This window comes from Rhodococcus sp. AW25M09 (assembly GCF_000333955.1).
Taxonomy (GTDB): domain Bacteria; phylum Actinomycetota; class Actinomycetes; order Mycobacteriales; family Mycobacteriaceae; genus Rhodococcoides.
In genome coordinates, this window is record NZ_CAPS01000038.1 from 1 (window position 1) to 48,641 (window position 48,641).

The following is a 48,641-nucleotide window of genomic DNA, read 5'->3' on the forward strand; positions in this document are numbered from 1 at the left end:
AGGAGTCGAATTTCCACTCACGACCCGCGTCCATCCACAGCCTGTGGATAGATTCTGACGCAGTCATCGCAAACCGAGCATCCTCAGTCCATGGGGACGAGACCAGCGGGAAACTGGCAGAAGCTGCTCGACGCTCAGCATGGAATCATCACCACCAAGCAGATGTACGAGAACGGCGTCAACAAGGATTCGATCGACCATTGCGTGGAAACCGGGCAGTGGCTGAGAGTGTTTCGTGGAGTCATATCGGTGACGAACGGGCCGCTGACACGCGAGATGCAGCTGTCGGCAGCGTTGCTGTACGCGGGGCGGGGAGCGCTGCTCAGTCACACCACTGCTGCCGAGGAGTGGGGATTCGTTCCTCGCGGGGACGGTCCGGTGCACGTAACCGTCCCTTACGGGTGCTCGGCAATCAGTAGGCCACCGACAGTGCGGCACGCCAAGCAGAACTTCACTTCGGAAAGCAATGAACAAATCCATCCCGGCGTGATCGTGCACCGTTCCCGAGCCATGGTGCACATCGGTGTCGAGACGAATCCGGCACGCACGAGCACCGTCGACACAGTCCTCGACCTCGCAGTCGCAGAGCCGACGTCGGGGCAGGCGACGATCACGTTGGTCTCGGCCATGTCGTCGGGTGGAGTGAACGTTGCGGCAATGACACGCAAGATCGAAGCTCGGCGACCGATGCGCTACTTGAAACCTATTCTGCACACCCTGGCATTGATGCGCGACGGGGTTCATTCCCCACTCGAGCACCGGTACGTTCTCGATGTCGAGCAGGCGCACGGTCTTCCGACCGGGCAGCGCCAGGCCCCGGTGTTCGTCGACGGCCGGCAGCTCTTCGAGGACATTCGCTACGAGATCTGCGACCTCATTGTCAGGCTGGACGGCCAGGCTTTCCACTCCGCCAAGCAACGACGCTTTCGCGACCGTAGACGGGACAATGCCGCGGAGCTGCGGAACCTGCCGCGGCTGGTGTACGGCTGGCACGAAGTGACCCAGGACCCGTGCGGCGTGTACGGCGAGGTCCGCGAGGTGCTGGTGAAAGAGGGATGGACCGACGCGTCGTACTCGTGCGAGCGGTGCCCCTTGTGAGTGGCAATTCGTAGTGGGCTACGAAGTTTCATTCACGTGCGGCGAAGCCGCTCCTTGCGCAACTGCGCCACCTCGGGCAGCTCGAGTGGAGCGAGAGTGGTTCCCAATGCCCGCTCGAGCAAGTAGTCGGCAAGCTCCGGGTTTCGCGCGAGGACCGGCCCGTGCATGTAGGTGCCCAGCACAGAACCCTGTACGACGCCTTCTCGTCCGTCGCCGACACCGTTACCCACTCCGTGAGTGACCTTGGCCAGTGGGGACGCGTCCAGGCCGAGTGTTGTTCCGCCGCGGTGGTTCTCGAATCCGGTGAGCTTCTGGGTGAGGCCCTCGAGCGCGGGTTCGGTGACGACCTCGCCGATGGACCGGGTGGCCTGCGGCGCGGTGGTGACGTCGAACAGCGAGATGCCGTCGACGCGTTCGCCTGCGGAGGTCTCGTACCAGTGGCCGAGTACCTGGATCGCCGCGCAGATGGCGAGCACCGGCGCGCCGCGAGCTGCGGCGTTCTGCAGGCCCGGGTATCGGGTGAGATGACGCGTCGCCAGGCGCTGAGCCGAATCCTCGGCTCCACCAAGGGTGTACACGTCGAGTGAGTCGGGAACCGGATCGCTGAGGGTGATTTGCACGACCTCGGCGTCGATATCTCGCATGCGCAGCCGCTGCCGCAGAATGAGCGCATTGCCGTTGTCGCCGTAAGTGCCCATCACGTCGGGCAGGACGAGGCCGATGCGGACGGTGGACTCAGACATCTTTCGCCTCCCGGGCCAGTGCGCGTCCGAGGTCGCGGAACGCGGTGTAGTTGGCGAGTACCTCGACGCGTCCGGGCGGGCAGGATGCAATGGCCTGCAACGGATCTGCGATGGTGGTGTGCTGCGAGCCCGCGTAGAGCAGGCGTACCCCGAGGTCGGTCGCACGTTCGCCGGCGGCGACGACGGCGACATTCTCGAAATGCTCGAACCGAACGTCCCACAGCCACGACAGATCCTCGCCGTCCGGGACCTGACCGTTGACGGCGATGACGAGACCGTCGCAGGTGGGGTCGATCATCGACAGCGCCTCCTGCCAACCGGCGGGGTTCTTGGCGAGAAGCATTCTGACGGAATGAGATCCATACTGAACGGTGGAGTAGCGCCCGGCCACCTCGTCGACGCTCGACGCGGCCGCGACGGCGTCCTCGGGCGTCGCACCCAGGGTCACCGCGGCAGCAACCGCTTGAGCTGCGTTGCCGCGGTTGGCTTTTCCGGGCAGCGCCAGTTTCATCGGCAGAACGAGTCCGTCGGGGCCGTAGAGGTTCTCGTCGTCGAGCCACCAGTCCGGCGTGGGACGCTTGAAGTCGCTGCCGGTGCTGTACCAGTGCTCGCCCTCCCACAGGATGGGTTCGCCGGTGCGGGGGCAGCTGACCGAGTCGCCTGCCCACCCGCCACCCGCCGCGACCCATACGACGTTCGGGGCGTCGAATGCGGCCGAGGTGACCAGGACGTCGTCGCAGTTGGCGATGACCACGGTCTCGGGATGCCGGGCGAGTCCTGCACGTAGCTTGCGCTCGATCATGTTGATCTCGCCCACGCGGTCGAGCTGATCGCGACTGAGGTTGAGTAGCACGATCGCAGTCGGGTCCACGGCGTCGGAGACGTGTGGGACGTGCAGTTCGTCGACCTCGAGGGCGGCCAGAGGAGAGTCGAAGTGCGCGTGCAGCGCGGCGACGATGCCGGCATCCATGTTGGCACCGTCGGCCTGAGTGGCCACGTCGCCCAGGGTGGCCAGCGCGGCGGCCGTCATTCTGGTGGTGGTGGATTTGCCGTTGGTGCCGGTGACGATGACGGTGCGCCGATTCCGGCCCAGCTCGCCGAGGATGTTCGGATCGATCTTGAGTGCGACGAGGCCGCCGATCATCGAGCCCTTGCCTCGGCCCGCCTTGCGAGACGCCCAGGTCGCCAGCTCTGCCGCGCGCAGAGCCACGCGGCCACGTGCGCCGATACGTCTGCGCTCACCCACTTCAACCATCCGCCGAGTCTGGCACAACCGGCGGGACTGTTTCATCCCGACTCAGACGGGTGCGGCCTCCAACACCGGCGTCGCGCCGCGCGGGCGGCGGACGACCATGCCGCCCAGACATCCACCGATCACGACGACACCGCCGATCAGCGCGAACACGGACGGATTCTCGCCCAGGAAGATCCAGGCACCGGCGATGCCGACGACGGGAACCAGCAACGAGAACGGCGCGACTACGCCCGCGGGGTTACGGCTCATCAGAATGCTCCACAGGCCGCTTCCGATGATCGTGGCCGGAATCACGATGTACGCCAAGGCGACCAGACCGGGCCAGCCCTGCGCACCGAACGAGTCGGTGAGGGCATGCCATCCGGTGCTCGGTCCCTCGAATATCGCGGACAGCCCCAGCATCGGTATCGGCGGCACAACGGTCATCCACAGCATCAGCTTCATCGGCGATTCGGACTTGGCCAGTCGGTTTCCCAGATTGCCGAACGCCCAGCCGAGTCCGGCGAGGAGAGTCAGGATGACCGGGAGCAGCGTGGCGTTGTGTGCGCGGTCCCAGCCGATCAGCACCATGCCGAACACGGCAATTCCGATGCCGATCGCTTGCCTGCGGGTCACGTGCTCACGCAGCAGGATGGCCCCGAGCACGACGGTGAACGGGGCGGACGACTGCAGCACCAGCGACGCCAATCCGGTGGGCATGCCGGCCGCCATCGCCGCGAACAGGAAGGCGAACTGCAGGAAGCCGAAGCCGAATCCGTAGAGCAGCAGCCACTTGAGTGGCACCTTCGGTCGCGGGACGAACAGTACGACTGGAATGGCGATGACCAGGAAGCGCAAGGCACCGAAGAAGAACGGCGGAAAATGGTCGAGTCCGACGCGTATTGCGAGAAAGTTGAGCCCCCACAGCACGGCGACGGTCAATCCGAGGAGGCGGTCGCGAGTGGTCATGTCGTCAATGGTGACTTCTAGGATTGATCAGCACAATCGAATATATCCGCATCAACAGTTAAGATTTACTGCATGAATGTGGAGCGGCTCCGGATCCTCGGAGAACTCGCCGACCGCGGAACCGTCGCCGCTGTTGCCGAAGCGATGTCGATGACCCCGTCGGCGGTCTCTCAGCAACTCAAGCTCTTGGCTCGGGAAGCCGGGGTCACTCTCCTCGAACCCGACGGCCGACGGCTTCGGCTCACCGACGCAGGTCGCGCATTGGTGCTGCGAACCGACGACGTGCTCGCTGCCCTCGCCCGGGCCACCGCAGAGATGGATCGCTATCGGGCGTCCCCGCGGGGACGGGTGAGAGTCGCCCTGTTCCCGTCCGGTGCTGCGCTACTCCTCCCTGGATTGTTGACTCGGCTGGCGGACTCGGGCGTCGACATCGATGCCCGTGACGAAGACCTGCCGGCGTCCTCGGTGCCCGAACTGCTCGCGGACTACGACGTCGTACTCACTCACCGGGACGAGCGCGCGCCGTCGACCGCGGGCCCGCGGATCGAGGTGACGACGCTGATGCGCGAACCCATCGACCTGGTCATGCCACCCGATCATGCTCTGGCGCATCATGACACGGTGGACCTGCGGGAATTGACGGACGAGCGATGGATCAGTGTTCGCGGCGGATTTCCGGTCGACGACGTGCTGCTTTCGGTGGCCGCCGCCACCGGCGTCGAGCCGCGAGTTATACAGCGCGTGAACGACTTTCGCGTTACCGAAACCCTCGTTGCCGCGGGCCATGGCGTCGCATTGATGCCGCGCTATGCGGTCGTACATCCCGGTCTGGTGCGCCGTGAACTGTCCGGTGTCCGGGCCGGACGCATCTACGAGCTTGCGACCAGGCCCGACGCGGGCCGGTTGCCGGCCAACGCCGCTGTTCTGGATGCGTTCCGAGCAGAAGCGGAGTTCAGGACAGCGCTTTGGCCTTGAGCGTGGCGAACTCGTTCTGATCGATGGTTCCGTTGTCCAGCAACGCCTTTGCGTGAGCGATCTCCTCGGACGCAGAATGGCCGGCGACGTGTTTGATGTACTCCTCCTGCTGGTCCTTCGCGTGCTGCACCGCTGCGACCTGTCGCTTGGCCATGTTGCTGCCATTGGCGATCAGATAGATCAGCGCGGTGAGGAACGGTGCGACGATCAGGAAGAACACCCACACGGCTTTGGCGACTCCGGATGTCTTGTGATCACGGAAGAGGTCTCCGATGATCGAAAACATCACCATGAGATAGGCCACGAACGCGAATCCGACGATGAGAAGCCAGAGGAAATCCCAGAAAGAGTTCATAGCAAACTTCCATTTCATTGTGTGCCCCGACGGCACCGATATTGTTGCATGGCACACATCGACTCGGGGTTGAACCTCGTCGAGTCGAAGTGAATATAGCGCGCGGGTTTCCCTTCGTCGACTACTGAGTTAGCGTTGGTAACGATTCTGATCGACGAAAGCCGGGAGAGATGCGATGAAGTTAGCTGCGGGAAGCGTCATCTACACCGTGTTGATGTTTGTATTTTTTATGCTGCTCAACGACGAGCCCTGGTGGAAATCACTGCTCGGCGCGGTTGGTGCCGGAGCGTTGTTCACTCTGCTGATGTGGTTCTACATGCGCCGCGCTCCGACCACCACAGTGCATCGATAGCCCTCACATGCGAAAAGCCGCTCATCCGATGCACGGATGAGCGGCTTTTCGTCGCGTAGGAAACCTACTTCAGCGCGCGGTTCACAGCCGAGACCACAGCACGCAGCGAGGCGGTGGTGATCGACGTCGCGATTCCGACGCCCCAGACAGTGGTGGCAACGCCGGCAGGCGAGGTCACCGAGGCTTCGACGTACGCTGCGGCCTGGGCGTCGTCGCCCGCGGACATGGCGTGCTCGGAGTAGTCGAGGACACTGACGTCGTACCCGATGGTCGACAGGGCATCGACGAAGGACGCGAGGGGACCGTTGCCGGATCCGGAGATCTCCTGCTCGACGCCGTCGACCTTGACCGTCGCGGTGATCGAGTCGGTGCCGCCATCGTGCTCGGCTGCGACGACCGACTGCTTGATGCGCTCGAGCGGACGGATCGGCGTCAGGTACTCCTCGGCGAAGACGTCCCACATCTCCTTGGGCGAGACCTCGCCGCCCTCACCGTCGGTGATGCGCTGGACGGACTGGGAGAATTCGATCTGCAGGCGACGCGGCAGGTTCAGTCCGTGATCGGACTTCATGATGTACGCGACGCCACCCTTGCCGGACTGCGAGTTGACGCGAATGACGGCCTCGTAGGTGCGACCGACGTCCTTGGGGTCGATGGGCAGGTACGGAACCTGCCAGGTGACGTCACCGATGTCGGTATTCAGTTCGTCCGCAGTGACTTTCATCGCGTCCAGGCCCTTGTTGATGGCGTCCTGGTGGCTGCCGGAGAAGGCGGTGTAGACCAGATCGCCGCCGTAGGGGTGACGCTCGGCGACGGGAAGTTGGTTGCAGTACTCCACTGTTCGACGAACCTCGTCGATGTTGGAGAAGTCGATCTGCGGGTCGACGCCACGGGTGAACAGGTTCAGCCCGAGGGTGACCAAGCAGACATTGCCGGTGCGCTCACCGTTGCCGAACAGGCAGCCCTCGATCCGATCTGCGCCGGCCTGGTAGCCGAGTTCTGCTGCGGCAACGCCGGTTCCGCGGTCGTTGTGCGGGTGCAGTGACAGTACGAGGCTGTCGCGGCGGTCGAGGTTGCGGCTCATCCACTCGATCGAGTCGGCGTAGACGTTGGGCGTCGCCATCTCGACGGTGGCCGGCAGGTTCAGAATCAGCGGCTTGTCGGGTGTGGGATCGATGATTGCGGTGACCGCGTCGCACACCTCTTTGGCGTACGAGAGTTCGGTGCCGGTGTAGGACTCGGGGGAGTACTCGTAGCGCCAGTCGGTATCGGGGAACTTGGCTGCCTCTTCGAGGACCTTGCTGGCACCGTCGGTGGCGATCTTCTTGATGACGTCACGATCGGCCCTGAACACCACTCGGCGCTGCAGGATCGACGTCGAATTGTAGAAGTGCACGATGACGCTGCGGGCACCTTCGCAGGCGACGAAGGTGCGCTCGATCAGCTCGGGTCGGCACTGTGTCAGCACCTGGATGGTGACGTCGTCGGGGATTGCGCCGTCTTCGATGATCTCGCGAACGAAGTCGAAGTCGGTCTGGCTGGCCGACGGGAAGCCGACCTCGATCTGCTTGTATCCCATTCGAACCAGCAGATCGAACATGCGGCGTTTGCGGGCCGGGCTCATCGGGTCGATCAACGCCTGGTTGCCGTCGCGCAGATCCACCGCGCACCATTGCGGCGTCCGGTCGATGATCTTGTCCGGCCACGTGCGGTCGGGGAGGGTGACGGCTTCCACTTCCTCGGCGAACGGCCGATAGCGGAACGTGGGCATCGAGGAGTTCTTCTGGGTGTTCCAGGCGGGCTGGTCGCTGGGCGCGGGCCGCGAGGGCGGTGTGATGGTGCGAGTTCCCGAGGTGAATGCGTCGGCTGGTGACATGGTCTTCGTCTCTCCATACAGATCAGAGCAATGTGTTCGACCGGCGCAACGAACCCCGCGACGGGAAGCCAGTCTGGTCTCAGACCCCGTCGCGGCTGTTAAGAAGGAGAGCTCGCAGCATGTGCCGAGTGTACTACCGCAGACAGAGGGCTCACCCCAGGGTTGGCGACTCCGATTTTTCGGTGATTGCGTCGACTCTGCGCTGCCAACGATCGATGTCGTCCATTCGGTCGACATCGGTGACGGTCCAACAGTGGGCGAGCAGTTCGTATCCGAGGTGATCGACTTCGGCATGTCGAGTCCACACTCGATGCGCCCAGCGTCGATTGTTGTGCGCCGCTTCGGCACCCGCGAGCGCCGAGCCGACCAACTCGAACTGCACGTCGCGTCGTAGCGTCAGACTGCGTGCTGCAGAGACATTTTCGGTACGCAGCACCGTCAGCAATTCTGCGGTGAGGCGGAGAACCCGACCGTCCGACCACCGCAACGCACGTCGAAACGCCCCCGGCAACAGCAGCCACAACGCCGCAAAAGCAAGCGCGACTCCCACGCCCGTTTCGACGACCCGGTCGACGACGATGCCCTCGAGCGCCGCCCCGGGATGGGTGAGCGTGCCCATCAGCAAGGCCAGCGGGGTGATGAACGTGACGGCCAACCCATAGTTTCGGGCAATCGAGACCTCGATCGCGAACTGCAACATCATCAACACCACGATGACGGCCAGGCCGGTCAGCGGCGAGAGATACACGGCCGAGAACAACGCCACTCCGGCGAGGGTCCCGCCGAGCCGCTGCAACCCCCGGTAGGTGCCGTGCACGCGATCGGGGCCCTGCTGCAGCACCAGGACCGCGCCGAGTATCGCCCAGTCCGGTCGGCTCAGATCCAGCGCGACGCTGATGGCACCAGCGGCCGCGGCTGCGCAGAAGACCCGAATCGCCGTGGATGCCGCATGGGAATCCCGATGCAGTGAGCGTCGCAACCGATATACGACGCCGGGCCGGGCCAGGGGCAACTGATCCGACACCGAGTCGACCACCTGATCCGGATCGGCACCCTTCGCGGTGGCAGCCGCAAACTCCAGATGCGCCTCGAACAACCTCTGCACCAGTACCGGCCGAGATGTCAGCTGCACGAGACCGGCGTCGTACACCGCAGCCCAGGCCGCGTGCAGACGTGCCGCCGCCGCGTGACGATCGGCCGCGGATGGCGTCGGCGAGCTCGTGAATTTTTCGACCGACCCCACAGCGGCCCCGACGGCCTCGCGCTCGGGGCCCCGCGGATCCCACAACACGCCGGACATCGCCACCACCAGCGCCGACGCGACGCCGATGCCGGCGCAGACGGCTCCACGGGCCGCGCTGATCTCGGCACCGGGAAGGTAGGACGACACTGCGCACACCAGTACGAAAAAGAAGGCCCCGGGAGGCCCGAATCGCAGTGCGGCGACGACATAGCTCGCGACGAGGGCAATGAGTGAGAGCACGGCGACCGGGACCAGTTGTGACCAGCCGGTCCCGCCGAGGTCGAGGGCCACCCGGCCGGCCGACGCGCCGAGCCACACCGAGGCCACCAAAGCGCCACCTGCGACGAGCACGACCCACCACCGCGAACGGTACGGCCTGGCCTCGCCATAGATGACGGCGAAGCTGCCCGAGACCACCAACAGCGCCTCGGTATGGAAACCGAGAACCCACGCCACGATCGCGGGAACGCCGAACGCGAGCGCCGATCGCACGCCACCTGGCCAGCGACGGCCGACGGCGGGGAGCCCGAAGAGGACTCGCAGGCCTCTCGGGGGCGGGGGCGGTCGGTGTTCGGGAACGGTCACCCGATCATCGTAGGACAGGCGTATCCGCAGGCGGGACGCCCTAAAGTCCCAGCTCGGAGCTACCCGGGCCACGGCGCAGGGCACCAACTCGGTAAGGTGGCCCGGAACAAACTCCCGACAATCTTCCGATAGTTGGCTATCCAGCGGAGGTAATACGCGTGGCTCTGATCGTCCAGAAGTACGGTGGATCGTCGGTGGGGACCGCCGAACGTATCCGACGCGTCGCTGAACGAATCGTCGAGACCAAGAAGGCAGGCAACGACGTCGTCGTAGTCGTGTCGGCCATGGGCGATACCACCGACGAACTGCTCGACCTGGCCCAGCAGGTGTGCCCGGCCCCGCCGGCTCGCGAGATGGACATGCTGCTCACCTCGGGTGAACGCATCTCCAACGCGTTGGTCGCGATGGCGATCCACTCGCTCGGTGCCGAGGCTCGGTCGTTCACGGGATCGCAGGCCGGCGTCGTCACCACCGGCGTGCACGGCAACGCCAAGATCATCGACGTCACCCCCGGCCGAGTGCGCAGCGCACTCGACGAGGGCTCGATCGTGCTCGTCGCCGGATTCCAGGGCGTCAGCCAGGACAGCAAGGACGTCACCACGCTCGGCCGCGGCGGCTCGGACACCACCGCCGTTGCACTCGCCGCAGCGTTGAACGCCGACGTCTGCGAGATCTACACCGACGTCGACGGCATCTTCACCGCCGATCCGCGCATCGTGCCCAACGCCCGTCACCTCGACACCGTCTCGTTCGAGGAGATGCTCGAGATGGCGGCCTGCGGCGCGAAGGTACTGATGCTGCGCTGCGTCGAATATGCCCGTCGCTACAACGTTCCCGTACACGTTCGCTCGTCGTACACCACGAAACCCGGAACGATCGTCTCCGGATCTATGGAGGACATTCCAGTGGAAGAAGCAATTCTCACCGGCGTCGCACACGATCGCAGCGAGGCGAAGGTCACCGTCGTCGGACTGCCCGATACCCCGGGCTACGCAGCCAAGATCTTCCGCGCTGTCGCAGATTCCGAGATCAACATCGACATGGTGCTGCAGAACGTGTCCAAGATCGACACCGGCAAGACCGACATCACGTTCACCTGCCCCAAGGCCGACGGCCCGACGGCAGTGGAGAAGCTCACCAAGCTGCAGGCCGAAATCGGCTTCGCGCAGGTGCTCTACGACGATCACATCGGCAAGGTCTCTCTCGTCGGTGCCGGTATGAAGAGCCACCCCGGCGTCACCGCGACGTTCTGTGAGGCCCTCGCCGACGCCGGCATCAACATCGATCTGATCAGCACGTCGGAGATCCGTATTTCGGTGCTGTGCAGCGACACTCAGCTCGACGAAGCGGTGCGCGCGCTACACGCCGCCTTCGATCTCGGCGGCGACGAAGAAGCCGTCGTACACGCAGGAACAGGACGATAACCATGACCACAGTTGCAGTCGTAGGAGCCACCGGCCAGGTCGGTGCCGTCATGCGAACCCTGTTGGAGGAGCGTAACTTTCCCGCCGACACCGTTCGATTCTTCGCTTCCGCCCGGTCGGCCGGCAAGAAGCTGCCGTTCCGGGGCGAGGAGATCATCGTCGAGGACGCCTCCACCGCGGACTTGGCCGGAATCGATATCGCACTGTTCTCGGCGGGTGCCACGCTCTCGCGGGAACAGGCACCGCGATTCGTGGAAGCAGGCGCGACCGTCATCGACAACTCGTCGGCGTTCCGCAAGGACTCCGACGTGCCGCTGGTGGTCAGCGAGGTGAACCCCGAGGCAGCGAAGAACCCGCCCCGCGGCATCATCGCCAACCCCAACTGCACCACGATGGCCGCAATGCCGGTACTCAAGGTGCTGCACGACGAGGCAGGCCTACAGCGACTGATCATCTCGAGCTACCAGGCCGTCTCCGGTAGCGGGCTCGCCGGAGTCGAGGAACTGGCGACCCAGGCGCGCGCCGTCATCGGCGACGCCGAAAAGCTGGTGCACGACGGTTCCTCGGTGGAGTTCCCGGCCCCGAACAAGTACGTCGCACCCATCGCCTTCAACGTCCTGCCCATGGCAGGTGCGTTGGTGGACGACGGATCCGGCGAAACCGACGAGGACCAGAAGCTGCGCAACGAATCGCGCAAGATTCTCGGACTGCCGGACCTGTTGGTCAGCGGCACCTGCGTGCGCGTTCCGGTGTTCACCGGTCACTCGCTGTCGATCAACGCCGAATTCGCCAACCCGCTCTCGGTGGAGCGGGCCCGCGAACTGCTGGCATCGGCACCCGGGGTCACCTTGGTCGACGTGCCCACGCCGCTCGAAGCCGCAGGCAAGGACGACTCCTTGGTGGGCCGCATTCGCCAGGACCCGGGCGTTCCCGAGGGCCGCGGACTGGCGCTGTTCGTCTCGGGCGACAACCTGCGCAAGGGTGCTGCACTCAACACGATTCAGATCGCCGAGCTGCTGGCCTGAGGTCGTGCGCCTTTTGCATACCTCCAGGGGTGCAAAAGGCGCACGACAAGGGTGGTCAGTTCAGCCGAAGACCGTCGGCGGACGCGTCGAAGATGTGCGCATGAGCGTCGTCGATGCGCACGTGGACGCGGTCACCCTTCTCGGGTGGGCTGCGCCAATCGGCCCGAGCGACGATGCTCTCGCTCCGGCCGTTGATGTCCGCCCGCCCGAATACGAACGCCTCCGAACCGAGTTCCTCGACGACATCGATCTCGAGAGCGATACCGCTGTCGGCGATCTCGATGTGCTCGGGCCGAATGCCGAACATCACTTCGGTGGCGGAGCCGAGAGCCTGGCGAGGCACCGGAATCACCTGATCGGCCAGGTGGACGCCGCCATCGGTGACCGGAGCGCGGAACAAGTTCATCGAGGGTGATCCCATGAACCCGGCAACGAACGCATTGACCGGGGCGCGGTACAGCTCGCGCGGGGTAGCGCATTGCTGCAGCACACCACCTTTGAGTACAGCGACGCGATCACCCATCGTCATGGCCTCGACCTGATCGTGGGTGACGTAGACGGTGGTGGTGCCCAACCGTCGCTGCAGCTGAGCGATCTGCGTCCGCGTCTGTACCCTCAGTTTCGCGTCCAGGTTGGACAGCGGCTCGTCCATCAGGAACACCTGGGGTTGCCGAACGATGGCCCGACCCATCGCCACTCGCTGACGCTGGCCACCGGAGAGAGCCTTGGGCTTACGGTCGAGGTACGGCTCCAAGTCCAGCAGCTTCGCGGCCTCCTCGACCCGAGTGCGGATGTCTTCCTTGCTCGCCTTGGCCAGCTTGAGCGCGAATCCCATGTTCTCCGCGACGGTCATGTGCGGGTACAGCGCGTAGTTCTGGAAGACCATCGCGATGTCGCGATCCTTGGGCTCGGAGTTGGTGACGTCCTTGCCGCCGATGAGGATGCGACCGGAATTGACCTCTTCGAGGCCCGCGAGCATGCGCAGGGACGTCGACTTGCCGCAGCCGGAGGGGCCGACCAGAACGAGGAACTCACCGTCCTCGATGTGCAGGTCGAGCTCGTTCACCGCGGGGGTGTCGGAGCCGGGGAACAGCCTGGTCGTGCGCTCGAACGTGATTGTTGCCATGACGAAATAGATCCCTCCACCGGCAGGAACGTGCCGGACGATCCGAGTGTGGGGTGTCGGCGGAAGCCGGCCAGCACATAGTATGGGCCCAATCACAATCAGGAGAGAGGTGGCCCGGTGAGCGGTGCTGTGTCCAGACGAACCGCCCTGCGGGGGCTCGCGATGGCCGCGGCGGCCGCCGGTGCTGCTGCACTTCCGGTGGCGTCGACGACACGTCGGGCGCTGGCCGACGACTTCCTTCGCGGGCAGAGCCCCCTGTTGTTCCATTCACCGCCGCTGACGCCGTTTCGCGACGAACTGCCCCGGTTGCCGTTGCTCACCGGCACGGAGATCACGCTCGACGCGCACAGCTCCACCCATGCGTTCCACGCCGATCTGCGACCCGGTCCCACCTTCGGGTACGGCGAATGCGAGTACCTCGGCCCCACGATCGAGTCGCAGAAGGGGCAAGCCTGGACGCTGAAGTACTCGAACACCACCGCGGGCAATCCACTCGCCGCCGACATCGACACCTCGCTGCACGGCATGAGCGAGATGGATCGCACGATGACACCGACGACTCTGCACATGCACGGCAGCATCACCCCACCGGAGAGCGACGGGCACTCCGAGATGCTGGTGCGTCCCGGTGAATCGATGACGCACAACTTCCCGGGGCTCAACGATGCCGCGGGCCTGTGGTACCACGACCACGCCATGTCGATGACCCGTATCAACGTCTATGCGGGCCTGCTCGGTATGAGTTTGGTGCGAGATCGTTGGGACACCGGCACTTCCGACAACGCGCTCGGTTTGCCCTCGGGTGAGTTCGAATTGCCGCTGGTGCTCCAGGAAAAAATCATGAATCCCGACGGCAGCATGAGCATCCGCTCCAACGTCACTGTGCCGCAGGGTAAGTGGGAAGGCGGCGGCACCGGCGACGTGGGCGTCGTCAACGGCAAGATCTGGCCGACGATGGAAGTCGCCCGGGGCATGTACCGGCTGCGTGTGGTCAACGCGGGCTCCTACAGCGTGTGGAACCTGTTCTTCACCAACAAGTTACGTTTCTGGGTCATCGGGAACGACGGCGGATTGCTCGACGCTCCGGTGGAGGTCACCAGCATTCGACTCGCGCCGGCCGAGCGCGCAGACATTCTCGTCGACTTCGGCGCTGTCGAAGCCGGGGCTCTCGTCGAGTTGCTCAACGACGAGCCGCCACCGGCTCAGGCTGCATCGCTCGGTGCGGTACCGATGCCGATGTTCTGCCAGTTCCGCGTCGCGTCCGGGGCGGGCTTCCGGGGCGGTATGCCGTCGTTGCTCCGCGGAGGAAAGGGCCAGCCGGATCTGTTGCCGCCGTTGCCGACCCCCACGTTCACGCGAACAGTCACGGTCAATCAGCCGTCCGGTGGACTCAACCTGGACATGACGTTGATGAACCTCAACAACCTGCGGTATTCGGACCCGGATATCGAGATGCCCAAGCAGGGCACCGTGGAGATGTGGAACATCGTCAATACGACGGTGGAGCCGCACCCGATTCACTTGCACCTGGCCCATTTCCGGACTCTGGGACGCATCCCGATCGACCTCGCCGCGTACCAACGCGACTTCCCCAGGCCCACGTTCGGTACCAGGTGGGCCCCGCCGGTGGAGAAGTTCCTCACCGGTCCATCGGCGGCGCCGGCTACGTGGGAAGCCGGCTGGAAAGACACCGTCAACACGTACCCGGGCACCGTCACGCAGATCCTCGTGCGATTCCCGACGGCCGACGAGCTCGGCTTCGACCCCGACGCCACGTTCGCAGGCCCGGCCGCGCACCACGGGGGTCACGAGATGGACGGCCACGACATGGGCGGGTCGAGCGAGCTGCAGGGGTACATGTGGCACTGCCACATGCTCGATCACGAGGACCACGAAATGATGCTGCGGTACCGCACCGTCGCTCCGTGACAGGAACTTGTCGGTGGGTGGGTATAGCTTTCGTGGTGTGACGGCATTGGGGGATGTGTTCGAGCTCGCGGACCAGGAATTGGTCTCCGAGCTCGCTGCCGTGACCTCTCGCGAAAATGCCCTCGCTGCAGCGAGATTGACGCTGTTGGCCGAGATCGACCGGCGTGGTTTGGCGATGAAACTCGGCCACTCCACCGTGACGCGGTGGTACGCGAAATCGGTTCGGATCACCGACGGGTCCGCAGCCCGCCAGACCGCACTCGGACACTGGCTCACCGACTGGCCCACTGTGCTGGGCGCTCTCACGGGTGGTGAGATTCATGCCGCGCACGCGTCGGCGATCGCCGACGGCTACACCACCGTCGTAATGGCCGATCCCACAGTGGACGAACGGCACCGCGACGCCGTCGTCGCCGAACTGCTCGACACCGCCAGGCGAAGCACCGCCGGCGGGGTCACCACCCGCGCGCAGGCGCTGGCACATTCGGCGGCCGATGACGCCCGGGCCAGGCACGAGAAGGCAGAGAAGGAACGACGCGAGCGTGAGCGGGAACAAGCCCGCCGGGCCGCTGACAATGCCGGTACCGGGGATGCGGGTGCCGATGGTGCCGGAGCGGGTGCTGGTGGTGCAGATGGCGGTGGCGAACGCGGTGGCGGCGGTGACAGCGGATCGGCCACTGGCGATCAGGCACCGCCAGGACAGCCGCCGGTGCCGGTGTCGGAGAACCCGGATCTCAATCGATTCGATCTGCACCCTCTCGCCAACGGTCGCTACCAACTCGGTGGAAACATCGACCGGCTCCTGGCCGAGAAGCTGCTCACGGCCCTGTCGCCGTTGACAGCGCCGAGGCCCGGTCCGGGCGGTGAACGTGATGTTCGGAGCCCGTCGAAGCGCCGCGCCGACGCGCTCCATGTGATTCTCGACCGACACCTGCGCGGTGGTGCCACCGGATCAGCCGGCGGTTCGCGGGCGTCGGTGCATCTGGTTGTTCCACTGCGGGATTTGCTCGCTCACAGCGGTGAGAAGCGATCCGGAAGCCCTGCAGCGGATTCGGCTGAACTAGCCAACGATGATGAAGGTCATGACGCCAGGAAGCAGTCGATACCGAAGCCGGGTGATGTCGACTGGCCGTTCAACTTCGACTGGACCGGGCCGATGAGCCGCTTCCTCGCCGAACTTCTCACCTGCGACGCCGACCTGACCCCCGTCATCGTCGACCACCACGGCGTCCCACTCGCGCTCGGACGCACCACAAGACTCGCCAGCGACGACCAACGCATCGCCCTGACCATCCGCGACACCTGCTGCGTGATGTGCGGCCGCCCCGCACAGTGGTGCCAAGCCCACCACGTGAAGTTCTGGGAACACGGCGGCACCACCGATCTGAGCAACCTCGCGCTGGTCTGCGGTGAATGCCACCGCCTCGTTCACCGCGGCGACTGGCAACTGATCATGGGAGAGGACGGCCACCCCTACGCCATCCCACCCGACACCGTCGACCCCAGAAGGCACCCCATCCCCAGCTACCACCGCCGAAAACAACGAGCCGCCTGAACCACCGGTCGGCTGTGGACCGGATGCGCGTTCGAGTGCGCCTCGGGTCGCGCAGCCGGATCGGTCGTTCCTGCTGTCGTCCGGTGCGACTATGCGTCACCTATCGTCATCGGCGGCGGAACCAGTCCTCGATAGTGCTCAGCTATGTCACCGGGGGTGGTGAACCACACGCCGTCGCTGTTGTCGGTCATGTGCTGCAGAGCGGCGCGGAATCGTCGGAGCCGATACGGCTGGCCGGTGAGGAACGTGTGCAGCGAGATCGCGAGCACCACCGGCTGGTGGCTCGAATTCTCCTTCAGCTCGTCGAAGCTGTCGACAATGGTGCGCTCGAACGACGATGCGGTCTGATGATGGTGGACGAACACCGGTAGATCGTTGACCTCGTGCGGGTACGGGACGCTGAGCAGCGGTCCGCCCCGGGTCTGCAGCCACACCGGCTGATCGTCGATGGGCCAATCCAGGGTGTATCCGTACCCGCGCTCCGCCAGCAAATCCTCGGTGACACGGCTCGGGTTGGCTCCGGGGCTCATCCATCCTCGGGGCGGCGCGCCCTCGTATCGCTCGATCGCAGCGGTGACATCGTCGATGGAGCGGCGCTCGGAATCCTCGTCCTGATCGTTGGGTTGCACGGCGTTCGTCCGGCCGTGCGCGACAACCTCGGCGCCGAGCGTCCGGAACGCGGCAGCCAGCTGGGGAGCGTGCTCGTACACTTCGCTGTTGACCAGTAACGTCGGACGAATTCCGCTCTGCTGCAGTGTTTCTGCGATGCGGAAGCCGCCGACGCGGTTGCCGTACTCACGCCAGCCCCAGTTGTAGGTGTTCGGCTGGTCCATCGCGGGCGTGTAGCCCAGACCGGGCGCTCCGTCGTCGTAGGGAAAGTGCTCGCAGTTGACTGCCACGTAGACCGCGAGGCGTGCGCCGCCCGGCCACTCGAATTGTGGACGATCGCCGATGGGGGAGTAGTCGAAGCGTCCATGAGATGCGAGAGCCATGAAACCGGAATGGCCCACCGAGGGGCGAGGCAAACCGCCGGCGGCTCGGTACAGTCGGCGCACGTGTGCGATGTCGACCGATTCGGCCGAGGTACTTGGGTCGACGCGGCCATCCGTTGCGCGTCCAGGGCATCGGCCTCGTCGCGGGTGCGAGAGTGAGCCGAAGATCAACTTAAAGTCAGGCTGGACTGTTTGTTGTTTTCGCGCTACTGTGCGAAGTGTGACTACCGACACAGGGCTGAGCGGCACGGGGCCGACCGAGCGTCGAACGCAGGCCGAACGCACCGCAGGAACTCGAGCGAAGCTGCTCGACGCCGCGATCGACTGCCTCGTCGAACTGGGCTTCGCCAAGACCAGCACCCAGGAGATCGCCCGTCGCGCCGGTGTCTCTCGTGGCGCGCAGCTGCATCACTTCCCGACCAAAGAGTCGCTGGTGATCGCGGCTGTCGAGCACTTGGTCGACCGCCGCCTCTCCGAGATTCTCGAGGCCCAACCCGACCCCGAGCGAGGACCCGAGATCCTCGCCGACGCGTTTTCGGGGCCCTTGTTCTACGCTGCCCTCGAGCTCTGGGTGGCCGCTCGTACCGATCCGGCGCTGCACGAGGCGATGATCCCCCTCGAGCGCCGCGTCGCCGAGGCGATCCAGGGTGGCGCCCAGATCGTGATGGGTAGCCGGATGTCAGCCGAATCCATCGAGCTCAGTGTCGAACTCGTCCGCGGCCTGGCCGTGTCCGCGCTGTTCCGTACCCCCGAGGCCGACGCGCAGCTGCGCGAGCGGCTCCTCCCGATCTGGTCCGACAAGGTGATGACATCATGAATCTCGAAGAGCGCGTTGACATCCTGGTGGTCGGGGCCGGTTTCGCCGGTCTTGCCGCGGTGGCGAAGATCCTGGCCGACGACCCCGGAGCCGACGTCACCGTCATCGAGCGCGCCGGCGACGTCGGCGGGACCTGGCGCGACAACACCTATCCCGGCTGCGCGTGCGACGTGCCCACCTCGCTGTACTCGTTCTCGTTCGCTCCGAGCCCCGAGTGGAGTCACACCTTCGCGCGACAACCGGAGCTGTTCGACTACCTACGTTCGGTTGTCGACCGCCTGCAGCTGAAGGATCGAATCGTCACGAACTGCGAATTGCTGTCCGCGACCTGGGACGAGACGCAGATGCGGTGGTCGGTGCAGACCACGAAGGGCGCGACGAGCGTCCGGGTGTTGGTCGCCGCCACCGGTGCGCTGTCCACTCCGAAGATCCCGGACGTTCCGGGCATCGATACGTTCGAGGGCACGGTGTTCCACTCCGCCACCTGGAATCACGAGCACGACCTCACCGGTGAGCGCGTCGCCGTCATCGGCACCGGAGCGTCGGCGGTGCAGTTCGTCCCCGAGATCGTCGACAGTGCAGAACGACTTACGGTCTTCCAGCGCACCCCGGCCTGGGTGATTCCGCGCTTGGACCGCACCATCGGCCGGCTCGAGCGCACGCTCTACAAGCGCGTTCCGTTGGCGCACCGGGCAGTTCGCGGTGTCATCTACAGCTACCGCGAGGCGTACGTGACGGTGCTGGCCGACAACCCGTGGATGCTACCGGCGGTGAAGGTGTTCGCGAAGGCGAATCTGAAGCGGCAGGTCAAGAACCCCACGACGCGGGCAGCTCTGACCCCCGATTACGCACCCGGCTGCAAAAGGCTGCTGCTGTCCAATGATTGGCTGCGGACCCTGGACCGGCCGGACGTCGATCTCGTGACGTCTGGCCTGACATCGGTGACCGAGAACGGCGTGGTCGACGCCTCCGGCCGCAACCACGAGGTGGACACCATCATCTTCGCGACGGGGTTCACTCCCACCGAACCGCCGGTGTCCCATCTGCTGCGCGGCGACGACGGCCGCACTCTCGCTCAGTATTGGGGCGGTAGTCCGCAGGCGCATCTCGGGACCACTGTCGCCGGGTTCCCGAATCTTTTCCTGATGTACGGACCCAACACCAACCTCGGGCACAGCTCCATCGTCTACATGCTCGAGTCGCAGGCCAACTACGTGGTGTCCGCGCTGAACGCGATGAAGGACCGTGGCATCGCGGCCGTCGATGTCACCGAAAATGCTCAGCAACAACATAATTCGTGGGTGGATTCCTCGCTCGACGGCACGGTGTGGAACGCCGGAGGCTGCTCGAGTTGGTACCTCGACGCCAACGGCCGCAACTCCACGATGTGGCCCACCTACACATTCCGGTTTCGCAACAAGACGCGAGAGTTCGATGTCTCGAACTATCGAATCGTCTCCGACACTCTCGATTCAGACAACGAGGTGGTATCCGCATGAGCGACTACGACGTATTGATCATCGGCTCCGGTTTCGGCGGCAGCGTTGCCGCGCTGCGGGCCGTCGAGAAGGGTTACCGGGTGGCGGTCCTCGAATCCGGCCGTCGATTCGAGGACGACGAGCTGCCGAAGACCAGCTGGCGGTTGCGCAAGTACCTCTGGGCTCCCGCGTTGGGTTGCTATGGGGTGCAACGCATCCACTTGCTACCCGACGTTCTGGTGATGGCAGGTGCCGGTGTGGGCGGCGGCTCGCTGAACTATGCGAACACGCTGTATCAGCCGCCGACGAAGTTCTTCGAGGATCCGCAGTGGGGTTCCATCACGGACTGGAAGCGTGAGCTGACTCCGTACTATGACCAAGCGCGTCGGATGCTCGGCGTCGAGACCAACCCGACGATCACGCCCTCGGACAAGGTGATGAAGGAAGTGGCCGAGGACATGGGCGTCGGCGACACGTTCACCTCGACCCCGGTCGGTGTCTACTTCGGTGATCGTGGCAAGACCGCGCCCGACCCGTTCTTCGGTGGTGCCGGGCCCGAGCGCACCGGGTGCACCGAATGCGGATCGTGCATGACGGGGTGCCGCGTCGGAGCAAAGAACACACTCGTCAAGAATTACCTGTATCTCGCCGAACATGCAGGTGCGCATGTTCTTCCGTTGACCACCGTGGTGGACGTGCGGCCGAACGGCGCAGGTTACGACGTGGTGACGCGCCGGACCGGCGGCAAGCTGCGTCGCGGCGAGAAGACGATCACGGCTGATCAGGTGATCTTCTCGGCCGGCACCTACGGCACCCAGAAGCTGATGTTGGCGGCCAAGGAGAAAGGATCGTTGCCACGGTTGTCGAACAAGATCGGCTCGCTGGTGCGCACCAATTCCGAGGCCGTGCTCGCAGCGACCGCCCGCGGCCGTGAGGTCGATTATCACGAGGGTGTGGCGATTACGTCCTCGTTCCATCCCGACGACCACACCCACATCGAGCCGGTGCGATATGGCAAGGGCAGCAACGCGATCGGCCTGTTGCAGACCGTGCTCAGCGACGGCGGCGGCAAGATGCCTCGCGTACTCAAGACCCTCGGCGTGGCGCTGCGTCACCCCGGCGCTGCGGTTCGCAGCCTGTCGGTGCACCGGTGGTCGGAGCGAACCGTCATCGCGTTGGTGATGCAGACCGACGACAACTCTCTCGAACTCGGATCGAAGAAGGGTGCGTTCGGCCGCCGCCTCACCAGCAGGCCCGGGCCGGGCGACCCACCGCCGCAGTGGATTCCGCAGGGACACACAGCCATCAGGTTGCTCGCCGACAAGATCGGCGGCGACCCGGGCGGATCGATCGCGGAGATCGTCAACATCCCGATGACCGCGCATTTTCTCGGCGGTTGCGCGATCGGTGATTCGCCGCAGACCGGTGTCATCGACGGCTATCAGCGCGTGTACGGCTACGACGGACTGCACGTGCTCGACGGCTCTGCTGTCAGTGCCAATCTGGGCGTCAATCCTTCCCTCACGATCACAGCGCAGGCCGAGCGGGCAATGGCCCTGTGGCCCAACAAGGGTGAGAGCGACAGGCGGCCCGCGGTGGGTTCCGAGTATCGGGAAATCAGACCGACGCAGCCGATGCGTCCGGTGGTACCGCTGTCTGCGCCGGGCGCGCTGCGTCTTCCGCTGACCGTCGTCGGGAGGGATTCGTGATGTGGAGTGTGGCCGAATCCGAGAGCGAGCGCACCGACTGGCCCGTCAGCCCTGCAGCTCCCTGGCCGGCTAATGTGCGGGCCACGATCTGGTGGCATCGGGCGCGGTCGTCGGACTTCGGGCCGGCGGGTGCCGCGACGCTACCGATCACCATGGCCATGGTCGTCGATTACGTGACGTCACCGGTGGGCCCGTACCGCGAGATTCTGGCGAGTCCGGTTCTGCGCCGGGATGTCGGCCGCATCCCCAGGATGTCGGTGCCGTTCATCGCCGTCGATTCCGCGACGTCGGTGCACGGCGGTCGGACCAACTGGCACCTGCCCAAGGTGCTGGCCGAATTCGACGGTGATGTGCTGGGTGAGGCCGGGGTGAGCAGCGGTGAATGGTCGGTGCGGACGAAGTCCCGCGGCTTCGGGCCGCCGTTCCCGATGCTCGGGTCCATCGGGTTCGCACAGCCGGTGGCGAGCGGCTCGGCCGTGGGTGTCGCCAGCCTGAAGGGAAAGGCGAGGCTGGCCCGAGTGGAGGTGGACGCATCCGGCCCGACGTTGAGTCGCTGGATGCCGTCGGGCACGTATTTCGGAATGCAGATCGTGTCAGGTTCCATGCGGACGGGTGAGGCTCGGATGATGCCCTGAGCGCTCCGGGGCAGTTCTGCTGGGATCGGCGTCACAGGGGCAACGGACGCCGATGTGGAACAATGCACGGTGACATGCCGTTGTGCAGTACAGACGAAAGCACAATAATGGCGTGCGATGCATACCGTCGTACAACGGCAGGGAGGCCACCTCATGACGAACCCCATCACCAGCACTCTCGACGCAGGTCAGCAGAAGATCGCGGGTGACGCGCTCCAGGGAACCGTTGTCGATCTGATCGACCTTTCGCTGATCGCGAAGCAGGCCCACTGGAACGTGATCGGTAAGAACTTTCGCTCCGTGCACCTCGAGCTCGACGAATTGGTGACGGCAGCACGTGATTTCACCGATCAGGCGGCCGAGCGCGCGACGTCCATCGGCGTCAGCCCCGACGGGCGCGCCGCGACTGTCTCCGCAACTGCGGGAACAAAGGGCTTCGGAGCGGGTTGGACGCAGGACAGCGAAGTGGTCCCGGCTGTCGTCGACAACATCGCCGCGGTCATCGAGCGTCTTCGCGGACGTGTCGCGGACACCGGGGAAGCCGATCCGGTGACCCAGGACCTGCTCATCGCCATCACTGCGCGCCTGGAGCAGCTGCACTGGATGTGGCAGGCACAGGCCAGCTGACACCGGACACGACCGATGGGCCCCTCGCGTGAGCGGGGGGCCTGTTGTTTTGTGCAGCGACTGTTTGCGTGCATCGACCATGGGTATCCCGCGGTCATGCCTGTGAGTGTTTCGACCGTCGACCCTGTTGTGGTCGATGCTGTTCTGTTCGACATCGACGGCACGCTCGTCGATTCCAATTTCGTGCACGTATCCGCCTGGTCTCGTGCGTTTCGAGAGGCAGGACGACAGGTGTCGGCCTGGCGCATCCACCGTTGCATCGGGATGGACGGTTCCAAGTTGCTGGAGTCTCTGGTCGGATCTTCCGACAGTGCGCTGGCTGCGGAGGCGAAGAGGCTGCACGGTGAGTACTACGCTGCAGCGTCTACAGATCTCGAGGTGCTGCCTGGGGCGCGGGAACTTCTGGCAGATATCCAGTCCCGTGGAATCACCGTGGTGCTGGCCACTTCTGCTCCCGAAGCCGAATTGTCCACGCTGCGGGATCTGCTCGACGTCGAGGATTCTGTTGCGGTCGTGACCTCCGGCGAGGACGCCGAGGTTGCCAAGCCCGAACCCGACATCATTGCGGTTGCGCTCGAGCGTGCCGGTGTCGAACCACCGCGAGCGGTGATGGTGGGCGACAGTGTGTGGGACATCGAGGCCGCCGGTCGCGCCGGAGTGCGCGCCATCGGCGTGTTGAGCGGTGGAATCTCGCGCGCAGAGTTGCTCGACGCAGGTGCGGTAGCGGTCTTCGACGACCCCGCGGATCTGCTGGCGAACATCGAGAACAGCCCCGTCTACACCGGTGAAGGGGCAAGCGCGTGAGCGAGTTACGAAGGCCCAAGCCCAGAGTCGACGGGTACGTCCCCATCGAGAGCTACGCGGCGATCGGTGACGGCAGAACCGTGGCGATGATCGCCGACGACGGACGCATCGATTGGCTCCCCGTCCCGAATCTGGATTCACCACCGCCTTTCGCCGCACTGCTGGACTACGAACATGGTGGATGGATCGAGTTGGCACCGGTCGCGGACTTCACGGTTCAACGCGAATTCGTCTCGGGTACAAACGTTCTCGCCACCACCTTCAAGACTGCCGACGGAACGGTGCGGGTCACGGATTCGCTGAACACCGGTGTGGCGGGGCGGTTGCCGTGGATGGAATTGGCGCGCCGAATCGACGGCCTCGACGGGACCGTCGAGATGGGGTGGAAGGTGGCACCCGGAACCATGCTCGGTAAGGCCTCACCCTGGGCCTACACAACCGAGCACGGCACGGTCCTGCGGGTGGACGGGCTGACCCTCGCCGTGCGAACCCTGGGCATCGACGATCCGCAGGTGGAGACGCAGAACATTCATGGGGTGTTCTCCACGGAGCCCGGTTCCAGGCATGCTCTGGGAGTCGTCGGTACCGAGAACGAACCATTGCATCTGCCCGATCCGCAGAAATTGGACGAGGGCATCGACCGGACCGTCCTGAACTGGCGGATGTGGTCGGACGAGTGCAAGTACGAGGGGCCATGGGCAGAGCACGTGGCGCGCAGTGCTCTGGCGCTGAAACTGTTGCTGCACAGTCCTTCCGGTGCCATCGCTGCTGCTGCGACGACATCTCTGCCGGAGAACCGGACCGGAGGGAAGAACTGGGATTACCGCTACGCCTGGGTCAGAGACGCCGCCTACACGATCAGAGCAATGCAGCGGTTCGGGCTTCGCGAGGAAGTACACGCGGCCGTCGCCTGGTTGTTGAAGGTCATCAGGGCCAACGGTCCTCTGGTCAACGTGTTCTACACGCTCCAGGGAGAGTTGCCGGGGGGAACCGAACAACCGGATGTGCCCGGCTGGCGCGAAATCGGGCCGGTTGTCAATGGCAACGCAGCGGCAGATCAGTTGCAGCTGATGATCTTCGGGGACTTGTTCTCGATCATTCGGCAGTACGTCGACGCCGGCAACATCCTCGACGCGGAGACCGGTCGATTACTGGCCAGCATCGCCGACGAGGCCTGCGACTCATGGCAGCGCAAGGACGCAGGGATCTGGGAACTCGAGGACGAGCGGCACTACACCAGCTCCAAACTCGGGTGCTGGCAGGCGCTCGACTGCGCCGTTCACTTGGCCGAGGCCGGCGAGATCCCCGGAATTCCGGACCGGTGGAAGGCGGAGAAGGGCCGCATCAGGGACTACATCGAAACGCAGTGCTGGTCCGAGGAACGGCAAGCCTATCTCGCGTATCCCGGGGCCGACGGACTCGACGCGTCGGTGCTCCTGGCCGCCGAGATGAATTTCGATCGTGGAGAACGTCTTTCGTCGACCATAGATGCGCTCGGCGACGAACTCGGTGCGGGGCCGTTGATGTATCGCTACAGCGGCGTGCACAAGGAAGAGGCCACCTTCGTGGCCTGCGCCTTCTGGCGAGTGTCGGCGCTGTCGTGCGTCGGCCGTGACGACGAAGCCACGGCCCTGATGGACCAACTGGTGGAGCTGTCCAACGACGTCGGGCTGTACAGCGAAATGATCGATGCTTCGGATGGGTCGTTTCTGGGTAACTTCCCGCAGGGCTTGAGCCACCTGGCTCTGGTGAACGCGGCGCTGACCATCGCGCGCTCGCACGACGCCACAGCCTGACATCGACCTCTAGCGCAAAGTGGGATCATATGGATTTGGGAATCGACGGTAGAGCAGCCCTGGTAACCGGGGCTGACTCCGGCATCGGCTGGCAGACCGCAAAGATGTTGCTGGCCGAGGGCGTTCGCGTCGTGATCAGCGACAAGGACCAGTCCGCGCTCGACGACGCGGCAGCGAAACTCGACGCAGCGGAGGGCCAATTGTTCGCTTTCGCTGCGGACGTCACCGACACCGAGGCCGTCGAGAACCTGGCGGCGCAGACGCAACGGGCCCTGGGAGACATCGATATCCTCGTTCAATCCTCGGGTGTGACCGGAGCACAAGGGCTGTTCCACGAGATCGACGAGGACGGGTGGAGCTCCACCCTCGACATCGACCTGATGGGCCCCGTCCGGCTGCTGCGGGCGTTTCTGCCTGCGCTTCGGCGCGGCGGCTGGGGACGTATCGTGCTGCTGACCTCCGAGGATGCCGTGCAGCCGTACGATGACGAATTGCCCTACTGCGCAGCCAAAGCCGGTGTGCTGGCGCTCGCCAAGGGTCTTTCCCGCAGCTACGCGTCGGAGGGATTGTTGGTCAACGCGGTCTCTCCCGCTTTCATCCACACCCCGATGACCGACGCGATGATGGACAAGCGGGCCGAGGAGAAGAACACCGACCGCGACGGTGCCATCGAGAGCTTCCTCGACGAGGAGCGTCCGCACATGGAGCTCGGACGGCGGGGTGAACCCGAGGAGGTCGCCTCGGTGATCACCTTCCTGTGCTCGGACCGGGCCAGCTTCGTCAACGGATCCAACTACCGAGTCGACGCCGGTTCCGTCGCAACTATCTAGGAGACACACCATGACCAATTTCGGATACACCTTGATGACCGAGCAGAGCGGACCGAAAGAGCTGGTGCAGCACGCCGTCGGAGCCGAGAAGGTCGGCTTCGACTTCGAGGTCAGCAGCGACCACTACTCTCCGTGGCTCTCATCTATGGGGCACTCCCCGTATGCCTGGACGACGCTGGGTGCGGTGGCTCAGGCCACCGAACGCGTCGAGCTGATGACGTACGTGACGTGCCCGATCATCAGGTACCACCCGGCCGTCGTCGCGCAGAAGGCAGCCACACTGCAGATTCTGGCCGACGGGCGCTTCACGCTCGGCCTCGGCAGTGGTGAGAACCTCAACGAGCACATCGTGGGTGAGGGATGGCCGTCCATCGACAAGCGACAGGACATGTTCGTCGAGGCACTCGAGATCATCAGGGCCTTGCACGCCGGCGGCTTGGTCACCTACGAGGGCAAGCACTTTCGCGTCGACTCCGCTCGGATCTGGGACCTGCCGGAAGGCGGGGTGCCGATCGGTATCGCGGCCGGTGGTGAGAAGGCCGTTGCGCGGTTCGCCGAGTACGGCGACCACCTCATCGCCACCGAGCCGAACGCCGATCTCGTCAAGGCGTGGTCGGACAATCACGAGGGCCCCGCGCGGTCCATCGGGCAGATCCCGATCTCGTGGGATCCGGACAAGGACGCGGCCATCGATCGCGCGCACGATCGCTTCCGCTGGTTCGCGGGCGGCTGGGCGGTCAACGCGGATCTCCCGACGGCGGCAGGGTTCGCCGGGGCCACCAAGTTCGTGCGGAAAGAGGACGTGGCCGACACGATTCCGTGTGGACCGGATCTGGACGCCATCGTCGAGGCCGTGAAGCCCTTCTGGGAGGCCGGTTACACCGACATCGCACTGGTGCAGGTGGGCGACGAAACTCAGGAACGCTTCCTCGCCGAGGCCGCAGGCCCGCTGTTGGAGAAACTGCGCGCTGCGTCGAGCTGAGAAGCGACTCCGAAGGCCCCGACCGATCTATCGGTCGGGGCCTTCGTGCTGCTACCGGCCGCGAACGTAGCCGGCCCGAAGTGGTCGACAGAACCGATTGCCACTGCCGAGAACGATGCAGTCGCGTTACGGGGCCAGGGTCGGCAGATTCTTCGAGATTCTCGATGCCAGTGCCTTGCCGACGATAGGAGCCAGGCCGGGGACCGGTGAATCGAATCCGATCGTGTAGACGAGTTCGGTGCCACCGTCGGTAGTGGGCGTCATCCTCTGGACACCCCAGTGTCCGCGTAGCGGGCTGCCCTTGGTGATGCGGTACTCGATCACAGAGTTCGGCTCCGAGACGACGGTGGTTTCCTCGAACGCGGGCAGTGGCCCCAGCTTGATGCAGCGCACGGAGCCGACTCCGTTGCGGGAGGTGTCGCCGTCTCGAAGTCGCGTGACCTTCGCACTGAACAGCTGGGCCAGGTTCTCGTGTTCGGACAGCGCCGCGAACACGACCTCGGGTGGTGAGACGAACCGGTGCGTCACGTGTACGCGTTCAGGGGTAGGCATCGGGTGGAATCCGTTCGCTGGCTCCGGCAGGGTCGACTCACAGTACGTGCTCGCCGTACAACTGAAAATGGACTCCCTCGAGTGAATCGAGGGAGTCCATCGTCGTCCTACTGTGTCGGGGTGGCGGGATTCGAACCCACGACCTCTTCGTCCCGAACGAAGCGCGCTACCAAGCTGCGCCACACCCCGTGTACCGCTGGAGAAGTCTAACTCACGACTGCCTCGGAACGCGAAACGCCCTCGTCAGAGGAGTCTTTCGGACCCATTCTCGGGGCCGGAGTCAAGGTGATCAGGGTGGCCTCGGGCCGGCAGCAGAAGCGAGCGGGCGCATAGGGCGAAGTTCCGACGCCCGCCGACACGTGCAGCTGGGTGTGTGCACCCCACTTGGAGGGGCCCTTGACCCGCGAACGGTCGATCTCGCAGTTGGTCACCAGAGCGCCGTAGAACGGCAGACACAATTGGCCGCCGTGCGTGTGCCCGGCGAGGACCAGGTCGTAACCGTCCTGGGCGAACTTGTCCAACACTCGCGGCTCCGGCGAGTGGGTGATGCCCAGACGCAGATCGGCCAGCGGATTCGGCTGGCCGGCGATGGTGTCGTATCGATCGCGCTCGAGGTGGGGGTCGTCGACGCCCGCCGCCGCGATGCGCACTCCGGCCACCTCGAGTTCGCGACGTACATGCGTCACGTCGAGCCAGCCGCGCTCGGAGAACGCAGCCCGCAGATCGCGCCACGGCAGCGAGTCGCCCGTCGTGCGCTTGTGGTTCTTGTCGAAGTACTTGAACGGGTTCTTCGGCTTGGGCGCGAAGTAGTCGTTGCTACCGAACACGAACAAGCCGGGCCGCCCCAGCATCGGCCCCAATGCCTGCACGACGCTGGGTACAGCGCGTTGGTGGGAGAGATTGTCTCCGGTGTTGACCACCAGATCAGGCTCGAGCCGGTCCAGTTCACGTAGCCAGTTCTGCTTCATCCGCTGGCCGGGCATCATGTGCAGGTCGCTGATATGGAGTACGCGCAGTGTCGCCGAACCCGGTTCCAGCACTGCCATCGACGTCTCGCGAAGCGTGAACGCATTGCGCTCGATGAGCGTGGCGTATCCCAGACCCAACGCCGCGGCTCCCGCCGTCCCGATCACGGAACTTCTCAGAGGTGCCGCTCTGATGGCATCTCGCGCGTGCTCTGCGGCCGAGCGCAGTTGAGTGGAGGCACCGCGCAGTTGCGTGGAGGTACGGAGAAACGAGGGACTGAATTGGTCGGCCACCTCATCAACGATACGTCAGCAACGTGATTTGGACTCGCGAGCCGGCGACTGTGAATAGCTGGCCGGCAGCGAGGCCGCGTAGCGTTTCTGCCATGTCCGAACTCAAAGCCCGCCTCCGTACCGATCTCACCGCAGCAATGAAGGCGAAGGACAAACTGCGCCTGGCCACGCTGCGGATGATTCTCGCCGCCATCCAAACCGAGGAGGTTTCCGGTAAGGAAGCCCACGAGGTGACCGATGACGACGTCCTGAAAGTGCTGGCCAAGGAAGCGAAGAAGCGCGGCGAGTCGGCCGAGATCTACACGCAGAACGGTCGCGGCGAACTCGCGGCGAACGAGCGCGCCGAGGCGCAGATCATCGACGAATACCTGCCCACGCCGCTCACCGACGAGGAACTGGCCAACATCGTCGACACCGCAATGGCGCAGGTTGCCGAGGACCTCGGAGAGCGACCGGGAATGAAGCAGATGGGTCAGGTCATGAAGATCGCATCGGGACTCGCCGCAGGTAAAGCCGATGGGTCGCGACTGTCGAAGGCCGTCAAAGATCGCTTGTGACAACCCATGTGAGTGGAACTTCGTAGCAGACTACGAAGTTCCACTCACATGCGGCGGAGCCGCTCAGCGGGGGACCGTCAGACCGGGGATGGCGGGGAGCTGGATGCCCGGCAGGTCCGGTAGCTCGATCCTCGGCGGGGTAGGTGTCGGAGCCGGAGGCGGTCGAACCGAACCGTCACTGACGTAGAGCGTGATGTTGGATCCGGGTACCGCCGAACCCGACGGCGACGTCGACACCACGGTGCCGCGGGCTGCCTGGTCGGCGGTGGTAGCCACCGACACCTGGAAGCCTGCACCCTGCAGGGTCGCTGTTGCCGACGACTGGCTCTGGCCCGAGACATCGGGAACCTGGCCGTTGGCCGAGCCGCGGACGTACTTCTGGTCGACGGGTGGCAACGCGATCGGCCCGAATTCGGTGGCGATCGGTGTCATCGCGTCGAACCATGTCCGAGCCGGCTCGTTACCGCCGTACAGGTTGCCGGAGCCGCAGGGGCGCAGTGGGAACGAGCAGATCTCGCTGGGGGTGGGCGAGTCGCCGTAGGTGTAGACCGCGGCGGCGTAGTTGTTGGTGTACCCGAGGAAGCCCGAGGAACGGTTGGACTCGGTGGTGCCGGTCTTACCGGACATCGGCAAGCTCCAGCCGGCCGAGTTCGCGGCGGACGAGGACGTGCCGCCTGCCTGGTCGTCCTTGCTCATCGCGTTGGCCAGTGTGTTCGCCAAACCGGGCTCGACGACCTGCTCGCACGCTTGGTGCGCGACCGGCACGGGCTTACCGTCGCGATCGAAGATCGAGTCGATCGGGGTGGGCGGGCACCACTTGCCGGCGGACGCCAGCGTGGCGGCCACGTTGGACAGCTCCAGCGGATTCACCCAGGTGGGTCCGAGGGTGAACGAGCCGAGATTCTGACTCTTCTGGAAGTCGGCCATCGACTGATCGGTGCCCGACGAGCCCGGGTCGGCGTACGAGCGCAAGCCCAGGCGCACGGCCATGTCCACTGTCGGCGTCACTCCGACCGACTCGATCAGCTTGACGAACGCGGTGTTGGGGGACTGAGCCAGAGCGTCCGTGATGGACAGCGACGACGGGTAGTTTCCGGCGTTCTCCACGCAGTACGTCGAGGGCGGGCAGTTCTTTGCGCCACCGTCACCGACGCCTTTGACCTCCACACGTTTGGGCACCTGCAGCGTTGCGCTGGTGCCCAGTCCGCGTTCCATGGCCGCAGCCGTGGTGAAGATCTTGAAGATGGAGCCTGCACCGTTGCCGACCAGTGAGTGCGGTTGCGGCTGCACTGTTTCGTTGGCGTCGCCATCGAGGCCGTACGTGCGGCTGCTGCCCATCGCGAGCACCCGGTGCTGATCCTGTCCCGGTGCGACGACGTTCATGACCGTGGCGACGCCGTCGAGTGATGGGCTGGTGTTCTGGACCAGCGCGGCCTTGGTGGAGTTCTGCACCATGGGGTCGAGCGTGGTGCGGATGAGGTATCCGCCTTTGTCGATCTGTTCCTGGCTCAATCCGGCCTGGGCGAGATACTGCAGTGCGTAGTCGCAGAAGAATCCGCGGTCGCCTGCCGCGATGCAGCCGCGGGGGAGCGTCTGGGGCACCGGCAGTACACCGAGCGGCTCGGCCTTGAGGGCCGTGAGCTCTTCGGCGCGCTCGGGCAGATTCTGGATCATCGTGTCGAGCACGGTGTTTCTGCGCTCGATCACGCCCTCTTCGTTGGTGTACGGGTTCAGGGCCGAGCTGGACTGCACCATCCCGGCGAGCATCGCGGCCTGGACGGCGCTGAGCTGGCTGGCATCGATACCGAAGTAGGTCTGGGCCGCGTCCTGGATGCCGAAGGACGCATTACCGAACGGCACCAGGTTGAGGTACCGGGTGAGGATCTCGTCCTTGGTCAGTTCTTTGTCGAGTGTCAGCGCCATCCGGATCTCGCGGATCTTGCGGGCGGGTGTGGTCTCGATGGCGGCGCGACGCTCGGCATCGGTCTTGGCCACCACCAGCAGCTGGTAATTCTTCACATACTGCTGATCGATGGTGGACGCGCCCTGTTCGACCTGACCGCTGGTGGTGTTGGTCAGGAACGCACGCACGGTGCCCTGCCAGTCCACACCTCGGTGCTCGGCGAAGCGGCGGTCCTCGATCGAGACGATAGCGAGCTTCATCTCGTTGGAGATCTTGTCGCTCGGTACCTCGAAGCGGCGCTGTTCGTAGAGCCATGCGATGGGGTTACCGGCGATGTCCGTCATCGTCGAGACAGCCGGCACCATGCCCTCGACCAGCTCGGCAGAGACGTTGTCGACGGTATCGGCGGCGCGATTCGAGGCATATCCGAATCCACCGGCCAAGGGGAACATCACGCCGGCGAACAACGCACCGGCGAGTGCAGAACATCCGGCGAGCTTCGCCACGGTTTTTCCAACTGACACAGAGCACAGCGTACGTGGGTGCCGCGGGAACCGGCAGTTGCCCGGATGCTCTCTGCGCTGCGCCCCTGCTCGGGACGGCCGTACCAGAAATGTGACCTCACCGTCTTGCATTCGCGGCGCGCTTTACCTAAATTATGAGCACGGTGTGATTCACATAACACTTGATAATGATTGTGGGGCAGCTCTTAGAATTTGTGCTTCGTCAGCGAGGTACAGATTGCTTCGAGCCTCCGGGACGTCCAGCTAGGACATCCGACACGCAAAGGGGTATCCGCATGCACACGACAACCGCGCCGACGCGACTCGATGTAGAAGAAGCAGAAGCACGCATCGCCTGGGTGTCGCACGCCCGCTGCAAGGGCACGGACCCGGACCAGCTTTTCGTACGAGGTGCAGCGCAGCGTAAGGCGGCCACCATCTGCCGGCACTGCCCGGTGTTGATGCAGTGTGGCGCGGATGCCCTCGACAATCGAGTCGAGTTCGGCGTGTGGGGCGGCATGACGGAACGGCAGCGCAGGGCATTGCTCAAGCAGCACCCCGAGGTCGACTCCTGGTCCGAGTTCTTCGAGACCCAGCGCCAGCAGCAAGCCGCTATCTAGCTGCCGGCCGGGCCGGCTGATTCAGCCTGCTGGGCACGGCCGAATCAGCCGCCCGGCTACGACTGAATCAGCCGCCCGGCTACTGAATCAGCTTCTGCGGGTCAGCTGATCGGCGACGGCACGTAGCGCCGCGAGGTCGGAGACCTCGAACGGCAACGATGGAACGCCGACGATGGGCACGCGTGGGTGAGCTCCGGTGAAGCGCCGGAGTAACCGCACCTCACGGGCTGCCGTCACCGCACGTTGGGCATGGATACGGAGGACAGCGGCAGTCAGTACTGCGCCGGGTTCGTCGATCCGATCCAGCAGATCGGCCGCGGTGGCAGCGTGATCTGCTTGCACCGACGACAGCGTCGGATGGGTCCGGTTCACCACCAATCCGGCCAACGGCATGTTCTCGGCCGACAATCGCTCCACGAAGAACGCGGCCTCACGCAATGCGTCGGGTTCTGCAGCAGCGACGACGAGGAAGCTGGTTCCGTCCTCGCGCAGCAACTGGTAGGTACGCGTCGCGCGCTCGCGGAAACCGCCGAACATCGAATCCAGTGACTGCACGAATGCCGATGCGTCGGAAAGCATCTGGCTTCCGATCACCGTGGAGACGCCGCGCATCGCCAAGCTCATCGCGCTCGTGACCACTCGGGTGATGCCGCGGCCGGGGGCGGTGAGCAGCCTGATGAAACGACCGTCGAGGAACGAGCCGAGCCGCTGCGGAGCATCGAGAAAGTCCAGTGCATTGCGCGACGGCGGAGTGTCCACCACGATCAGATCCCACGACGCGTCCAGGGACAACTGCCCCAGTTTCTCCATCGCCATGTACTCCTGCGTGCCCGAGAAGGACGACGCCACAGTCTGATAGAACGGGTTGGCCAGAACCTGCGCAGCCTTCTCCGGCGTCGAATGCTCGATCACCATCTCGTCGAACGTGCGCCGCATGTTCAGCATCATCGCGTGCAGTTCGCCCTTGGAGCCGGCCGGTAACTTCACCGGCTGCGGGCTGTTGTCGAGATCGCCGAGGCCGAGAGCCTGAGCCAGCCGGCGGGCCGGATCGATCGTCAGCACCACCACGCGCCGGCCTTGCTCGGCAGCGCGCAAGGCCATCGCGGCTGCGGTCGTCGTCTTGCCGACCCCGCCCGCCCCGCAGACGACGACGATCCGCGACGTGGGATCGGTCAGTATCCGGTCGACGTCGAGTTCGGTTGCTACTGGTCGAGTCATCGGACACCCTGTTCTGCCAGCTTGGCGGCGAGTTCGTACAAGCCGCCGAGATCGACGCCGTCGGCCAACATCGGCAGCGACATGCGCGCGACGTCGAGTTCGTCGAGCGTGGTGGCGCTCTCCACCTGAGCCGAGAGCGTCGACGCATGCTCGATCGATTCGGTGAGCAGACCCGCGAAATCGGCCTCGGAAAGCGTGATTCCGGTCTTGGCGAGACCGTCCTGGATTGCCGCGGCATCGATCTCGCCCTCGGCGATGGCCTCGAGTGAATCGGCAGGAAGGTACGTCGGCTCGGTGCGGTTGACGATGACCGTCCCCAGCCCCAGTTCCGCTGCCTCGAGTTCACGCACCGCGTCGGCGGTCTCCTGAACCGGCAGGGCTTCGAGCAGCGTCACCAGGTGCACGACGGTGTCGGCCGAGTGCAGCAGACGCACCACTCCCTCGCTCTGGGAACGCACCGGGCCACCCTTGGCCAGATCGGCCATGGCCTTGGTGACGTCGAGGAAGTTCCCGATGCGGCCCGTCGGCGGCGAGTCCACGACGACCTCGTCGTAGGCGCGGACGCCCTTCTTGTCGGTTCGCACCACACATTCTTTGACCTTGCCGGTCAGCAGTACGTCTCGCAGGCCCGGGGCAATGGTCGTCGCGAATTCGATGGCACCGATCTTGCGCATCGCGCGGCCGGCGAAACCGAGGTTGTAGAACATATCGAGGTATTCGAGGAACGCGGTCTCGATGTCGATCGCCAGCGCGTAGACCTCGCCGCCGCCGTCCGCCGCGGCCACGCGCGTCTCCACCGGCGGCAGTTGTGGCACGTCGAACAGCTGCGCGATGCCCTGTCTGCCCTCGACCTCCACCAGCAACACTCGTCGGCCGCCCGCTGCGAGCGCGAGCGCCAAAGCCGCGGCGACCGTCGACTTTCCGGTGCCACCTTTACCGGACACGAAATGCAGCCGCGCGGCATCCGCCTTCGCCGGCCATCCCTCTTCGTTCGCTGTACCCACGTCTCGACCATATAGAGATATCCCCCGAACGTCCGGCGGACATGGCTAACCGGGGTTCGGCCGTCCACGAAGCTCGTCGACCAGATCCTGTGTGTACGGCCCCAACGACGGCATCACCTCCGGGCACGTGACGGTGGCAACAGTGACTGTGTCGCCGAGACCGAAGAAGCCGTGGGTCAGCGCGCGTCCGTCATCCAGGAACGGAAATCCGGCGGTGAATCGCGCGGTAGCGCCGCACAATTCGAGGTCCGCGCCACCGCGGTTCACGCTGACGACCGTTGTCTGACCGGCGACGTGTTCGGGGTTTCGGATTCGACGGCGAAACCGGCGGCCCTGGACGAATTGGACGATCGGTGCGGGAACCCGCTCGTCGGCTCGGGCAAGGCGTAGTGCCGGTTCGCCCGTCACCCGTGTCCGTTCCCTGTCCAGGGATCGAGCAATGTGCTTCGGTCTTTCCTCGGGGTTGTCGATGCCGACATGCAGATTCACTGTTCCGACCACGACACGGTTGGCCGAGGGCCACGCGCAGTCCGGTGGCAGAGCCATCGGCACCATCGCGGCAATACCGAGTTCGTCGCGGCCGCCGGAGCTGTCGACTGCACTCAGATACCTCCTCAGGCTCGACCCGACTGCTGCCAGAGCAGACACCGTGACGGTCGAGTTCACCGCGCGAACCTCCCCTGCGGACAGCGGCACGATACGAACTGCCCGGGACGAACCGACTGCACGGTTGAGCGAACTAGCCGGAAGCAGGGGCGGCATCGCAGTCCTCAGAACCGCGCGCAGTGACCTGCTCGCTTCCCATCGTGAGATCGCGAGATCGACGGGCGCGAACAAAATCCCACGTGCCACTCCGAGCGCTGTGCGGACTGTCGAGTCCGGCGAGGTGTGCCCCGGCAGCGGGGTGTCGATAGTTGGATCACCGTGCGGCACGAAGAGCGCTCGCAACAGTCGAGTCACACCGGAGCCGTCGGTCAACGCATGCCCGACCTGCAAGACGATCAGCGTCGCGGCACCCTGGACGAGCGGTGCGTCTCGTGCTCCGCGAATGACGTGCAGCTTCCAGGCGAGGGTGCGCATGTCGAGACGCGTGGACAGCAGCTCACCGATGAAGGCCTCCACCCCGTCCCAGCTCGGTTCCGTCAGATCGTGATCGACGACATGGTCGCGAGGGGGAGAGTCGTCTCGTACCCATCTCGGATAGTCCAGTCCCCACAGTGTTTCTCTCAGCCGCACTCCGAGCCCGGGGATTCGAGGCGATCGAGACTCCACGTGTGCGAGCACGTCGGCGAACGTGGGCGCGGGAGCGTCGACGGAGTCGAACACCAGGAGCGCGAACTGATCTCTCGAACCTCCGTGATCGCGAGCGAAATGGTAGACGGCATCTTTCATATCGAGACGAGACACCGTCCGACCCTAGATCGACGGTACCGAGGCCACCAGCGGACGATAGGCTCTGAACCTATGAGCGAAAAGATCATCTGGGAGTACTTCACTGCGCCGGTGCTGATTCATGCCACCAAGCAGATTCTCGACAACTACGGCGCCGAGGGCTGGGAGCTCGTCACGATCATGGCGGGACCCAACGGTGGCGACACGCTGGTCGCGTACTTCAAGCGTCCGAAGGCCTGATCGGTAGTGGCGAACTGGAGCGAACGACTGACCGAGCTGGGCATCGAGCTGCCCCAGGTGGTCCCGCCGTTGGCGGCGTACGTCCCGGCCGTTCGGGTGGGCTCACTCGTCTACACCTCCGGTCAGCTGCCGATCGTCGACGGGAATCTGACGTCCGTCGGAAAGGTCGGCTCCGAGGTCTCCGCTGAGGACGCCACCGCCGCGGCGCGAGTCTGCGCATTGAACGCACTCGCGGCCGTGCATGCCCTCGTCGGAATCGACTCGGTTTCGCGCGTGGTCAAAGCGGTCGGCTTCGTTGCGTCGGCGTCCGGTTTCACCGGGCAGCCCGGGGTGATCAACGGGGCGTCGAACGTCATCGGCGAGATCTTCGGCGACGCAGGTAAGCACGCGCGGTCGGCGGTGGGTGTTGCCGAACTGCCCCTCGGTGCTTCCGTCGAGGTGGAGCTCATCGTCGAGCTGAGCTGACGCGTAGTGGCGTAGCCGCACTGATCACCTTCTGCAGGTGTAGGCCTCGGTGCACCGAGCATGCGTGGTCTACACCCGAGTCGACCGATTCGAGGAATTCGTCCAGCAGGACGGCGTAGCAGTCGGTCGACGAGGTGGATCGATCGGTGAAGGTCTCCACTCCGTCCGATCCGCTCAGCTCGATACGCATCATCGACGGCATGATCGGCGTCCGCAGCGACAATTGCACCGTGCTGCGGGCACCGCCCTCGTGTTCGAGCAGCACCGTCCAACTGTCCGACGCCACCTCGCGGTGTGAGTAGGCCACGCGTGCAATGGTTCCCAGCGCGGCGTCGAGTAGATCGAAAACGTGGGGGCCGACGTCGAGGATCGCCCCGTCGTCGTGACGCCACTGCGAGTTGGCGTATGCCCCGCCGAGGATCGCGCCGGAGAACCAGGTTCCCGAGCCGGCTGCCCAGGGGCGTCCGGCGGCCGCGTCGAGGAATCGCTTCGTCTCCGGAGCGAACCGGAGTGTCAGGGTCACCATCGAGCGCACGCCCGCTACCGTCACGGCCTCGGCCAGTTCCTCGGCCTCGGCGACGGTTGCGGCAATCGGCTTGTCCAGCAACACATGCTTGCCTGCTCGCACCGCACGTAGCGCGTACCAGGCCTGCACGGCCGGTGGTACCGCGAACGCCACCGTGTCCACGGCGTCGAGCAGGGCGTCGAACGATTCGAAGACCGGTGCTCCCAGTTCGGCCGCTGCGTCGGGCCGTCGGGCCCACACTCCGGCGAAGTCGACGCCTGGGTGGGCGAGGAGAGAGGGCGCTTGAGTCTTGCGAGCCCAGGGGCCCGCTCCGACGAGTCCGATCTGCATGCTCATCTCTCTCCTCGGAAGCCGACGGGAGTCCTCGTCGCCATCTCTCGATTTGTCGCTCTTGCGGGCTCCGCTCCTGCCCGATGTCGGCCGGAGACCTACAGTAATTCAATGGTCGTCTCGAATCCCCAGCATCCCGCGTACGGACTCCTTCGGCAGGTGACGCCCACCGCGTCGGTTCTGCTCGCCGACAACCCGGGAAAGATGACTCTCGACGGAACCAACACCTGGATCCTGCGGGCACCCGGATCCGAGGAGTGCGTCGTCGTCGATCCGGGGCCGAAGGACCGGGGCCACCTCGACGCCGTCGCCGCGTCGGGCACGGTGGTGTTGACGCTGGTGACCCACCGCCACGCAGATCACACGGCCGGATTGAAACGCTTCCATCGAAAGACAGCGGCTCCGGTCCGAGCACTGGGGGAGAAGTTCCTGCACGGGAACGGCGCTGCGCTGGTCGACGGCGAGGTCATCGAGGCAGCCGGTCTGCGCATCCAGGTACTGCACACGCCCGGTCATACGGCTGATTCGGTGAGTTTTGTGCTCGACGATGCGATCCTGACCGGAGACACCGTCCTCGGCCGCGGCACCACGGTGCTCGATCCGAAGGACGGTTCGCTCGCGGCCTACCTGGAGTCACTGGACCGGCTCGAAGTAGCAGGTGCAGGAAAGACGGTGCTGCCCGGGCACGGGCCGGAGTTGCCGGACACTGCCGAGGTGGCGCGCGCGTATCGCGCCCACCGTCAGCAGCGGCTGGATCAGGTTCGCTCGGCGTTGGCCGACATCGGCGAGAATGCGAAACCGATGCAGGTGGTACGGCACGTCTACTCGGATGTGGACAAAAAGCTGTGGCCAGCTGCGCGGATGTCCGTGAAAACGCAGCTGGCCTACCTCAGAGAGAACAGCTAGCGAGCTGTCCCGAACGAGCTCGGACTAGCGAGCTCGTCGGGCCAGACGCTCGGAGTCCGAGATCAGCACGGACTTGCCTTCGAGGCGGAGCCAGCCGCGGTGAGCGAAGTCTGCCAGTGCCTTGTTGACGGTCTCGCGAGAGGCACCGACGAGCTGAGCGATCTCTTCCTGCGTCAGGTCGTGGGTGACGCGCAGCGATCCCGCTTCCTGGGTGCCGAAGCGCTGGGCGAGCTGCAGCAGCGCCTTGGCGACGCGTCCGGGAACGTCGGTGAAGATGAGGTCGGCCAGGTTGTTGTTGGTGCGACGCAACCGGCGGGCCAGCACGCGCAACAGCTGCTCGGCGATCTCGGGGCGCTGGTCGATCCAGTCCTTGAGCGCGGCGCGGTCCATGCTGACTGCGCGCACCTCGGTGACCGTGGTGGCCGAGGACGTACGGGGGCCGGGATCGAAGATCGACAGCTCACCGAACATGTCCGACGGTCCCATGATCGTCAGCAGGTTCTCGCGGCCGTCGGGGGAGCGTCGTCCGAGCTTGATCTTGCCGGAAACGATGATGTAGAGCCGGTCTCCGGGCTCACCCTCGTTGAACACGACGTGTCCGCGGGGGAAATCGACAGGCTGCAGCTGCTTCGTCAGCGCCGCAACCGCAGAGGGTTCGACTCCTTGGAAGATGCCGGCCCGTGCCAGGACGTCGTCCACTTGCGCTCCTTTTGGGATGTCGGTGACGCGGAAGCCCGCACCACCGAAGGCGTTTGTACACAGTCGTGCAACCCGCCGAACCGGGTGTGCAGTTCAGGCGTCGAAGCCGGTGCAATGTTCAAACACAACAATTACCTCAGGGGAGTCTACTTCGACTCGGTCGAAACCGAGTGATCGACGCCACCACAGGTTGCCAGAGCGATCGACCGTCTGTTCCCGTTCACCGAAAATTCATCGAAATTACGACCGATCGGACGCTCAGCTGGCGCGTTGGTCGATCATGCCGTCGCGAGTGTCGATGGTCCGCGGCGGGGTCTGGCGGCGCTTGCGGGTGTTGAATCGAGCCAAGGCGTGTGGGAAACCTTCGTTTGCCAGTGTCGCGACCTCGGAGGTACTCGCCTGATCGAGAAATTCCTGTACTTCCTGCTCTCGGACGCCGAGCTTGCTGAGCCGGAACTCGACCCGTTCCATCGCGAGCGCGAAGAGCATGAGTAGTACCGGAAAGAGCACCACGGCGAGTCCTTGCATACTCAGCAGTTAACACCGAAAAAGTCTCGATACAAACACAGCCCGCCGCCTCCGCGGTGAACGTTACGCATTCTTGTCCGTACAGTTGTGGAGTGGATTCGACAGCCCCGAAACGCCCCGACGTGCGCAAACGCGAGGAGACCCGCCTCGGGCTCGTGCGTCGAGCTCGGCGTATGAACCGGACGCTCGAAACTGCCTTCCCCCATGTGTACTGCGAACTCGACTTCACCACGCCCCTCGAACTCGCCGTCGCGACCATCCTGTCCGCGCAGTGCACCGACAAGCGCGTCAATATGGTCACCCCCGCTCTGTTCGTGAGATATCGCACTGCCCGCGACTACGCCGAAGCCGACAGAACCGAACTCGAGGAGTTCATCCGAACCACCGGGTTCTATCGCAACAAGGCCACTTCGTTGATCGGACTCGGGCAGACGTTGCTGGAGAAGTTCGACGGCGAAGTACCGGCGACTCTGAAGGACCTCGTCACGCTGCCCGGTATCGGGCGCAAGACGGCCAACGTGGTCCTCGGCAATGCGTTCGACGTTCCCGGAATCACCGTCGACACACACTTCGGCCGGCTGGTCCGGCGCTGGCAGTGGACGACGGAAGAGGACCCGGTCAAGGTCGAGCATGCCGTCGGCGCGCTCATCGAACGCAAAGAGTGGACGTTGCTCTCCCACCGCGTCATCTTTCACGGGCGACGCGTCTGCCATGCCCGCAAGCCCGCGTGTGGGGTGTGCGTCCTGGCCAAGGACTGCCCGTCGTTCGGTGCCGGTCCGACCGACCCGACAACCGCTGCCGCGTTGGTGAAGGGCCCGGAAACCGATCACCTCCTGGCCCTCGCCGGAATCGTGTCGTGAACAAGGCTGCTCTGCGCTGGTCTCTCGTCGCTCTGATCCTCGTCGTCGGGATGGTCTACGCGCTGTGGCCACGTAACGACGTTCCCGGCCTGGCACCCAGTGCTACCCCGAGCCTGGGTCAGCGAGCGCCCGGCACGGACGAGCGCCGCGCAGTAGACACCCCCGAAGCTCTCGCGCCGCTGCGGCAGGACGCCGATCTCGCCGCGTGCCCGACGACGGGATCGGGCAACTCGGCCGGCCCGCTGACGGGCATCACGCTCGAATGTATCGGCGACGGCTCGTACGTCGACCTGGGCCAGGTGCTCGCAGGACGCCCGGCACTGCTCAACATCTGGGCCTACTGGTGCGGTCCCTGCGCCGAGGAATTGCCCTACCTGCAGCAGTACGCCGAACGGGCAGGCGACGCAATCGCCGTCCTGACGGTGCACAACGACGCCAACGAGGCCAACGGGCTGGCTCGGCTCACCGACTACGGCGTCACCCTGCCCGGAGTTCAGGACGGCGGCGGCCGTGTCGCCGCGGCAGTGGGAGCACCGAACGTGTTGCCCGTGTCCGTTCTGATATCTGCGGATGGCACTGTCGCCAAGGTGCTGCCCCAACCTTTCCGTAGCGTCGACGACATCGCCGACGCCGTCCGCGTGAATCTCGGAGTCGATTCGTGAGCTCACCCGATTGGCTCGCTCGTATGCTCGACGTCGCAGGCAGGGCAGACGGTCTGAACGACACCACCGGAATCAATCCGGTGCTGCAGCGTCAGGCACCGCCATCCGGCAATACTCGATCTGCGGCGGTGTTGGTGCTGTTCGGTGGCCCGGCGGTGAGCGATCCCAGCTCGCCCGGCGGACTGCCCGCCGACGCCGATGTGCTGCTGACCCAGCGCGCCTCGACCCTGCGTGATCACAGCGGGCAGATCGCCTTTCCCGGCGGTGCCACCGATCCGGGCGACGACGGACCGGTCGGGACGGCGCTGCGCGAGGCGCAGGAAGAAACCGGACTCGACCCTGCCGGTGTCGTTCCCCTGGCAACCATGCCGGGGATCTACATACCGCCGTCGCGTTTCGACGTGGTCCCGGTGCTCTCGTACTGGCACAAGCCCAGCCCGGTACGCGTCGTCGACTCCGGTGAGACCGAGCGAGTGGTGCGAGTTCCGTTGCGCGAGTTACTCGATCCCGACAATCGATTCCAGGTACGCCACCCCGCCGGCTACCAGGGCCCGGCCTTCTCGGTGCAGGGGATGCTGGTGTGGGGATTCACGGGCGGTATTCTGGCGGGCCTGCTGGCTGTATCGGGCTGGGAGCCCGAATGGGACACCGGGGACATACGCGATCTGGAGGCCAGCTTGACTGCGGTAGGAGCGAGGCTCGATCGGTGACGGGCTCAGGGTGGGTCGATATCGCGGTGGTCGCTATCGCATTGTTGGCGGCAACATCGGGTTGGCGGCAGGGAGCTATGGCGTCGGCGCTGGCGTTTCTCGGTGTCGTTCTCGGCGCCGTCGCCGGAATTCTGGTGGCACCGCACGTGCTCGAACACGTCGACGGTGCCCGGCCGCGGGTCTTCGTCGGCATCGCGTTGATCGTGGTGCTGGTGATCATCGGTGAAGTTGCCGGAATGGTTCTCGGGCGCGCTTTGCGTAGCGGGATTCACTCGCGCGCAGCCAGATCCGTCGACAGTACGATCGGAGCCGGTCTGCAGGCCGCGGCGGTGCTCGCCGCGGCGTGGCTGCTGGCCATTCCACTGACCTCGTCCTCGCAACCCGAGGTCGCCAGCGCGGTCCGAGGATCGGCCGTGCTCAGCAAGGTCGACGAGGTGGCACCCGACTGGCTGCGGCAGGTCCCCACAGAATTCTCGGCGTTGCTCGACACCTCCGGATTGCCGGACGTCATCGGGCCGTTCGGTCGTACCCCGGTTGTCGATGTCGCGGCTCCCGATTCCGGTATTGCCGCAGGGCCCATTCCGATTCAGCTGCAGTCCAGCGTCATCAAGATCAACGGCATCGCGCCGAGCTGCCAGAAGGCCCTGGAAGGCTCCGGCTTCGTCGTTCGATCGGATCTGGTGATGACCAACGCGCACGTCGTCGCAGGCACGTCCGAGGTGACGGTCGATTCGCCGAACGGACCGCTCGACGCCGAGGTCGTGCTGTTCGACCCCGAAGAAGACGTTGCTGTGCTTCGGGTTGCGCAGTTGCAGGCACCGGTGCTGACGTTTGCCCCGGCACCGGCCGACTCCGGAACCGATGCCATCGTGCTCGGCTATCCCGGCGGTGGTCCCTATACGGCGAGCCCGGCTCGTATCCGCGAGATCATCAATCTCAAAGGCCCCGACATCTACCGCACCGGAACCGTCCAGAGGCAGGTCTACACCGTGCGCGGATCGGTGCGGCAGGGCAACTCCGGCGGACCACTGGTCAACTCGTCCGGTGAGGTCCTCGGCGTCGTGTTCGGTGCCGCCGTCGACGACCCCGACACCGGATTCGTGCTGACCGCATCGGAGATCTCGGAAGAACTGGCGCAGAGTTTCGATGCACCGGTCGCGGTGACGACCGGCGACTGCATCGTCTAGCTCTCGCGGACCACTCGCAGAATCTCGTCGGACACCACGTCCGGTGCTTCCTGGTGTACGTAGTGCCCCACGTCGCGCACTGTTCGACGCGTCAGCCCCGGTGCCCAGTGCCGATCTCGATCGAGGGTGGTGGGCAGCACGTACGGGTCGAGATCGCCGCTGATCTGAGCGACGGGAATCGACGTGCGTACGTCGACGGCGTCCATGAAGCGGCGGCCGTCGGAACGGAACTGGCTACGGAACGCCCAGCGCTGATATTCGAGCGCGCAGTGCGCGGCACCGGGAATGCGGATCGCCGAGCTCATCTTCGCGACGGTGTCCGCATAGTCCTCGGTGTGCTTCCAGACGGCCCCGGCGCGGCTGCTCATCAGCTCTTCCACTGCGCCGCCGCCGCGGCGCTTCAGTAACTTCTCGGGGCGGAGCGGAACCTGGTAGCGAACGAAGTGCGGGAGGAGGGCGGCGCGCTGTGCGGAATCCTTCAACACTGCGCGGCGCAGGGAGATGGGGTGCGGGGCGTTGATCAGCACCATCGAGCGCACGATGCGGGGGTGCAGTGCTGCGCTCGCCCAGCAGACCAGTCCGCCGTCGGCGTGGCCGACGAAGGCGGCGTGCGGGTACCCCAGGGCGCGGACGAGTCCGACGATGTCGCCGGCCAGGGTCCACCCGTCGTATCCACGCGGAGGCTTGTCGGAATCGCCGTATCCGCGCAGGTCGACGGCTATGGCGCGGACACCGGTCCGAGTGAGTGCATCGAGTTGGTGTCGCCAGGAGTACCAGAAGTCGGCGAAGCCGTGCAGCAGAACCACCAGTGGTGCGTCCGGTGCGTGCTCGCCGACCTCCACGATGTGGAAGCGGATTCCGTTGGCGTGGATGTCGCGATGAATCCACTGTCCCGGATAGCGGACCGTGGACGGATCGGGCTGATTCATACTGCTCGATTCGCCGGGTGACTACGTCTTGTAGCCGGGAACTCCTGGAATGCTCTCGTGCTGGTTGGGCAGCACCGTCGACGCCTGCTTGAGCGAGTCGATGGTCTTTTCCGGCTTGCGGAGCTTCTTGACTCTGCGGTACCCGAGGAGTCCGAACACAGCCGCGGCCAGCACCATGAACACGAACACGATCAGGAAGGCAGCCCAGCGGTAGAGCCACACATCGAGCAATTCGGCGGCGAAGAAGAAGAAGAAGAAGGTGCTGAACAGCAGGACCGTCAGCGCTGCGATGAAGAAGACGCTTCCCTGCAGACCCTTCTTGACCTCACCGGTGACCTCGGCCTTGGCGAGAGCGACTTCGGCTCGCACGAGCGTCGAGACCTGAGTGGTGGCGTCCTTGACGAGGTTTCCGATGCTGGCGCTACCAGGAGTGCGGGCATCGACGTCGGTCAGAGGTATCGACGAAATCGTGTTCGGGACTCCGTTGCCGTATCCCTTGTCATTGCTGACGCTCAACTCTCGACCCCTTGTAATCGCTCTGCTCGGTGTTGATCGGATCGTATCGACAGTAGTGCCTTGGTAGCAGATTAACTGCCCCGTGACCGTCGAGCGACGCTCGACCCTCGAGCGGCGTACCTCCACACCGTCCCGGACAAACCGGAAATGTTGCAGGAACAGGCAACGAACGGGCCCGGCGCGTGAAATTCTCAGGTGTTCATCAGGTAATTTGCAGGGAACTTCCCCCTTTCAGGAGCATTCGTGAGTTCAACACCCGCCGCCACCGCCGACGGCGCAATTCCCGCACCTCAGGTGCCGCGCTCACGCATCGTGATCGCGTCGATGGTCGGCACGTCCATCGAGTTCTTCGATTTCTACATCTATGCCACCGCGGCAGTGCTCGTCTTCCCGCGGCTGTTCTTCCCGGCCGGCAACGACACCACCGCGCTGCTGGCCTCGTTCGCCACGTTCGGCCTGGCCTTCGTCGCACGACCTATCGGGTCGGTTCTGTTCGGTCACTTCGGTGATCGCATCGGACGCAAGGCGACCCTCGTCGGGTCCCTGCTGACGATGGGTGTCGCAACGTTCGCGATCGGCCTGTTGCCGACCTACGCCGCGGTGGGTCTGTGGGCACCGGCGCTGTTGGCGATCATGCGCTTCACCCAAGGCGTCGGCCTCGGCGGCGAGTGGAGCGGTGCGGCGTTGCTGGCCACCGAAACCGCCAAGCCAGGTAAGCGAGCCTGGGCCGCGATGTACCCGCAGCTCGGTGCGCCGATCGGCTTCTTCGTCGCCAACGGCGTCTTCCTGCTCATCGTCATCGCGACCGGCTACGACTCCGCGAACTCCGGCAGCGACCACCCGTTCCTCACGTGGGGCTGGCGAATTCCCTTCCTACTCAGCGCGATCATGGTCATCATCGGCCTCTACGTCCGGCTCAAGCTCGAGGAGACGCCGGTGTTCAAGCTGGCCGTCGAGCGCGGCCAGAAGGTCAAGACGCCGCTGGCCCAGGTGTTCAAGACCAGTTGGCGTCAGCTGATCATCGGTACCTTCGTCATGCTCGCGACCTACACGCTCTTCTACATCATGACCACCTGGGTGGTCAGCTACGGAACGGGCAAGGTCTCCGACGTCAACGGCCCCAAGCTCGCAATTCCGTACACCGACTTCCTGGAGCTGCAACTGATCGCCGTGCTGTTCTTCGCAGCGCTGATCCCGGTCGCGGGACTGCTCGCCGACAAGTACGGCCGCCGGCCGACGCTCATCGTCATCACCACGGCGATCGTGTTGTTCGGTCTGTCGTTCCGTTGGTTCGCCGATCCGTCGTCCGCATCGGCAGGCAAGATGCTGGTGTTCATGTGCGTCGGCCTCGGGTTGATGGGCCTGACGTTCGGACCGATGAGTGCCGTTCTGCCGGAACTGTTTCCGACCAACGTTCGCTACACCGGTTCGGGAATCTCGTACAACACCGCGTCGATCCTCGGAGCCGCAGTGGCCCCGTTCATCGCAACGTGGCTGGTGAGCAGCTATGGCGTCGGATGGGTAGGGGTCTACCTGGCCATCGCTGCCGCACTGACCTTGATCGCCTTGCTCATCATGAAGGAAACTCGAGATCAGGAACTCGACAGCGTCTGAGCGGCTGCGCCGCATGTGCGCGGAACTTCGACCTCTGCTACGAAGTTCCGCGCACATGCGCGGAGCGCCTACCGACCCTTTTTGATCGACTCGAACACCTTCGGGTCGACGAGGGTGGAGACGTCGCCGAGTTCGCGGCCTTCGGCGACGTCGCGGAGCAGGCGTCGCATGATCTTGCCGGACCGCGTTTTCGGGAGCTCGGGCACGATGGAGATTTCGCGTGGACGGGCGATGGGCGAAATCTCTTTCGACACCTGAGCTTTGAGCTCCTTGATGAGGTCGTCGCCGGTGTTCTCCACCCCTGCGCGCAGGATGACGAACGCGACGATGCCCTGACCGGTGGTCTCGTCGGCGGCACCGACGACAGCGGCTTCGGCGACGCCGTTGTGGCCCACCAACGCCGACTCCACCTCGGAGGTGGAGATGCGGTGGCCCGAGACGTTCATGACGTCGTCGACGCGGCCGAGGACCCACAGCGCGCCGTCCTCGTCGTACTTGGCACCGTCACCGGCGAAGTACCAGCCCTCCTCGGCGTACCGCGACCAGTACGTGTCCTTGTAGCGTTCCATGTCGCCCCAGATGCCGCGCAGCATCGCCGGCCACGGCTCGGACAGGACGAGATATCCGTTGCCGCCGTTGCCCAGTGGCTTGGCGTCGTCGTCGACGATCTTGGCGCTGATACCGGGCAACGGGGTCATCGCCGAGCCGGGCTTGGTGGCGGTGACGCCGGGGAGCGGGGAGATCATGATCGCGCCGGTTTCGGTCTGCCACCAGGTATCGACGATCGGGGCGCTGCCGCCGCCGACGACATCGCGGAACCAACGCCACGCCTCGGGGTTGATCGGCTCGCCGACGCTGCCGAGCAGACGGATCGAGCTCAGATCATGAGCCTCGGGAATCTCCTTGCCCCACTTCATGAAGGTGCGCACGAGGGTGGGCGAGGTGTAGTAGATCGAGACCTTGTACTTCTCGATGACGTTCCAATGCCGGTGCTCGTCGGGCGAATTGGGGGTTCCCTCGTAGACGACCTGGGTGGCGCGGTTCGAGAGGGGCCCGTAGACGATGTAGGAATGCCCGGTGACCCAGCCGATGTCGGCGGTGCACCAGTAGACGTCCGCGCCGGCCTTGTGATCGAAGACGTTGTGGTGGGTGTACGAGGTCTGGGTCAGGTAACCGCCGGAGGTGTGGATGATGCCCTTGGGCTTACCCGTCGTACCGGAGGTGTAGAGGATGAACAGGGGGTGCTCGGCCGGGAATGGCTGCGCTTCATGCTCTTTCGAGGCCTTCGCGACGGTCTCGTGCCACCACAGGTCGCGTCCGTCGGTCCAGGCGACGTCGGAATCGGTGCGTTTGACGACCAGCACATGCTCGATGGAGGCGGCACCGTTCACGGCCTCGTCGACGGTGTCCTTGATGGGGGCGGGTTTGCCGCGTCGCCACTGGCCGTCGGTGGTGATGACGAGCTTGGCTTCGGCGTCGTCGATGCGTGAGCGCAGCGCGGTGGCCGAGAAGCCGGCGAAGACGACCGAGTGGGTCAGGCCCAGGCGTGCGCAGGCGAGCATCGAGACGATGGCCTCGGGGATCATGGGCATGTAGATCGCGACGCGGTCACCGGAGACGAGGCCGAGTTCGGTCAGGGTGTTGGCGGCCTGGCTGACCTCGGCGAGCAGATCGGAGTAGGTGACGTCGCGGCTGTCGCCGGGCTCGCCTTCCCAGTGGATGGCCACCTGGTCGCCGTGGCCGTCGAGGACGTGGCGGTCGACGCAGTTGTAGGCGACGTTGAGTTCGCCGTCGGCGAACCATTTGGCGACGGGGGCGTCGGACCAGTCGAGTACCTCGGTGAACGGGGTGTGCCAGTGCAGGCGGCGGGCCTGTTCGGCCCAGAATCCGAGTCGGTCGTTCTCCGCGGCGGTGTAGAGCTCGGCTCCGGCGTTGGCCTGAGCCGAGAACTCGGCCGAGGGTGCGTAGGCGGCAACCGCGGTCTCGTCTGTTCCGGAGGTACTGGTCGTCATCTCGAATAGCTCTCTTTCGTCCGATGCTTTTCACCCATGAAACGGCACTTGCTAGCCGGTCTCGAGCCCCTAGTGAGGGTAGTCACATGTGATCGCGATCGCACCGTTGCATTCGGCTGCAACCCCCTGATCTGCGGTGATCGGTAGTTTCTGCACGTTGGGCGGTAATAGGGCCCGGCGGTGAGCCGGCTCGGAGACGGCCGAGTCCGAAGGGTGAGAAATCGACTTGCTCAAACGTTTCGATCATGTTTCGGAGTTACTCACCGGTCAGCAAAATCTGGGGGAGTTCA

46 protein-coding genes and 1 tRNA gene are annotated in these 48,641 nt (G+C 64.9%); 26 read left to right on the forward strand and 21 right to left on the reverse strand.

Annotated elements, in window-relative coordinates; translation table 11 throughout:
* Positions 1–90: 90 nt before the first annotated feature.
* Entirely contained in the window at positions 91–1,098 is a 1,008-nt protein-coding gene (locus RHODMAR_RS06680) for a type IV toxin-antitoxin system AbiEi family antitoxin domain-containing protein (RefSeq protein ID WP_042938265.1), read from the forward strand.
* Positions 1,099–1,130: 32 nt separating this feature from the next.
* On the opposite strand, the gene RHODMAR_RS06685 is transcribed toward RHODMAR_RS06680, so the two are convergent.
* From RHODMAR_RS06685 to RHODMAR_RS06695, 3 genes are read right to left on the reverse strand one after another with little or no spacing between them, the layout of a single operon-like run.
* Positions 1,131–1,841, reverse strand: a complete 711-nt coding sequence (locus RHODMAR_RS06685; RefSeq protein WP_008712673.1) for a type 1 glutamine amidotransferase — start codon at positions 1,839–1,841, stop codon at positions 1,131–1,133.
* Positions 1,834–3,096 carry a Mur ligase family protein gene (locus tag RHODMAR_RS06690; protein ID WP_042938267.1) on the reverse strand — a complete coding sequence of 421 codons (1,263 nt, stop codon included), beginning with the start codon at positions 3,094–3,096 and terminating at the stop codon, positions 1,834–1,836. The genes RHODMAR_RS06685 and RHODMAR_RS06690 overlap by 8 nt, the downstream gene beginning before the upstream one ends.
* A 42-nt stretch (positions 3,097–3,138) precedes the next feature.
* Positions 3,139–4,044: an EamA family transporter gene (locus RHODMAR_RS06695; RefSeq protein WP_008712679.1), complete on the reverse strand. Its 906-nt coding sequence runs from the start codon at positions 4,042–4,044 to the stop codon at positions 3,139–3,141.
* Between the two features lie 72 nt (positions 4,045–4,116).
* On the opposite strand from RHODMAR_RS06695, the gene RHODMAR_RS06700 reads away from it, so the two are divergent.
* On the forward strand, positions 4,117–5,019 hold the full coding sequence (locus RHODMAR_RS06700) for a LysR family transcriptional regulator (RefSeq protein ID WP_008712681.1): 903 nt from the start codon (positions 4,117–4,119) through the stop codon (positions 5,017–5,019).
* On the opposite strand, the gene RHODMAR_RS06705 is transcribed toward RHODMAR_RS06700, so the two are convergent.
* A complete protein-coding gene (locus tag RHODMAR_RS06705; protein WP_198289409.1) occupies positions 4,997–5,374 on the reverse strand; it encodes an SHOCT domain-containing protein in 378 nt (125 codons plus the stop codon). The genes RHODMAR_RS06700 and RHODMAR_RS06705 overlap by 23 nt on opposite strands.
* A 175-nt stretch (positions 5,375–5,549) precedes the next feature.
* Between RHODMAR_RS06705 and RHODMAR_RS28160 the strand changes: the two genes are divergently transcribed.
* A complete protein-coding gene (locus RHODMAR_RS28160) occupies positions 5,550–5,726 on the forward strand; it encodes a hypothetical protein (protein ID WP_008712683.1) in 177 nt (58 codons plus the stop codon).
* 64 nt (positions 5,727–5,790) lie between these two features.
* Here RHODMAR_RS28160 and leuA read toward each other — a convergent pair whose 3' ends face one another.
* A complete protein-coding gene (leuA, locus tag RHODMAR_RS06710; protein ID WP_008712685.1) occupies positions 5,791–7,602 on the reverse strand; it encodes a 2-isopropylmalate synthase in 1,812 nt (603 codons plus the stop codon).
* 151 nt (positions 7,603–7,753) lie between these two features.
* The gene (locus RHODMAR_RS06715; RefSeq protein ID WP_042938271.1) at positions 7,754–9,430 is read right to left on the reverse strand and encodes an FUSC family protein; all 1,677 of its coding nucleotides are present in this window, start codon (positions 9,428–9,430) and stop codon (positions 7,754–7,756) included.
* Positions 9,431–9,588: 158 nt separating this feature from the next.
* Here RHODMAR_RS06715 and RHODMAR_RS06720 point away from each other — a divergent pair, with 158 nt between their 5' ends.
* Both RHODMAR_RS06720 and RHODMAR_RS06725 read left to right on the forward strand, forming a co-directional pair.
* Positions 9,589–10,854 (forward strand): aspartate kinase, encoded by a 1,266-nt coding sequence (locus RHODMAR_RS06720; RefSeq protein WP_008712691.1) that lies wholly within the window; start codon positions 9,589–9,591, stop codon positions 10,852–10,854.
* A 2-nt stretch (positions 10,855–10,856) separates the two neighbouring features.
* Positions 10,857–11,879: an aspartate-semialdehyde dehydrogenase gene (locus RHODMAR_RS06725; RefSeq protein ID WP_008712693.1), complete on the forward strand. Its 1,023-nt coding sequence runs from the start codon at positions 10,857–10,859 to the stop codon at positions 11,877–11,879.
* Between the two features lie 55 nt (positions 11,880–11,934).
* Here RHODMAR_RS06725 and RHODMAR_RS06730 read toward each other — a convergent pair whose 3' ends face one another.
* A complete protein-coding gene (locus tag RHODMAR_RS06730) occupies positions 11,935–13,005 on the reverse strand; it encodes an ABC transporter ATP-binding protein (protein WP_008712695.1) in 1,071 nt (356 codons plus the stop codon).
* Between the two features lie 117 nt (positions 13,006–13,122).
* On the opposite strand from RHODMAR_RS06730, the gene RHODMAR_RS06735 reads away from it, so the two are divergent.
* Positions 13,123–14,934 (forward strand): multicopper oxidase family protein, encoded by a 1,812-nt coding sequence (locus RHODMAR_RS06735; protein ID WP_008712697.1) that lies wholly within the window; start codon positions 13,123–13,125, stop codon positions 14,932–14,934.
* A gap of 37 nt (positions 14,935–14,971) precedes the next feature.
* Complete coding sequence (locus RHODMAR_RS06740; protein WP_042938273.1) at positions 14,972–16,489, forward strand: HNH endonuclease signature motif containing protein; 1,518 nt, start codon at positions 14,972–14,974, stop codon at positions 16,487–16,489.
* Positions 16,490–16,578: 89 nt separating this feature from the next.
* Here RHODMAR_RS06740 and RHODMAR_RS06745 read toward each other — a convergent pair whose 3' ends face one another.
* Positions 16,579–17,481, reverse strand: coding sequence for a polysaccharide deacetylase family protein (locus RHODMAR_RS06745; RefSeq protein ID WP_008712702.1), 903 nt, complete (start codon positions 17,479–17,481; stop codon positions 16,579–16,581).
* 211 nt (positions 17,482–17,692) lie between these two features.
* Here RHODMAR_RS06745 and RHODMAR_RS06750 point away from each other — a divergent pair, with 211 nt between their 5' ends.
* The 9 genes from RHODMAR_RS06750 to RHODMAR_RS06790 all read left to right on the forward strand — a co-directional run bounded on the left by RHODMAR_RS06750 (position 17,693) and on the right by RHODMAR_RS06790 (position 27,159).
* Entirely contained in the window at positions 17,693–18,298 is a 606-nt protein-coding gene (locus tag RHODMAR_RS06750; RefSeq protein ID WP_442970036.1) for a TetR/AcrR family transcriptional regulator, read from the forward strand.
* Positions 18,295–19,797 (forward strand): flavin-containing monooxygenase, encoded by a 1,503-nt coding sequence (locus RHODMAR_RS06755; protein WP_008712706.1) that lies wholly within the window; start codon positions 18,295–18,297, stop codon positions 19,795–19,797. Before RHODMAR_RS06750 ends, RHODMAR_RS06755 begins: the two co-directional genes overlap by 4 nt.
* Positions 19,794–21,485, forward strand: a complete 1,692-nt coding sequence (locus tag RHODMAR_RS06760) for a GMC oxidoreductase (RefSeq protein WP_008712708.1) — start codon at positions 19,794–19,796, stop codon at positions 21,483–21,485. Before RHODMAR_RS06755 ends, RHODMAR_RS06760 begins: the two co-directional genes overlap by 4 nt.
* Entirely contained in the window at positions 21,485–22,120 is a 636-nt protein-coding gene (locus tag RHODMAR_RS06765; protein ID WP_008712710.1) for an acetoacetate decarboxylase family protein, read from the forward strand. The genes RHODMAR_RS06760 and RHODMAR_RS06765 overlap by 1 nt, the downstream gene beginning before the upstream one ends.
* 153 nt (positions 22,121–22,273) lie before the next feature.
* Positions 22,274–22,747 carry a Dps family protein gene (locus RHODMAR_RS06770; RefSeq protein WP_008712712.1) on the forward strand — a complete coding sequence of 158 codons (474 nt, stop codon included), beginning with the start codon at positions 22,274–22,276 and terminating at the stop codon, positions 22,745–22,747.
* A gap of 96 nt (positions 22,748–22,843) precedes the next feature.
* On the forward strand, positions 22,844–23,551 hold the full coding sequence (locus RHODMAR_RS06775; RefSeq protein ID WP_042938274.1) for an HAD family hydrolase: 708 nt from the start codon (positions 22,844–22,846) through the stop codon (positions 23,549–23,551).
* Entirely contained in the window at positions 23,548–25,347 is a 1,800-nt protein-coding gene (locus RHODMAR_RS06780) for a glycoside hydrolase family 15 protein (RefSeq protein ID WP_008712716.1), read from the forward strand. Before RHODMAR_RS06775 ends, RHODMAR_RS06780 begins: the two co-directional genes overlap by 4 nt.
* Positions 25,348–25,376: 29 nt before the next feature.
* Positions 25,377–26,177: an SDR family NAD(P)-dependent oxidoreductase gene (locus tag RHODMAR_RS06785; protein ID WP_008712718.1), complete on the forward strand. Its 801-nt coding sequence runs from the start codon at positions 25,377–25,379 to the stop codon at positions 26,175–26,177.
* Between the two features lie 10 nt (positions 26,178–26,187).
* The gene (locus RHODMAR_RS06790) at positions 26,188–27,159 is read left to right on the forward strand and encodes an LLM class F420-dependent oxidoreductase (protein ID WP_008712720.1); all 972 of its coding nucleotides are present in this window, start codon (positions 26,188–26,190) and stop codon (positions 27,157–27,159) included.
* A gap of 126 nt (positions 27,160–27,285) precedes the next feature.
* Here the strand turns inward: RHODMAR_RS06790 and RHODMAR_RS06795 are convergent, their stop codons facing one another.
* The 3 genes from RHODMAR_RS06795 to RHODMAR_RS06805 form a co-directional block, all read right to left on the reverse strand.
* Entirely contained in the window at positions 27,286–27,711 is a 426-nt protein-coding gene (locus RHODMAR_RS06795; RefSeq protein WP_008712721.1) for an SRPBCC family protein, read from the reverse strand.
* Positions 27,712–27,826: 115 nt separating this feature from the next.
* A tRNA-Pro gene (locus RHODMAR_RS06800) sits at positions 27,827–27,900 on the reverse strand.
* A 17-nt stretch (positions 27,901–27,917) separates the two neighbouring features.
* Positions 27,918–28,871 carry a metallophosphoesterase gene (locus RHODMAR_RS06805; RefSeq protein WP_042938282.1) on the reverse strand — a complete coding sequence of 318 codons (954 nt, stop codon included), beginning with the start codon at positions 28,869–28,871 and terminating at the stop codon, positions 27,918–27,920.
* A 191-nt stretch (positions 28,872–29,062) separates the two neighbouring features.
* Here RHODMAR_RS06805 and RHODMAR_RS06810 point away from each other — a divergent pair, with 191 nt between their 5' ends.
* Positions 29,063–29,527 (forward strand): GatB/YqeY domain-containing protein, encoded by a 465-nt coding sequence (locus RHODMAR_RS06810; protein ID WP_008712725.1) that lies wholly within the window; start codon positions 29,063–29,065, stop codon positions 29,525–29,527.
* Between the two features lie 63 nt (positions 29,528–29,590).
* Here RHODMAR_RS06810 and RHODMAR_RS06815 read toward each other — a convergent pair whose 3' ends face one another.
* Complete coding sequence (locus tag RHODMAR_RS06815) at positions 29,591–31,936, reverse strand: penicillin-binding protein (protein WP_042938275.1); 2,346 nt, start codon at positions 31,934–31,936, stop codon at positions 29,591–29,593.
* A gap of 293 nt (positions 31,937–32,229) precedes the next feature.
* Between RHODMAR_RS06815 and RHODMAR_RS06820 the strand changes: the two genes are divergently transcribed.
* On the forward strand, positions 32,230–32,553 hold the full coding sequence (locus tag RHODMAR_RS06820) for a WhiB family transcriptional regulator (RefSeq protein WP_008712729.1): 324 nt from the start codon (positions 32,230–32,232) through the stop codon (positions 32,551–32,553).
* Between the two features lie 87 nt (positions 32,554–32,640).
* Here the strand turns inward: RHODMAR_RS06820 and RHODMAR_RS06825 are convergent, their stop codons facing one another.
* The 3 genes from RHODMAR_RS06825 to RHODMAR_RS06835 are packed head-to-tail and all read right to left on the reverse strand — an operon-like array spanning position 32,641 to position 36,182.
* Positions 32,641–33,771 (reverse strand): ArsA family ATPase, encoded by a 1,131-nt coding sequence (locus RHODMAR_RS06825; protein WP_008712730.1) that lies wholly within the window; start codon positions 33,769–33,771, stop codon positions 32,641–32,643.
* Positions 33,768–34,775, reverse strand: a complete 1,008-nt coding sequence (locus RHODMAR_RS06830) for an ArsA-related P-loop ATPase (protein ID WP_008712733.1) — start codon at positions 34,773–34,775, stop codon at positions 33,768–33,770. Before RHODMAR_RS06830 ends, RHODMAR_RS06825 begins: the two co-directional genes overlap by 4 nt.
* Before the next feature lie 45 nt (positions 34,776–34,820).
* Positions 34,821–36,182, reverse strand: a complete 1,362-nt coding sequence (locus tag RHODMAR_RS06835) for a wax ester/triacylglycerol synthase domain-containing protein (protein WP_008712734.1) — start codon at positions 36,180–36,182, stop codon at positions 34,821–34,823.
* A gap of 57 nt (positions 36,183–36,239) precedes the next feature.
* Between RHODMAR_RS06835 and RHODMAR_RS27915 the strand changes: the two genes are divergently transcribed.
* Together RHODMAR_RS27915 and RHODMAR_RS06840 are read left to right on the forward strand one after the other, a co-directional pair.
* Positions 36,240–36,407, forward strand: a complete 168-nt coding sequence (locus tag RHODMAR_RS27915) for a DUF4177 domain-containing protein (RefSeq protein ID WP_086000239.1) — start codon at positions 36,240–36,242, stop codon at positions 36,405–36,407.
* A 6-nt stretch (positions 36,408–36,413) separates the two neighbouring features.
* The gene (locus RHODMAR_RS06840; protein ID WP_008712736.1) at positions 36,414–36,872 is read left to right on the forward strand and encodes a RidA family protein; all 459 of its coding nucleotides are present in this window, start codon (positions 36,414–36,416) and stop codon (positions 36,870–36,872) included.
* Here the strand turns inward: RHODMAR_RS06840 and RHODMAR_RS06845 are convergent.
* Positions 36,853–37,734, reverse strand: coding sequence for a Gfo/Idh/MocA family protein (locus tag RHODMAR_RS06845; RefSeq protein WP_008712738.1), 882 nt, complete (start codon positions 37,732–37,734; stop codon positions 36,853–36,855). The two genes, RHODMAR_RS06840 and RHODMAR_RS06845, sit on opposite strands and share 20 nt — an antisense overlap.
* A 105-nt stretch (positions 37,735–37,839) precedes the next feature.
* Between RHODMAR_RS06845 and RHODMAR_RS06850 the strand changes: the two genes are divergently transcribed.
* Positions 37,840–38,634 (forward strand): MBL fold metallo-hydrolase, encoded by a 795-nt coding sequence (locus RHODMAR_RS06850; RefSeq protein WP_008712740.1) that lies wholly within the window; start codon positions 37,840–37,842, stop codon positions 38,632–38,634.
* 24 nt (positions 38,635–38,658) lie between these two features.
* Here RHODMAR_RS06850 and RHODMAR_RS06855 read toward each other — a convergent pair whose 3' ends face one another.
* Together RHODMAR_RS06855 and RHODMAR_RS06860 are read right to left on the reverse strand one after the other, a co-directional pair.
* A complete protein-coding gene (locus RHODMAR_RS06855) occupies positions 38,659–39,333 on the reverse strand; it encodes a Crp/Fnr family transcriptional regulator (protein WP_027494494.1) in 675 nt (224 codons plus the stop codon).
* Positions 39,334–39,591: 258 nt separating this feature from the next.
* Positions 39,592–39,861 carry a hypothetical protein gene (locus RHODMAR_RS06860; protein ID WP_008712744.1) on the reverse strand — a complete coding sequence of 90 codons (270 nt, stop codon included), beginning with the start codon at positions 39,859–39,861 and terminating at the stop codon, positions 39,592–39,594.
* Between the two features lie 173 nt (positions 39,862–40,034).
* Here RHODMAR_RS06860 and nth point away from each other — a divergent pair, with 173 nt between their 5' ends.
* The 4 genes from nth to marP are packed head-to-tail and all read left to right on the forward strand — an operon-like array spanning position 40,035 to position 43,280.
* Positions 40,035–40,721, forward strand: a complete 687-nt coding sequence (nth, locus tag RHODMAR_RS06865) for an endonuclease III (protein WP_081605925.1) — start codon at positions 40,035–40,037, stop codon at positions 40,719–40,721.
* Positions 40,722–40,771: 50 nt separating this feature from the next.
* A complete protein-coding gene (locus tag RHODMAR_RS06870) occupies positions 40,772–41,383 on the forward strand; it encodes a TlpA family protein disulfide reductase (protein ID WP_051047848.1) in 612 nt (203 codons plus the stop codon).
* A 23-nt stretch (positions 41,384–41,406) separates the two neighbouring features.
* A complete protein-coding gene (locus tag RHODMAR_RS06875; protein WP_042938280.1) occupies positions 41,407–42,093 on the forward strand; it encodes an NUDIX hydrolase in 687 nt (228 codons plus the stop codon).
* The gene (gene marP / locus RHODMAR_RS06880; RefSeq protein WP_008712753.1) at positions 42,090–43,280 is read left to right on the forward strand and encodes an acid resistance serine protease MarP; all 1,191 of its coding nucleotides are present in this window, start codon (positions 42,090–42,092) and stop codon (positions 43,278–43,280) included. The genes RHODMAR_RS06875 and marP overlap by 4 nt, the downstream gene beginning before the upstream one ends.
* On the opposite strand, the gene RHODMAR_RS06885 is transcribed toward marP, so the two are convergent.
* Entirely contained in the window at positions 43,277–44,209 is a 933-nt protein-coding gene (locus tag RHODMAR_RS06885) for an alpha/beta fold hydrolase (RefSeq protein WP_008712756.1), read from the reverse strand. The two genes, marP and RHODMAR_RS06885, sit on opposite strands and share 4 nt — an antisense overlap.
* Positions 44,210–44,230: 21 nt before the next feature.
* Complete coding sequence (locus tag RHODMAR_RS06890; RefSeq protein ID WP_008712759.1) at positions 44,231–44,725, reverse strand: phage holin family protein; 495 nt, start codon at positions 44,723–44,725, stop codon at positions 44,231–44,233.
* Between the two features lie 243 nt (positions 44,726–44,968).
* On the opposite strand from RHODMAR_RS06890, the gene RHODMAR_RS06895 reads away from it, so the two are divergent.
* Positions 44,969–46,339 carry an MFS transporter gene (locus RHODMAR_RS06895; RefSeq protein ID WP_008712761.1) on the forward strand — a complete coding sequence of 457 codons (1,371 nt, stop codon included), beginning with the start codon at positions 44,969–44,971 and terminating at the stop codon, positions 46,337–46,339.
* Positions 46,340–46,407: 68 nt separating this feature from the next.
* Here the strand turns inward: RHODMAR_RS06895 and acs are convergent, their stop codons facing one another.
* On the reverse strand, positions 46,408–48,351 hold the full coding sequence (gene acs, locus RHODMAR_RS06900) for an acetate--CoA ligase (protein WP_008712763.1): 1,944 nt from the start codon (positions 48,349–48,351) through the stop codon (positions 46,408–46,410).
* Between the last annotated feature and the right edge of the window lie 290 nt (positions 48,352–48,641).

Excerpts from the sequence above, each read along its gene's own strand:
- RHODMAR_RS06825 (WP_008712730.1), bottom strand. The coding sequence starts at position 33,771 with ATGACTCGACCAGTAGCAACCGAACTCGACGTCGACCGGATACTGACC.
- RHODMAR_RS06705 (WP_198289409.1), bottom strand. The coding sequence starts at position 5,374 with ATGAACTCTTTCTGGGATTTCCTCTGGCTTCTCATCGTCGGATTCGCG.
- RHODMAR_RS06860 (WP_008712744.1), bottom strand. The coding sequence starts at position 39,861 with ATGCAAGGACTCGCCGTGGTGCTCTTTCCGGTACTACTCATGCTCTTC.
- RHODMAR_RS06755 (WP_008712706.1), top strand. The coding sequence starts at position 18,295 with ATGAATCTCGAAGAGCGCGTTGACATCCTGGTGGTCGGGGCCGGTTTC.
- acs (WP_008712763.1), bottom strand. The coding sequence starts at position 48,351 with ATGACGACCAGTACCTCCGGAACAGACGAGACCGCGGTTGCCGCCTAC.
- RHODMAR_RS06695 (WP_008712679.1), bottom strand. The coding sequence starts at position 4,044 with ATGACCACTCGCGACCGCCTCCTCGGATTGACCGTCGCCGTGCTGTGG.
- RHODMAR_RS06850 (WP_008712740.1), top strand. The coding sequence starts at position 37,840 with ATGGTCGTCTCGAATCCCCAGCATCCCGCGTACGGACTCCTTCGGCAG.
- RHODMAR_RS06810 (WP_008712725.1), top strand. The coding sequence starts at position 29,063 with ATGTCCGAACTCAAAGCCCGCCTCCGTACCGATCTCACCGCAGCAATG.
- RHODMAR_RS06790 (WP_008712720.1), top strand. The coding sequence starts at position 26,188 with ATGACCAATTTCGGATACACCTTGATGACCGAGCAGAGCGGACCGAAA.
- RHODMAR_RS06820 (WP_008712729.1), top strand. The coding sequence starts at position 32,230 with ATGCACACGACAACCGCGCCGACGCGACTCGATGTAGAAGAAGCAGAA.
- RHODMAR_RS06765 (WP_008712710.1), top strand. The coding sequence starts at position 21,485 with ATGTGGAGTGTGGCCGAATCCGAGAGCGAGCGCACCGACTGGCCCGTC.
- RHODMAR_RS06725 (WP_008712693.1), top strand. The coding sequence starts at position 10,857 with ATGACCACAGTTGCAGTCGTAGGAGCCACCGGCCAGGTCGGTGCCGTC.
- RHODMAR_RS27915 (WP_086000239.1), top strand. The coding sequence starts at position 36,240 with ATGAGCGAAAAGATCATCTGGGAGTACTTCACTGCGCCGGTGCTGATT.
- RHODMAR_RS06845 (WP_008712738.1), bottom strand. The coding sequence starts at position 37,734 with ATGAGCATGCAGATCGGACTCGTCGGAGCGGGCCCCTGGGCTCGCAAG.
- RHODMAR_RS06745 (WP_008712702.1), bottom strand. The coding sequence starts at position 17,481 with ATGGCTCTCGCATCTCATGGACGCTTCGACTACTCCCCCATCGGCGAT.
- RHODMAR_RS06700 (WP_008712681.1), top strand. The coding sequence starts at position 4,117 with ATGAATGTGGAGCGGCTCCGGATCCTCGGAGAACTCGCCGACCGCGGA.
- nth (WP_081605925.1), top strand. The coding sequence starts at position 40,035 with ATGAACCGGACGCTCGAAACTGCCTTCCCCCATGTGTACTGCGAACTC.
- RHODMAR_RS06770 (WP_008712712.1), top strand. The coding sequence starts at position 22,274 with ATGACGAACCCCATCACCAGCACTCTCGACGCAGGTCAGCAGAAGATC.
- RHODMAR_RS06875 (WP_042938280.1), top strand. The coding sequence starts at position 41,407 with ATGCTCGACGTCGCAGGCAGGGCAGACGGTCTGAACGACACCACCGGA.
- RHODMAR_RS06795 (WP_008712721.1), bottom strand. The coding sequence starts at position 27,711 with ATGCCTACCCCTGAACGCGTACACGTGACGCACCGGTTCGTCTCACCA.
- RHODMAR_RS06690 (WP_042938267.1), bottom strand. The coding sequence starts at position 3,096 with ATGGTTGAAGTGGGTGAGCGCAGACGTATCGGCGCACGTGGCCGCGTG.
- RHODMAR_RS06785 (WP_008712718.1), top strand. The coding sequence starts at position 25,377 with ATGGATTTGGGAATCGACGGTAGAGCAGCCCTGGTAACCGGGGCTGAC.
- RHODMAR_RS06680 (WP_042938265.1), top strand. The coding sequence starts at position 91 with ATGGGGACGAGACCAGCGGGAAACTGGCAGAAGCTGCTCGACGCTCAG.
- RHODMAR_RS06885 (WP_008712756.1), bottom strand. The coding sequence starts at position 44,209 with ATGAATCAGCCCGATCCGTCCACGGTCCGCTATCCGGGACAGTGGATT.
- RHODMAR_RS06730 (WP_008712695.1), bottom strand. The coding sequence starts at position 13,005 with ATGGCAACAATCACGTTCGAGCGCACGACCAGGCTGTTCCCCGGCTCC.
- RHODMAR_RS06685 (WP_008712673.1), bottom strand. The coding sequence starts at position 1,841 with ATGTCTGAGTCCACCGTCCGCATCGGCCTCGTCCTGCCCGACGTGATG.
- RHODMAR_RS28160 (WP_008712683.1), top strand. The coding sequence starts at position 5,550 with ATGAAGTTAGCTGCGGGAAGCGTCATCTACACCGTGTTGATGTTTGTA.
- leuA (WP_008712685.1), bottom strand. The coding sequence starts at position 7,602 with ATGTCACCAGCCGACGCATTCACCTCGGGAACTCGCACCATCACACCG.
- RHODMAR_RS06870 (WP_051047848.1), top strand. The coding sequence starts at position 40,772 with ATGGTCTACGCGCTGTGGCCACGTAACGACGTTCCCGGCCTGGCACCC.
- RHODMAR_RS06775 (WP_042938274.1), top strand. The coding sequence starts at position 22,844 with ATGCCTGTGAGTGTTTCGACCGTCGACCCTGTTGTGGTCGATGCTGTT.
- RHODMAR_RS06760 (WP_008712708.1), top strand. The coding sequence starts at position 19,794 with ATGAGCGACTACGACGTATTGATCATCGGCTCCGGTTTCGGCGGCAGC.